Origin of the sequence: Shinella lacus, from assembly GCF_010994755.1 — a bacterium.
GTDB lineage: Bacteria > Pseudomonadota > Alphaproteobacteria > Rhizobiales > Rhizobiaceae > Shinella > Shinella lacus.
In genome coordinates, this window is sequence record NZ_WHSB02000007.1 from 1 (window position 1) to 56,100 (window position 56,100).

52 protein-coding genes and 1 tRNA gene (1 of these 53 only partly in view) are annotated in these 56,100 nt (G+C 64.2%); 34 read left to right on the top strand and 19 right to left on the bottom strand.

The genetic code is table 11. The features are described 5' to 3' along the window. Window positions 1–131 precede the first annotated feature (131 nt). The 3 genes from iolD to GB927_RS18860 form a co-directional block, all read right to left on the bottom strand. The gene (iolD, locus tag GB927_RS18850) at window positions 132–1,982 is read right to left on the bottom strand and encodes a 3D-(3,5/4)-trihydroxycyclohexane-1,2-dione acylhydrolase (decyclizing) (RefSeq protein ID WP_256118753.1); all 1,851 of its coding nucleotides are present in this window, start codon (window positions 1,980–1,982) and stop codon (window positions 132–134) included. A gap of 23 nt (window positions 1,983–2,005) precedes the next feature. Next, window positions 2,006–3,928 carry a bifunctional 5-dehydro-2-deoxygluconokinase/5-dehydro-2-deoxyphosphogluconate aldolase gene (locus GB927_RS18855; RefSeq protein WP_256118754.1) on the bottom strand — a complete coding sequence of 641 codons (1,923 nt, stop codon included), beginning with the start codon at window positions 3,926–3,928 and terminating at the stop codon, window positions 2,006–2,008. Window positions 3,929–4,033: 105 nt separating this feature from the next. Continuing rightward, complete coding sequence (locus GB927_RS18860; RefSeq protein WP_256118755.1) at window positions 4,034–4,906, bottom strand: MurR/RpiR family transcriptional regulator; 873 nt, start codon at window positions 4,904–4,906, stop codon at window positions 4,034–4,036. Window positions 4,907–5,038: 132 nt separating this feature from the next. Here GB927_RS18860 and GB927_RS18865 point away from each other — a divergent pair, with 132 nt between their 5' ends. The 3 genes from GB927_RS18865 to GB927_RS18875 all read left to right on the top strand — a co-directional run bounded on the left by GB927_RS18865 (window position 5,039) and on the right by GB927_RS18875 (window position 10,667). Continuing rightward, window positions 5,039–6,160, top strand: a complete 1,122-nt coding sequence (locus GB927_RS18865) for a Gfo/Idh/MocA family protein (protein ID WP_256118756.1) — start codon at window positions 5,039–5,041, stop codon at window positions 6,158–6,160. Between the two features lie 97 nt (window positions 6,161–6,257). After that, window positions 6,258–9,608, top strand: a complete 3,351-nt coding sequence (locus GB927_RS18870; RefSeq protein WP_256118757.1) for a caspase family protein — start codon at window positions 6,258–6,260, stop codon at window positions 9,606–9,608. A gap of 126 nt (window positions 9,609–9,734) precedes the next feature. Next, on the top strand, window positions 9,735–10,667 hold the full coding sequence (locus tag GB927_RS18875; protein WP_256118758.1) for a MerR family transcriptional regulator: 933 nt from the start codon (window positions 9,735–9,737) through the stop codon (window positions 10,665–10,667). Between the two features lie 85 nt (window positions 10,668–10,752). Here GB927_RS18875 and GB927_RS18880 read toward each other — a convergent pair whose 3' ends face one another. Beyond that, window positions 10,753–11,865: a calcium-binding protein gene (locus GB927_RS18880; protein ID WP_256118759.1), complete on the bottom strand. Its 1,113-nt coding sequence runs from the start codon at window positions 11,863–11,865 to the stop codon at window positions 10,753–10,755. Between the two features lie 258 nt (window positions 11,866–12,123). Here GB927_RS18880 and GB927_RS18885 point away from each other — a divergent pair. The 4 genes from GB927_RS18885 (at window position 12,124) to GB927_RS18900 (ending at window position 15,363) form a co-directional block, all read left to right on the top strand. Continuing rightward, window positions 12,124–12,213, top strand: a tRNA-Ser gene (locus GB927_RS18885). Window positions 12,214–12,489: 276 nt separating this feature from the next. Further along, window positions 12,490–12,813, top strand: coding sequence for a hypothetical protein (locus tag GB927_RS18890; RefSeq protein WP_256118760.1), 324 nt, complete (start codon window positions 12,490–12,492; stop codon window positions 12,811–12,813). 265 nt (window positions 12,814–13,078) lie between these two features. Next, the gene (locus tag GB927_RS18895) at window positions 13,079–13,585 is read left to right on the top strand and encodes a hypothetical protein (RefSeq protein ID WP_256118761.1); all 507 of its coding nucleotides are present in this window, start codon (window positions 13,079–13,081) and stop codon (window positions 13,583–13,585) included. Between the two features lie 722 nt (window positions 13,586–14,307). Next, window positions 14,308–15,363, top strand: coding sequence for a porin (locus tag GB927_RS18900; RefSeq protein ID WP_256118762.1), 1,056 nt, complete (start codon window positions 14,308–14,310; stop codon window positions 15,361–15,363). Window positions 15,364–15,513: 150 nt separating this feature from the next. Here the strand turns inward: GB927_RS18900 and GB927_RS18905 are convergent, their stop codons facing one another. Next, a complete protein-coding gene (locus GB927_RS18905; RefSeq protein ID WP_256118763.1) occupies window positions 15,514–16,386 on the bottom strand; it encodes an alpha/beta fold hydrolase in 873 nt (290 codons plus the stop codon). Window positions 16,387–16,491: 105 nt separating this feature from the next. After that, window positions 16,492–18,561, bottom strand: coding sequence for a lytic transglycosylase domain-containing protein (locus tag GB927_RS18910; protein ID WP_256118764.1), 2,070 nt, complete (start codon window positions 18,559–18,561; stop codon window positions 16,492–16,494). A 133-nt stretch (window positions 18,562–18,694) separates the two neighbouring features. On the opposite strand from GB927_RS18910, the gene GB927_RS18915 reads away from it, so the two are divergent. Genes GB927_RS18915 through smpB form a run of 3 tightly spaced genes read left to right on the top strand, consistent with a single transcriptional unit; the run spans window position 18,695 to window position 20,279 of the window. After that, on the top strand, window positions 18,695–18,850 hold the full coding sequence (locus GB927_RS18915; protein ID WP_256118765.1) for a hypothetical protein: 156 nt from the start codon (window positions 18,695–18,697) through the stop codon (window positions 18,848–18,850). 33 nt (window positions 18,851–18,883) lie between these two features. Then, a complete protein-coding gene (dapA, locus tag GB927_RS18920) occupies window positions 18,884–19,768 on the top strand; it encodes a 4-hydroxy-tetrahydrodipicolinate synthase (RefSeq protein WP_256118766.1) in 885 nt (294 codons plus the stop codon). A 1-nt stretch (window position 19,769) separates the two neighbouring features. Further along, window positions 19,770–20,279 carry an SsrA-binding protein SmpB gene (gene smpB, locus GB927_RS18925; protein WP_256118767.1) on the top strand — a complete coding sequence of 170 codons (510 nt, stop codon included), beginning with the start codon at window positions 19,770–19,772 and terminating at the stop codon, window positions 20,277–20,279. 42 nt (window positions 20,280–20,321) lie between these two features. Here the strand turns inward: smpB and GB927_RS18930 are convergent, their stop codons facing one another. Both GB927_RS18930 and GB927_RS18935 read right to left on the bottom strand, forming a co-directional pair. Next, the gene (locus tag GB927_RS18930) at window positions 20,322–20,771 is read right to left on the bottom strand and encodes a hypothetical protein (RefSeq protein WP_256118768.1); all 450 of its coding nucleotides are present in this window, start codon (window positions 20,769–20,771) and stop codon (window positions 20,322–20,324) included. A gap of 204 nt (window positions 20,772–20,975) precedes the next feature. Next, window positions 20,976–21,551 (bottom strand): LabA-like NYN domain-containing protein, encoded by a 576-nt coding sequence (locus GB927_RS18935; protein WP_256118769.1) that lies wholly within the window; start codon window positions 21,549–21,551, stop codon window positions 20,976–20,978. Window positions 21,552–21,960: 409 nt separating this feature from the next. On the opposite strand from GB927_RS18935, the gene rpoZ reads away from it, so the two are divergent. The 8 genes from rpoZ (at window position 21,961) to era (ending at window position 28,815) form a co-directional block, all read left to right on the top strand. Further along, window positions 21,961–22,365, top strand: coding sequence for a DNA-directed RNA polymerase subunit omega (gene rpoZ, locus GB927_RS18940; protein WP_256118770.1), 405 nt, complete (start codon window positions 21,961–21,963; stop codon window positions 22,363–22,365). Window positions 22,366–22,476: 111 nt separating this feature from the next. Then, on the top strand, window positions 22,477–24,708 hold the full coding sequence (locus tag GB927_RS18945; RefSeq protein ID WP_256118771.1) for a RelA/SpoT family protein: 2,232 nt from the start codon (window positions 22,477–22,479) through the stop codon (window positions 24,706–24,708). 169 nt (window positions 24,709–24,877) lie between these two features. Beyond that, entirely contained in the window at window positions 24,878–25,030 is a 153-nt protein-coding gene (locus tag GB927_RS18950; protein WP_256118772.1) for a DUF3563 family protein, read from the top strand. 120 nt (window positions 25,031–25,150) lie between these two features. Beyond that, on the top strand, window positions 25,151–25,744 hold the full coding sequence (locus GB927_RS18955; protein WP_256118773.1) for a DUF2062 domain-containing protein: 594 nt from the start codon (window positions 25,151–25,153) through the stop codon (window positions 25,742–25,744). After that, window positions 25,741–26,151 carry a holo-ACP synthase gene (gene acpS, locus GB927_RS18960; RefSeq protein ID WP_256118774.1) on the top strand — a complete coding sequence of 137 codons (411 nt, stop codon included), beginning with the start codon at window positions 25,741–25,743 and terminating at the stop codon, window positions 26,149–26,151. Before GB927_RS18955 ends, acpS begins: the two co-directional genes overlap by 4 nt. Window positions 26,152–26,402: 251 nt before the next feature. Continuing rightward, a complete protein-coding gene (gene lepB / locus GB927_RS18965) occupies window positions 26,403–27,146 on the top strand; it encodes a signal peptidase I (RefSeq protein ID WP_256118775.1) in 744 nt (247 codons plus the stop codon). Then, window positions 27,143–27,862: a ribonuclease III gene (gene rnc, locus GB927_RS18970; protein ID WP_256118776.1), complete on the top strand. Its 720-nt coding sequence runs from the start codon at window positions 27,143–27,145 to the stop codon at window positions 27,860–27,862. Before lepB ends, rnc begins: the two co-directional genes overlap by 4 nt. 8 nt (window positions 27,863–27,870) lie before the next feature. Continuing rightward, window positions 27,871–28,815 carry a GTPase Era gene (gene era, locus GB927_RS18975; protein WP_256118777.1) on the top strand — a complete coding sequence of 315 codons (945 nt, stop codon included), beginning with the start codon at window positions 27,871–27,873 and terminating at the stop codon, window positions 28,813–28,815. A 3-nt stretch (window positions 28,816–28,818) separates the two neighbouring features. Here the strand turns inward: era and GB927_RS18980 are convergent, their stop codons facing one another. From GB927_RS18980 to GB927_RS18990, 3 genes are all read right to left on the bottom strand, one after another. Next, the gene (locus tag GB927_RS18980; RefSeq protein ID WP_256118778.1) at window positions 28,819–29,787 is read right to left on the bottom strand and encodes a glycerophosphodiester phosphodiesterase family protein; all 969 of its coding nucleotides are present in this window, start codon (window positions 29,785–29,787) and stop codon (window positions 28,819–28,821) included. Between the two features lie 69 nt (window positions 29,788–29,856). Further along, the gene (locus tag GB927_RS18985) at window positions 29,857–32,220 is read right to left on the bottom strand and encodes a putative bifunctional diguanylate cyclase/phosphodiesterase (protein WP_256118779.1); all 2,364 of its coding nucleotides are present in this window, start codon (window positions 32,218–32,220) and stop codon (window positions 29,857–29,859) included. Beyond that, window positions 32,217–33,257: a polyamine ABC transporter substrate-binding protein gene (locus GB927_RS18990; protein ID WP_256118780.1), complete on the bottom strand. Its 1,041-nt coding sequence runs from the start codon at window positions 33,255–33,257 to the stop codon at window positions 32,217–32,219. Before GB927_RS18990 ends, GB927_RS18985 begins: the two co-directional genes overlap by 4 nt. A 229-nt stretch (window positions 33,258–33,486) precedes the next feature. On the opposite strand from GB927_RS18990, the gene GB927_RS18995 reads away from it, so the two are divergent. Together GB927_RS18995 and bla are read left to right on the top strand one after the other, a co-directional pair. After that, window positions 33,487–35,796, top strand: a complete 2,310-nt coding sequence (locus GB927_RS18995; RefSeq protein WP_256118781.1) for a Tex family protein — start codon at window positions 33,487–33,489, stop codon at window positions 35,794–35,796. A 141-nt stretch (window positions 35,797–35,937) separates the two neighbouring features. Next, window positions 35,938–36,828, top strand: a complete 891-nt coding sequence (gene bla / locus GB927_RS19000; RefSeq protein ID WP_256118782.1) for a BKC/GPC family carbapenem-hydrolyzing class A beta-lactamase — start codon at window positions 35,938–35,940, stop codon at window positions 36,826–36,828. 29 nt (window positions 36,829–36,857) lie between these two features. Here the strand turns inward: bla and GB927_RS19005 are convergent, their stop codons facing one another. Continuing rightward, window positions 36,858–37,181 carry an ArsR/SmtB family transcription factor gene (locus GB927_RS19005; protein ID WP_256118783.1) on the bottom strand — a complete coding sequence of 108 codons (324 nt, stop codon included), beginning with the start codon at window positions 37,179–37,181 and terminating at the stop codon, window positions 36,858–36,860. 71 nt (window positions 37,182–37,252) lie between these two features. On the opposite strand from GB927_RS19005, the gene GB927_RS19010 reads away from it, so the two are divergent. Together GB927_RS19010 and GB927_RS19015 are read left to right on the top strand one after the other, a co-directional pair. Then, window positions 37,253–37,741, top strand: coding sequence for an SRPBCC domain-containing protein (locus GB927_RS19010; protein ID WP_256118784.1), 489 nt, complete (start codon window positions 37,253–37,255; stop codon window positions 37,739–37,741). A gap of 10 nt (window positions 37,742–37,751) precedes the next feature. Next, entirely contained in the window at window positions 37,752–38,114 is a 363-nt protein-coding gene (locus tag GB927_RS19015) for a hypothetical protein (protein ID WP_256118785.1), read from the top strand. Between the two features lie 3 nt (window positions 38,115–38,117). Here the strand turns inward: GB927_RS19015 and GB927_RS19020 are convergent, their stop codons facing one another. Beyond that, window positions 38,118–38,831: a L,D-transpeptidase gene (locus GB927_RS19020; RefSeq protein WP_256118786.1), complete on the bottom strand. Its 714-nt coding sequence runs from the start codon at window positions 38,829–38,831 to the stop codon at window positions 38,118–38,120. A gap of 235 nt (window positions 38,832–39,066) precedes the next feature. On the opposite strand from GB927_RS19020, the gene recO reads away from it, so the two are divergent. The 5 genes from recO to GB927_RS19045 all read left to right on the top strand — a co-directional run bounded on the left by recO (window position 39,067) and on the right by GB927_RS19045 (window position 44,887). Beyond that, window positions 39,067–39,828 (top strand): DNA repair protein RecO, encoded by a 762-nt coding sequence (gene recO / locus GB927_RS19025; RefSeq protein WP_256118787.1) that lies wholly within the window; start codon window positions 39,067–39,069, stop codon window positions 39,826–39,828. Beyond that, the gene (locus GB927_RS19030; protein WP_256118788.1) at window positions 39,825–40,334 is read left to right on the top strand and encodes a PaaI family thioesterase; all 510 of its coding nucleotides are present in this window, start codon (window positions 39,825–39,827) and stop codon (window positions 40,332–40,334) included. Before recO ends, GB927_RS19030 begins: the two co-directional genes overlap by 4 nt. 97 nt (window positions 40,335–40,431) lie before the next feature. Next, a complete protein-coding gene (locus GB927_RS19035; protein WP_256118789.1) occupies window positions 40,432–43,272 on the top strand; it encodes a DUF2339 domain-containing protein in 2,841 nt (946 codons plus the stop codon). Between the two features lie 36 nt (window positions 43,273–43,308). Further along, the gene (locus GB927_RS19040) at window positions 43,309–43,962 is read left to right on the top strand and encodes an HD domain-containing protein (RefSeq protein WP_256118790.1); all 654 of its coding nucleotides are present in this window, start codon (window positions 43,309–43,311) and stop codon (window positions 43,960–43,962) included. Between the two features lie 79 nt (window positions 43,963–44,041). After that, the gene (locus GB927_RS19045; RefSeq protein WP_256118791.1) at window positions 44,042–44,887 is read left to right on the top strand and encodes an MOSC domain-containing protein; all 846 of its coding nucleotides are present in this window, start codon (window positions 44,042–44,044) and stop codon (window positions 44,885–44,887) included. A 2-nt stretch (window positions 44,888–44,889) separates the two neighbouring features. Here GB927_RS19045 and GB927_RS19050 read toward each other — a convergent pair whose 3' ends face one another. Next, window positions 44,890–45,651 (bottom strand): Stf0 family sulfotransferase, encoded by a 762-nt coding sequence (locus tag GB927_RS19050; protein ID WP_256118792.1) that lies wholly within the window; start codon window positions 45,649–45,651, stop codon window positions 44,890–44,892. A gap of 62 nt (window positions 45,652–45,713) precedes the next feature. Then, window positions 45,714–46,706: a magnesium transporter CorA family protein gene (locus GB927_RS19055; protein WP_256118793.1), complete on the bottom strand. Its 993-nt coding sequence runs from the start codon at window positions 46,704–46,706 to the stop codon at window positions 45,714–45,716. Window positions 46,707–47,005: 299 nt separating this feature from the next. Between GB927_RS19055 and GB927_RS19060 the strand changes: the two genes are divergently transcribed. From GB927_RS19060 to GB927_RS19090, 7 genes are all read left to right on the top strand, one after another. Next, on the top strand, window positions 47,006–48,241 hold the full coding sequence (locus GB927_RS19060) for an MFS transporter (RefSeq protein WP_256118794.1): 1,236 nt from the start codon (window positions 47,006–47,008) through the stop codon (window positions 48,239–48,241). Between the two features lie 171 nt (window positions 48,242–48,412). After that, window positions 48,413–49,492 (top strand): quinolinate synthase NadA, encoded by a 1,080-nt coding sequence (gene nadA, locus GB927_RS19065; protein ID WP_256118795.1) that lies wholly within the window; start codon window positions 48,413–48,415, stop codon window positions 49,490–49,492. 66 nt (window positions 49,493–49,558) lie between these two features. Then, window positions 49,559–51,157, top strand: coding sequence for an L-aspartate oxidase (locus tag GB927_RS19070; RefSeq protein WP_256118796.1), 1,599 nt, complete (start codon window positions 49,559–49,561; stop codon window positions 51,155–51,157). 60 nt (window positions 51,158–51,217) lie between these two features. Then, a complete protein-coding gene (locus GB927_RS19075; protein ID WP_256118797.1) occupies window positions 51,218–51,475 on the top strand; it encodes a type II toxin-antitoxin system ParD family antitoxin in 258 nt (85 codons plus the stop codon). Then, window positions 51,472–51,846, top strand: coding sequence for a type II toxin-antitoxin system RelE/ParE family toxin (locus tag GB927_RS19080; protein ID WP_256118798.1), 375 nt, complete (start codon window positions 51,472–51,474; stop codon window positions 51,844–51,846). Before GB927_RS19075 ends, GB927_RS19080 begins: the two co-directional genes overlap by 4 nt. Then, window positions 51,843–52,751 carry a carboxylating nicotinate-nucleotide diphosphorylase gene (gene nadC, locus GB927_RS19085; protein WP_256118799.1) on the top strand — a complete coding sequence of 303 codons (909 nt, stop codon included), beginning with the start codon at window positions 51,843–51,845 and terminating at the stop codon, window positions 52,749–52,751. The genes GB927_RS19080 and nadC overlap by 4 nt, the downstream gene beginning before the upstream one ends. 68 nt (window positions 52,752–52,819) lie before the next feature. Further along, a complete protein-coding gene (locus GB927_RS19090) occupies window positions 52,820–53,338 on the top strand; it encodes a superoxide dismutase family protein (RefSeq protein ID WP_256119077.1) in 519 nt (172 codons plus the stop codon). A gap of 4 nt (window positions 53,339–53,342) precedes the next feature. On the opposite strand, the gene GB927_RS19095 is transcribed toward GB927_RS19090, so the two are convergent. From GB927_RS19095 to GB927_RS19110, 4 genes are all read right to left on the bottom strand, one after another. Beyond that, window positions 53,343–54,173, bottom strand: coding sequence for a mechanosensitive ion channel family protein (locus tag GB927_RS19095; protein WP_256118800.1), 831 nt, complete (start codon window positions 54,171–54,173; stop codon window positions 53,343–53,345). Between the two features lie 62 nt (window positions 54,174–54,235). After that, window positions 54,236–55,201 carry an NUDIX hydrolase gene (locus tag GB927_RS19100; RefSeq protein ID WP_256118801.1) on the bottom strand — a complete coding sequence of 322 codons (966 nt, stop codon included), beginning with the start codon at window positions 55,199–55,201 and terminating at the stop codon, window positions 54,236–54,238. Continuing rightward, window positions 55,198–55,731, bottom strand: a complete 534-nt coding sequence (locus GB927_RS19105) for a tyrosine phosphatase family protein (RefSeq protein ID WP_256118802.1) — start codon at window positions 55,729–55,731, stop codon at window positions 55,198–55,200. Before GB927_RS19105 ends, GB927_RS19100 begins: the two co-directional genes overlap by 4 nt. Window positions 55,732–55,733: 2 nt before the next feature. Next, a protein-coding gene (locus GB927_RS19110; protein ID WP_256118803.1) for a YfbR-like 5'-deoxynucleotidase crosses the window boundary here: on the bottom strand, window positions 55,734–56,100 show its 3' portion. The gene runs 263 nt beyond the window's last position; 367 of the gene's 630 nt are visible here — the last part of the coding sequence; the start codon falls outside the window, past its right edge; it ends in the stop codon at window positions 55,734–55,736.

The window sequence follows — 56,100 nt, forward strand, 5'->3', positions numbered from 1 at the left end:
CCCACACTGTAGAGCGTCATGGCATTGGCATAGGCCGCATTGCGAACGCTCGAGCGGAAATCGCCTGTACCGGCAAAGACCGTGCAGTGGGGTCAAGCCCGAGGATGACGGGGAGGGGTGGTCTGTGTGTGCTAACCGACGGTCTGCGCCGCGCGCGCTTTCTCATAGGCGGACCGCGCCTTGTTGACCTCCGGGCGCGGGCTCACTTCAGGCACCGCGACATCCCACCAGTGGCCACCTTCCTGCGTGGTCACCAGCGGGTCCGTGTCGATGACGATCACCGAGGTGCGGTCGTTGCCCTTGATCTGCTGAATGGCCGTTTCGAGGTCGGCGATGGACGACACCTTCACCGCGACCGCACCCATGCTTTCGGCATGCGCACGGAAATCGATGTCGGGCATCATCTCGATCATCGAGTCCTTCAGGAGGTTGTTGAAGTTTGCGCCGCCGGTTGCCATCTGCAGCCGGTTGATGCAGCCATAGCCGCGGTTGTCGAGCACGACGATCGTCAGCTTCTGGCCGAGCATGATCGAGGTCGAAAGCTCGGAATTCATCATCATATAGGAGCCGTCGCCGACCATGACGACGACATCCGCCTCCGGCCGCGCCAGCTTGACGCCGAGGCCGCCGGCAATCTCGTAACCCATGCAGGAAAAGCCGTATTCCATGTGGTAGCCGCCCGGCCTGTGCGCCTGCCACAGCTTGTGCAACTCGCCCGGCAGGCCGCCCGCGGCGCAGACGAGAACCGAATTGTCACCGCCGATCGAGCGCTGCACCGCGCCGATGACCTGCGCATCGGAGGGCAGGTCCGCATTGGTGGCGGCGGTGGCCTTCTTCACGGCCGCCATCCATTCCTGCTTGCGGCTCTTGGCGGCCGCCTCCACCGAGGCGGAGGCCTTCCAGCCACCGAGGGCTTCCGAGAGCAGCGTCAGGCCCTCACGCGCATCGGCGACGAGCGGCTGGCTGTCATGCTTGGCGGCATCGAAGGCGACGGTGTTGAGGCCGATCATCTTGACGCCTTCACCCTTGAACAGCGCCCAGGAGCCGGTGGTGAAATCCTGCATGCGCGTGCCGACGGCGAGGATGACGTCCGCCTCCTCGGCAAAGGCATTGGCGGCCGAGGTGCCGGTGACGCCGATGGAGCCCATGCAGAGCGGATGGTCGTCCGGCAGCGCCGACTTGCCGGCCTGGGTGACGGCGACCGGAATGCCATGCATGCCGGCAAAGGCCTTGAGCTCGGCCGTCGCCTGCGAATAGAGCACGCCGCCGCCGGCGATGATCAGCGGCCGTTCCGCCTTGCGCAGCGTGGCGATCGCCGAGGCGAGTTCATCCGTGTCGGGGCGAGGGCGACGGTGCGTCCAGACCTTTTCGTCGAACAGGCTTGCGGGATAGTCATAGGCTTCCGCCTGCACGTCCTGGCAGAGCGACAGCGTCACCGGGCCGCAATCGACCGGGTCCGTCAGCACCTGCATAGTGCGCTTCAGCGCTGGGATGATCTGTTCGGGCCGCGTGATGCGGTCGAAATAGCGCGAGACGCAGCGGAAGGCGTCGTTCACCGAGACGGTGCCGTCGCCGAAATTCTCGATCTGCTGGAGAACCGGGTCGGGAATGCGGTTGGCGAAGACGTCGCCGGGCAGGAACAGCACGGGCAGGCGGTTGACATGCGCCACACCTGCGGCGGTGATCATGTTCAGCGCGCCGGGGCCGATCGAGGTCGTGCAGGCCATGAAACGCTGGCGGAAGCTCGCCTTTGCGAAGGCGACGGCGGCATGCGCCATGCCCTGTTCGTTATGGGCGCGCAGCGTCGGCAGGTCATTGCGCACCTGGTAGAGCGCTTCCCCCATGCCCGCGACGTTGCCGTGGCCGAAAATGCCCCAGACGCCCGCGAAGATCGGCTGTTTCTTGCCGTCGACGACCGTCATCTGTGCCTTCAGGAAATGCGCGACGGCTTGCGCCATCGTCAACCGGATCGTCTTTGACATGGTATTCCTCCCGTATTCTTTATTCACAGACCGCGCGTGCGAAGCCAGGCGTCAGTCAGCTCGCGGAAGCGGCCGGCCATCTGGGCGATCGCTGCCTCGTCATCCATCTTGCCGCTCATCCAGGCGCGGGCGGCATCGACGAAGATCGTGCGGCCGACGGCAAAGCCCTTCACGGACGGCGCCACCTTCGTCGCCTCGAAGGCCTTGACCAGGTCCTCGGTCGGCGCCTCCAGGCCGAGCAGCACGATACCGCGGCAATAAGCATCATTTTTGGCGATCACCGCCTCGATATTCCGCCATGCGCCGGCCAATGCCTGCGGCTCCAGCTTCCACCAGTCCGGCTTGATGCCGAGATCGTAGAGTTCCTGAAGCGCCGTCGACACGGTGTCATCCTTGAGCGGCCCGTTCTTGCCGGCGATGATCTCGATCAACAATTCGCGCCCGACGCGGCGTGCGGCTTCGAAAAGCGTGCGCAGCTTCTCCTGCTGCTCCTTCTTGAGGGCCGCCGGATCGTCCGGATGGTAGAAACACAGGCACTTGATGCAATGGTCGAGCGGCCATTCGACGAGCTGCGAGCCGATATCCTGGCTGAATTCGAAGCGCAGCGGCTTGGAGCCCGGTAGCTCGACCGGGCGGCCGAGCCAAGAGAAATTCTGCGTCGCGGCATCGAAGAAGGCATCGCGACCGAAGCGTTCGTCGATCAGCATGCCGTAACCCGGCCGGCCATCGGCGACGCGCGCGGCGGCCTTGACGGTCAGCCGCTTGAACTCGGAAATTTTTTCGTGCGGCACCTTCAGTTCATCGGCGACGTCGACGAGCTGCATGCGATGGTCGCAGGCAAGCGCCATGAGGAGGGGAATGTCACCCTGCTTGCGGTTGGTCGCCCAATGAATGTGGTTGATCGCCTCGTCCTTGCGCAGCGCCCGGTGCTTGCTGCCATTCTTCAGGAAGAAGGTGAGTTCTTCCCAGCTCGGATATTCCGGCGAGCAGAGCAGGCGGGAGACGGCGAAGGCGCCGCAGGCATTGGCCCAGGTGGCCGACGTCTTGTGGTCCTCGCCCTTCAGCCAGCCGCGCAGGAAGCCGGACATGAAGGCATCGCCCGCGCCCAGCACATTATAGACCTCGATCGCGAAGCCATCACCGACCACGCCGTCTTCCAGGTCGTCCGAAATCGGCCCGTCATAGACGATGCAGCCCATGGCGCCGCGCTTCAACACGATGGTGGCCGGCGAAACGGCGCGGATGGCCTTGAGGGAGGAGAGCACGTCATCGGCGCCCGATGCGATCATGATCTCCTCTTCGGTGCCGACGATCAGGTCGCAATCCGGCAGCACGGATTTCATTATGGCGGAGACGCGGTCCGATTTCACATAGCGCTCGAAACCCTCCGCATGGCCGGCAAGGCCCCAGAGGTTCGGGCGGTAGTCGATGTCGAAGATGACCTTGCCGCCCGATTCCTTGGCGATGCGGATCGCCTTGCGCTGCGCGGCCTCGGTGTTTGGCCGGGAAAAATGCGTGCCGGAGACCAGCACGGCGTGCGAAGAGCGCACGAAGGCCTCGTCCACGTCGCCCTCGTCGAGCGCCATGTCGGCACAGTCGGTGCGCACGAAGATCATCGGCGAGACGCCCTCGGATTCGATGGCGAGCAGGACGAGCGCCGTGAGGCGGTCCTTGTCGGTCCGGATGCCTTCGACATTCACCCCTTCACGGGCGGATTGTTCGCGGATGAAGCGGCCCATCTGCTCGTCGCCGACACGGGTGATGAGCGCGGATTTGAGCCCGAGGCGCGCGGTGCCGATCGCGATATTGGCTGGGCAGCCGCCGACGGACTTGGCGAAGGAGGCGGTGTCTTCCAGCCGCGTGCCGAGCTGCTGGCCGTACAAGTCGACGGACGAGCGGCCGATCGTGATGACGTCGAGCGTCCTGTCCTGGTCAAGGTGCGGCATGTCTTCCTCCCGGTCTCGCGGCGCCGCCATCTCAGCGCGGCGGTACGTTGGGAAAATGAAACATGAATTCCATTATTCTGTCAATTCGGAATATTCATTCCGTTTCTATTCCGCACCATTTCGTTTGGGGGAGCGCCGCATGCTGCGGCGTTTTTCGGCAATCGCGACCGGCAGCGCCATCGCGAGCGCCATGGAGGCGGAAAGCGAGCGGAAACCGGCATAATCGGCCTCGGACACCTCGAACCAGTGGGTGGCGGAGGTGGCGAGCGGCGAGAAGACCGAATCCGTGATGGCGACGATCGGCACGCCGCGGCTCGCCAGTTCCTGCGCCTGCGCAAGGCTGTCGGCGGCATAGGGCGCAAAACTTGCGGCGATTACCGCATCCTTGCGCGTCGCGAACTGGGCGATTTCCGGATCGATGCCGTTGGGCGAGGCGAGGATCTGGTGGCGGATGCCGAGCTTGCCGAAGGCATAGGCGATGTGCGCCGTCAGCGGATAGGAGCGGCGCTTGGCGACGAGGTAGATGGTCTCTGCCTGCGCCAGCAGTTCGACGGATTTGGAGAAGATATCGCCGTCGATGGTGCTCGCCAGCCGCGCGACGGACTGGCTTGCCGCCGTCAGGAAGCCGGAGAGCAGCTCCGTGTCGCTGTTGGCCGCGGGAGCCGCTTCCAGCGACAGCAGCCGCTCCTCATAGGACAGTGTGCGGTCGCGCAACCGGGCGCGAAAAACGTTCTGGAGGTCGGAAAAGCCCTCATAGCCGAGATGATGGGCAAGGCGCACCAGCGTGGAGGGCTGCACGTCGGCCGCCGTCGCAATGCTCGCAGCCGTGCCGAAAGCCATGTCGTCCGGGTTGGAGAGCGCATAGGCCGCCACTTGCGCCAGCCGCTTCGGCATGGTCGCCTTGCGCTCGATGATGACGCTGCGCAGGCTGTCGAAATCGCGGGGCACGCGCGTCAGGGCCGCTTCGCTGTTGCTCATGGATGTCTCTCCTCACGCGGCCATTCTGCTACAAATGAAATAAATATTCCATATTATCGGAAAAGATAGTTTTCGTTCCAAATCTTTCCGGTTACACATGGTCTAAACGATATAGCGGATGGAGGAGACGTCATGAAGGCCCTCGGCATAGGACTGATCGGTACGGGTTACATGGGCAAGTGCCATGCGCTCGCCTGGAACAATGTCAGCACGGTGTTCGGCGATGTCGACCGCCCGCGCCTCGTGCATCTGGCCGAGGCCAATGCGGAGCTTGCGGCAAGCCGCGCCCGCGAATTCGGCTTTGCGAAATCGACCGCCAACTGGCGCGACCTGCTGGCCGATCCGGAGGTCGACGTGATCTCCGTCACCACGCCGAACCAGTTCCACGCCGATATGGCGATCGCGGCGCTGGAAGCGGGCAAGCATGTCTGGTGCGAAAAGCCGATGGCGCCGGCCTTTGCCGATGCCGAGCGCATGCTCGCCGCCCAGCGCTCCTCCGGCAAGGTCGCCGTGATGGGCTACAATTACATCCAGAACCCGGTGATGCGGCACATCCGCTCCCTGCTGGACGAAGGCGTCATCGGCACGGTGAACCATGCGCGCGTCGAGATGGACGAGGACTTCATGGCCGATCCGAAAGCCGCCTTCTACTGGAAGAGCGAGGCCTCGTCCGGCTATGGCGCGCTCGACGATTTCGCCGTGCATCCGCTCTCGCTTTTGTGGAGCCTGTTCGGCCATGTCGAGGCGGTGATCGCGTCGCTGGCAAAGCCCTATGCCGACCGCCCGCTGAAGGATGGCGGCCGCCGCGCGGTCGAAAACCACGATATCGCCAGCGTCCTGATGCGCCTTCCCGGCGGCATTTCCGGCGTGCTGATGGCCAACCGCTCCGCCTGGGGCCGCAAGGGCCGCATCGCGCTGCAGGTCTATGGCTCGAAGGGCACGATCCTCTTCGACCAGGAGCGCATGAACGAGTTCCAGCTCTACACGACCGAGGGCAGGGCGAGCGAACAGGGCTTTTCCACAGTCCTGACGGCACCGCACCACAAGCCCTATGACCGGTTCATTCCGGCCCCAGGCCACGGCCTCGGCTTCAACGATCTGAAAGTCATCGAATGCCGCGAGCTGATCGCCGCAATCGCGGGCATGGCGTCGCATTCCATCGATTTCAACCATGGCCTGCGCATCGAGAAAACTGTGCACGCCATGGCACAATCTTTCCGCGAGGCCCGCTGGGTGGAAATTGCCACAGAATGAATTTCTGGCGACCGGGCCAAAAAAATCCGGTCGCCTCCTCATTGAAACGGCGGGGGCCATACGTAATACTCTCGGCAATAATGCCGGAGGGATGGGCATGTTAAAGCAAATGCAGAGACGCTGGGCGCCGGTCCTCTTCGTCTCGATTGCTGTCATCGTGTTCAATGTGAGCGCCGCAGAGGCGAAACGCGTTGCACTGCTGATAGGCAATCAGAAATACGAAGAGACGGCCCAGCTCAACAACCCCGCGAACGATGTGGAGCTTATGCGCGCCTCGTTCGAGGCAGCGGGTTTCGATTCCGTCAAGACTGTGCTCGATCTCGACCGCGGCGCCATGGTGAAGGCGCTGCGCGAGTTTGAGGATGAGTCTGCCGATGCCGATATGGCGGTGGTCTATTATTCCGGCCACGCCATGGAGATGAACGGGGTCAACTACCTCATCCCCGTCGATGCGGCGCTGAAGAGCGACCGTGACGTCGAGGACGAGAGCGTGGCGATCGATCGCGTGCAGCGCTCGCTCGAAGGCGCCAAGAAGCTGAAGCTCTTCATCCTCGATGCCTGCCGCAACAATCCGTTCTCGCAGTCGATGACGCGTTCGATCGGCACTCGTGCCGTGACCCGCGGCCTCGCCCGCGTCGAACCCGAATCGGCCGATACGCTGATCGCCTTCGCCTCGAAGGCGGGCACGGTCGCGCTCGATGGCGAGGGCAAGAATAGCCCATTTGCCACGGCACTTTCGAAATACCTGACGGAGCCCGGCCTCGACGTGCGCATCGCGCTCGGCAAGGTGCGCGACGAGGTGGTGGAAGCCACCAACCGCGAGCAGGAGCCCTTCGTCTACGGTTCGCTCGGCGGCGCGCAGATCTTCCTGAACATCAAGGAAGTCAACATCAACGTCACCAACAGCGGCAACACGCAGGAGGTCTCGCCGAACGGCCAGTCCGAAGCGGCAGCCGACTGGCAGAACATCCGCGACCTCGCCGACGAGGACCTGATCGCCGCCTTCATCGCGAAGCACGGCAAGGATCCCGTCTACAAGATGCTGGCGGAAAAGAAGCTCGCCAGCCTCCAAGAGGCGACGCAGAACGACGGCCAGGATGCCGCGAGCATAGCCTGGGACGCTCTGAAGGAATCGACCGATGCGGCCGCGCTCCAGCGCTTCATCGAGCGTTATCCCGACAGCACGCATCGCGCGAGCGCCGAACAGCTGATTGCCGCCCTTGAGCCGAAGAAGGGCCTCAGCGTCGAGCTCTCCACCTCCAAGGAGACGCCGGCCTCGCGGGATTGCTTCCTGCTCGCCGGCGAACCGCAGTCGCTTCCGGGCTTCATGGGAGTCAACTTCCTGAAGATCGACGCCAAACGGGCGCTTTCAGCCTGCGCGCAGGCCGTCAACGAGAACCCGTCCGACGGCATGCTGGTCAACCTGCTCGGCCGCGCGCACGATTCCGACCGCAACTATGTCGAAGCCCGTCGCAACTACGAAAAGGCGATCGAGCTCGGCAACATGTATGCGCTCACCAACCTTGCCTGGTTCTCGGTCTATGGCACGGATGGCCCGATCGACGTGCCGAAGGGCCTGTCGATGTTCGAGAAGGCCTCGATCGCCGGCAACTCCTATGCCCAGGCATCGCTCGGCTGGCTCTACCGCGAAGGCTATGGCGGCACGCGCCAGGACTATAACGAAGCGGTGAAGTGGTATCAGCAGTCGGCCAACCAGGGTTATGCCAATGCCATGGCGACCATGGGCTGGTTCTACCGCGAAGGCCTCGGCGTTTCGCAGGATTATGTCCAGTCGCTGACCTGGTATCGCAAGGCAGCAGATGCCGGCGACGCAAACGCCATGTCCTCGCTCGGCTGGGCCTACCAGAACGGCCTCGGCACGGCGCAGGACTATGCGGAAGCCAAGGTCTGGTACGAGAAGGCCGCCAATATCGGCGATTCCTACTCGATGGCCTCGCTCGCCTGGCTCTATGACGTCGGCAACGGCGTGAAGCAGGACTATGTCGAAGCCCGCTACTGGTATGAGAAGGCTGCCAACGCCGGCAGCGCTTACGCCATGGGCAACCTGTCGCGCCTCTATGACCAGGGCCTCGGCACGCCGGCAGACGCCAAGGAAGCTGTCCGTTGGGCAGCCGGCAGCGTCGAAAGCGGCGACCAGGCCAAGCTGAAGGAGCTGAAGGAAACCCCCGGCAACTTCACGGTCGCCTTCCGCAAGGAAATGCAGAACCTTCTGAGGGAACGCGGTTATTACAGCGGTTCTTCCGATGGCGAATTCGGCGCGGCAACGCTCGCCGCGATCGACAAGCTGGCCGCCGGCCGCAACGACAGCGCGTCGCTGTCGACGACGACGACCACCACCACCGACAACAGCCAGTCGACGGTCACGCTCTCCGGTTCGGATGCCGACCAGTGCTACGAACTTGCCGGCGAACCGAACCTGCGCCCGGGCTTCCTCGGAAAGCTCTTCGCGCAGATCGACTATGGCCGCGCGATCCCGGTCTGCGAAGCGGCGCTCAACGCCAACCCGTCGGACAACTCGATCCGCAACATGCTGGGCCGTGCCCACGACGCCGCGAAGAACTTCTCCAAGGCGCGTGAGCACTACCAGAAGGCAGCCGACGAGGGGAACCTCTACGCCCTGACCAACCTTGCCTGGTATTCGATCTACGGCACGGATGGCCCGGTCGACATGGCCAAGGGCACCCGCATGTTCGAGCAGGCCTCGAACGCCGGCAACCCCTATGCCCAGGCCTCCCTCGGCTGGCTCTACCGCGAAGGCTATAACGGCACGCGCAAGGACTATGACGAGGCCATCAAGTGGTATCGCAAGGGCGCCGAACAGGGTTATGCCAATGCGCAGGCCACGATGGGCTGGTTCTACCGTGAAGGCCTTGGCACGACGCGCGACTACACCGTCTCGCTCGACTGGTACATGAAGGGCGCGGAAGGCGGCGACGTCAATGCGATGTCCTCCGTCGGCTACGCCTACCAGTCCGGCCTCGGCGTCTCGGTCGATTATGTCGAAGCCCGCAAGTGGTACGAGAAGGCAGCCGCCTTCAACGACTACTATTCGATGGCCTCGATCGGCTGGCTCTACGACGTCGGCAACGGCGTGACGCAGGACTATGCCCAGGCCCGCGACTGGTACGAGAAGGCGGCAAACGGTGGCAACACCTATGCCATGGGCAACCTGTCCCGCCTCTTCGACCACGGCCTCGGCACGCGCGCCAACGCCAAGGAAGCCGCCCGCTGGGCCGCTGCCAGCGTCGAAGGCGGCGACCAGGGCAAGCTCCAGGAACTCAAGGGGTCTCCGGCAAACTTCACGCCGCAGTTCCGCAAGGAGTTCCAGTCGATCCTCAAGCAGCGCGGCTATTACAACGGCCCGATCGACGGCGATTTCGGCGCATCGACGCAGAACGCCATCGACCGTCTCGCCGCCCGCACCTGATACCGGATCACCATCCACAACAAACCGCCAGCGACCACCGTCGCTGGCGGTTTTCGTTTGGCCGGCGAAAATCCGGGCGAATCGGTCCTTGACCCTCCACCGGGTGGAGGCCGTAGTGGGGATGCCATGGGAGCGAAGTTCTACACGATCGGCGAATTGGCGCGGCTTTCGGGGCAATCCGTCCGCCGCATCCGCTATTATTCCGACAAGGGCCTGCTGCCGAGCGACCGCTCGGCGGGGAACTACCGCATCTACAGCGAGACGGATGCGGCGAGACTGGACCTCATCCGCGCGCTGCGCGAGGCGGGCGTCGGCCTTGCCGCCATCGGCAAGCTGATCGGCCGCCGGCTGAGCCTTGCCGAGGTATTGCAGGCCCGGCTTGCCATTCTCGAAACGGAAATAGCGGCAAGGCGCCGGATGGCCGCCGTGCTGCGTGCAACGCTTCGCCTCCCGAACCCTGCCGATGCTGACCTGAGGAGGTTCTGGACAATGGCAAACCGAAGCAACAAAGACATGCACGCCCTCGTCGAACGTTTTGTCGAGCGGATCGCCGAAGGGGCCGCGATGGACGAGGAGTGGCGCCGCCGGATGATCGAGACGAGCGTTCCCGACCTGCCGGACGACCCGACGCCGGACCAGATCGCCGCCTGGACGGAACTTGCCGACATGCTGGAGGACGAGGATTTCGCCCGCGACCTCAAGACGGAGATGGCGGCCTTCTGGACCGGCGCCTTCGACCCGGCCGCCTACCGCGACGCCGCGCTGCGGACCTACGAGGCCGCCCAGGCGGCCATCGCGAACGGGATACCGCCGCAAGCGGCGGAAGCACAGGCGATCGCCGCTGCCTGGCTCGATGATTCGGCGCGTGCGATGGGTCGCGAGCCGGATCGCGCCTTTCTCGACTGGCAGTTCGCCCAATACGAAAAACAATCCGGCCGCATGGGCCGCTACCGCCAGCTGCTGGCGATTCTGCGTGGGGAAAATGATTCGGCCGAACCGGACAGGGTCTGGGCCTGGCTGAACGACGCACTGCGCGCCTTGCCGGTGCCGCTAAAGTAAGGCCCTGAAATGAGAAATGCCGCACGCGTTGCTGGCGCGTGCGGCATGACAAGCTCGGGAGCGCCCCCTGTGCCGGGGGCGGAGCTTAGAGCAGGAAGTCGTTCGAATAGTAGCGCGTCAGGCCGGCGTCAATCTCGAAATCCGCCCGGCCGTCGCCATTGACGTCGCCGGAGATGATCGTGCCGGAATAGCGCAATTCGCCCGACGTGCCGGAAAACGCGTCCTTGCCGATGAAGGTGAAGGAGTTGTTGCCGCTTCTGTCGGTCCTGGCGTCGATGTCACGCAGGTCGATCACGTCGTCCTGGCTGTCCGGCTTGAAGTCGTCGATGACGTCGCGCTGCGAACCGACCTTGCTGTCGGAGGTGCGCAGGAAGCGGAACGTATCGGCGCCGGAGCCGCCAACGAGGAAGTCGTTGCCGCTGTCACCGACCAGCAGGTCGTTGCCGGAACCGCCGACCAGGTCGTCATTGCCCGAACCGCCATAGAGCCGATCGTTGCCGCTGTCGCCATAGAGGTCGTCATTGCCGCTGTCGCCATAGATGACGTCCTTGCCGGCGCCGCCATAGAGCCGGTCATTGCCGCCGAGGCCTTCAAGCTGGTCATTGCCGTTGCCGCCGCGCAGGATGTTGTTGCCGCCAGTGCCGATCAGCGTGTCGTTAGAGTTGGTGCCCGTCGCATTCTCGATGCTCCGAAGCTCCTCGTTGCGGCCGCTGACGGCGCGGGCGAAACCCCGGTCGAGGTCGACATAGATGCCGCGGCCTTCTTCGCTGCTCGAATCCTGCAGCGAATAGTTGACCGTGTCGGTGCCGGAGCCACCGTTGAACGAATTGCGGTATCCGACGGAATAGAAGGTGTCGTTGCCGGCGTCGCCCTTGTAGTCGCTGGCGAGCGTCTTCACTTCGAACCGGTCATTGCCGTCGCCGCCGCTGACGACGTCATATTCACCGCTCGCCTTGGCCGCACCGCTGTGTTTGTAGATGTCGTCGCCGGAGCCGAGGAAGATATCGTTGCCGCCTTCGAAGCTGTTGCGCACGAGGTCGTCGCCGCTGCCGGCTTCCACATAGTTGAGGCCGCCACGGCTATCGGTCCGATTCAGAACAATCTCGTCATCGCCGCCATAGGTGTAGATTTCAACCTCGGTGCGCGAGTTCTGGACGACGTAATCATCGCCGTTCGTGCCCTTATATACAAACGCCATGTCCTCGTTCCTTTCTCATTCATCTGCTGTTGTCCGACTTTTAGCGCCGGCAAGCTGAACCGCTCTTGAACAAAGTGGGGAGACAGAAGGCATTTTCGAGGCCGCCGGGCGAAAATTTGTGAGGGTGAGGGCCGGTCATGCCGATTCCAAGCCGTTCCGGCCCGCGGGAAGCCGCCATATGTATAAAGCGCCCGATTGCGGGAAAAATCGAAAAAGCGCTTGATCAATGAGGGCGTTGGCCCTATCAGGACCGCGAGCGGAGAGGTGGCCGAGTGGTCGAAGGCGCTCCCCTGCTAAGGGAGTATACCGGAAACGGTATCGAGGGTTCGAATCCCTTCTTCTCCGCCAGTCATTCCCCCTAGCGTGTGGATTTTGCTATCTGATTACGGATGGCTAAAGCACCTCCCGACTTTACGTCCCTGTTGTTCGCGTCTGCATGGCTAGCGACGCCGCGCAGGCCTGTTTTTCATCGCTCTGGTCGAATTACCGCCGCACGGTGCCCGATTCGCTTCGAGCTATGTCCCGCCGCCTTTAGCCCCGTCCCAAATTGTCCATTCGCAACAGAATAGATTGGTTGGCCGGAACGTGCCGTCTGTAGTGCTGCTCACCTATATGGAGACAGGCATGCGGGAAATTGTCGTCCGAGCCTACAAAGCCAGTGGCGGCGGCCACGAGTTGCTGGCCGTCATACCCCTGAGCGGCGCGAACCTTCCTGGACAGGACGGCCGGCACGCGACGGATAACGAACTGATCGCCATCACGATGGTGGAGCTTCGCAATCAAGGACGCTTTTCGGACGCCGAAATCGAAGCGTTCCAATATAGAGTGGATCGTCCGCGATATCCTGCCGCGCCAGAGGTCATTCCTGAGCTTCCTCAGGAAACGACGATGTCTCCGGAACCGTCTCAAGCCATTGCCCGCCCGAGCATAACCGGCTCCAGCACTTAAGGGCGAACGCTGCCATTTCCATCGTCCTATTCCTTCGGTGGTTGGACCACGGCAACGTGGATGGGGGATTTGACATGACCATCATCGTTGTGGATCGCAGCACCAGCAACGACGCGATCGAAAACTAAATTGAAGCGCAACCGGTGAGCCTGTTCAGCTCCAAGCGCATGCCTACACCCAGGGAAGCGATATCTTCATCGCGCCTGGGCTAGAGCGACGCAGGCCTCATGAGGCGTGGCGCGTGGTCCAGCAGCCCTAGGATGGAGTGCAGCCGGCAACGCGGTTCAAATCGGGGCGCGCCTTCCATGTTGAACCGGCAATGCTTGGGATCGCCGCCACACCGCAAAAGACCGCATTAAAAAGTCCGGCACCATTCGAATACACCGGTGAGATCGGCCGTGTCCCTACAACGATGATAAACCGGGGGGCGATCGAGCACATGAACGACTGGACTTTGTTCTTCATCGGGCTTGCCATACTGCTTGCGTTCTCCTTCACACTCAACACGTTCTTCCTGGGGTCGTTCATTTCGGGCATGAAGCGCTATCTGCTGGGGCGCATCATCGGCGGAACGATAAAGGACACGAGGATCGACCACGAGGTCACCCACCGCACGCTGGGCCTGTTCGGGCTTCAGACGCGTAACGGCGGGCCAGGAGACGAGGACATCCATCGTCTGACCCCCAAGCGCTGGCAGGAGGTGCTGACATGGATTTGCTACGTCGGCATGGGTATCGGCTTCGCCATCATGATTTACGCCAAAGCCCGGTAGCAAAACGGCAGGCGCCACGGCTGGCGATTTCCTACCTGGCGGCAATCATGGTCTTTCGCGACGACGTCGCCGGCCAAAACCAAGAATAGAGAATCCCTCATTCCATGAGATGACGATCACCTGCTCGCCGACAGATGGCGCTGCGGACGGTGGGCGTTGCGAGCCTTATATATAAGGAAGAGCAGGAGGCTGCCTGCTGCTGAGGTCGTCGGCTTCTTTCATGTGCGATGAAGCGCCCTTGATCGCCGACTCAAAACTCCGCTGCGTGAATCACCCGAATCGACATCGAAAAACACCGCTCGCGATTCCCGCTTTCGGTCATGCCGGTCTGACTGTGATAGACAAGCGGATGCGGGAAAATGCGTCTCCGCCACGTCAAAGTGCGGCCTTTGCCCTTATTTCGCCCGGTCTAAGGCAGGGTTATACAGCCGGCGAGCTAGGCTAAGTGCCCGCTTCATAAGGATTTTTGTTAAGGATCCATAAACTTTTAGCGATCCGGTCCGCCATTTTGTGTCCTTTGCGCAACAGCGCTTGGCGAAGGCTGACACAAACCCCGCCTCCTTTCAGTTTGGAGATTGCTTACGGAAGCGCGTCTTGTATTTTCAGGTTCGGAAGCAGGGGCGGTTGATCGTCCGCTTCCTGAACTTGGGGATGGGGCAGGGAACGCTGTCCTTCAGCAAAAAACCCAGACCCGTTTGAAACTTTTTGACTGGAGGTCAGAAATGAACATCAAGAGCCTTCTTATCGGCTCCGCTGCTGCACTCGCAGCAGTATCCGGCGCCCAGGCTGCCGACGCTATCGTTGCTGCCGAGCCGGAGCCGATGGAATACGTTCGCGTTTGCGACGCATTCGGCACGGGTTACTTCTACATCCCGGGTACCGAAACCTGCCTGCAGATCAGCGGCTACGTCCGTTTCCAGGTAGACTTTGCTGAAGATTCGGCTGGCCCGAACGGCGATGACTGGGGCTACCGCGCTCGTACCCGTGGTTACCTCTCGCTTGACGCCAAGAGCGACACCGAGCTCGGCACGCTGACCGGTCACATCGACCTTCAGGCTGACTCCCACCAGGACGTCTTCCTTGACGGTGCATGGATCCAGCTCGGCGGCTTCAAGGCTGGTTACTTCTACACGGAATGGGATAAGGGCATCAACGGCGAGACCGACGTTCTCGACGGCACGATCTTCAACATCATCGGCGGCGACACGCTGCTGAATGCTGTATCCTACAAGTACGAAGGCGGCGCTTTCGCTGCTACCGTTGCTCTCGAATCCTTCAGCAACGCCAAGAACGGCTTTGTTGAATTCGAAGACGGCCTCGGCATCTCGGGTGTTGTCACCGGTTCGTTCGGCGCCGTAAGCGCTGACTTGCTCGGTTCGTACGACTTCGACGCTGAAAACGGCGCCATCCGCGGCCTCGTTTCGGCTGACGTCGGTCCGGGCACCCTGCAGGCTGCTGCTGTCTGGTCTTCGGGCGCAAGCCGTTACTGGGACGCTTCCGAGTGGTCGGTTGCTGCATCGTACAAGGCTAACCTCTCTGAAAAGCTGGCAATCACCCCCGGCTTCCAGTACTGGGGCACGCTTGATTACGACGCCTCCGGCGACTACCGCGGTAGCCGCGACGCTTGGCGCGCTGGCCTGACGCTCGACTACACGATCGTCACGGACCTGACCACCAAGATCAGCCTTCAGTACACGGATGTTGACAACGGCGTTGGCAACAAGGGCGCCGGTGGCGACCAGTGGTCGGGCTTCGTCCGTCTGCAGCGTTCGTTCTAATCTGATCTGACTTTTGTCAGTGATGGGAGACCCGGCTTTCGAGCCGGGTCTTTTTCGTTTTCGGCATGGTATCGGCTGGACGCGCACGACCTTTTCCAGCGTGAGCTGGCGGTGCACGATGAGACTTGGAATTACAGTCTTGTTGACCCGTCAGAATCCGGCGAGGAACGCGTGGACCGATGGGAAGACGGAGGCGTGGTGCAGGAGAGGGGCGTGGCCCTGGCCCGGTGCGACCACGGTTTTGACCGTTGCGGCCTGCGCGGCCATTCGGGCGAGCGTCTTCTCGGTGAAAAGACGGGAATGTTCGCCGCGCACGACCAGCAACGGCTTTTTCGCCAGGAGCTCGAATTGCGGCCAGAGTGTCGGCAGGGGTTTTGAGAAGTCGATGGCCTGCAGCTGGTCCGCCAGCTTCGGATCATAGTCGGGAACGAGCTGGCCTTCCTTTTCCGCGTAAATCGCCTCTGCCATGTCGCGCCAGTCGGCGGGGGAAAGGGCGGGGAAGGACGCGCTGTGGATATCGCGAAGCAGGTGGGCGGCCGCATCACGATTCTCCGGAACGGAGCGCCCGGAGAGATAGTCGCGAATTTCCCTGAGACCATCCACTTCGATTTCCGGGCCGATGTCGTTGAGAATAGCAACGGCGATGAGGTCCGGCTTCACTGCGGCCATGACATGCAGGATCAGCCCGCCGCGTGACGTGCCTGCGAAAAGGCAGTGCTCCAGGCCGAGCGCTGTGCAGACGGTGATGACATCCCGGCATTCGATGGCGACATTGTAGTTCGCCGCAGTCTCGTCGTAGCCGGAAAGGCCGCGGCCGCGATAGTCGAACGCGATGACCCGGCGGGGTGCGACGGGATCCTGCGCGACGAGCAGAGCAAGCTGGTGAAAATCCCGCACGTTGCGGCTGAGGCCGGGTAGGCAGACGAGCGGCAGCCGCCCGGTGTCCGATTTTGCCGCATAATCGCGCGCATGAAGCATCAATCCGTCTTCGGCTGGGAAGAAACGGCTTTCGAATTCATTCATGTGTCTGCATCCGCCTGACCGAGGGGGAAAGTGTCCTGCCGGACATCCGAGAAGGCCAGCCTAGAGGGGCCGCTTGCCGAGGGCAAGACACGGCCAGCCGCTCGCCTACCGGCCGACGCTCAGGTCGTGTACGATATCGGCCTTCTGGCCGAGGCGGGTCTTGTAGACCTGATAATTCTCCATGACCCGCTGCACATAGCCGCGTGTCTCGGAGAAGGGGATGCGCTCGATCCAGTCGACGACCTCGTCGATCGGCTTTCCGCGTGGGTCGCCATAACGTGCGATCCACTGCGGCACGCGGCGCGGGCCGGCATTGTAGGCGATGAAGGTGAGCACGTAGGAGCCGCCGAAATCGCTGATCTGCTCGCCGAGATAGTGGGCGCCGAGCGTCGCGTTATAGGCGGCGTCCGTCGTCAGCCGCTCCTTGGAATAGGCGAGCCCGTAGCGTTTCGCCACACCCTGCGCGGTGCCCGGCATCAGTTGCAGCAGGCCCTGCGCATTGGCGGGCGACACAGCGGCCGGGTTGAAGGCACTTTCCTGGCGCGCGATTGCATAGGCAAGCGCCTTGCCGGAGCCCGAAATATTGGCGCCGTCCGGAATGACGCCGATCGGGAAGGCCAAAGCCGCGACATCGATGCCGCGCCCGAAGGCGATCTTGCCGATCTGCAGGGAAAGCTGGTGATTGCTGCCCTTTTCCGCCTGTGCAGCGAGAAGTGCGAGTTCGCCCGGGCTCATCAATTCACCGGCTAGCGCTCGATAAAGGCTTTCGCCGCGCCAGCCATGGCCGGCCGCCTGCAAGCGGGCGATCGCCTGCACGGCTTCGCGTTGCTGGAAACGCGCGCGCTCTTCCGTGGTCGGCGTCGGATAGGCGACGTTCAGCGCCGTGCGGCCGAGCCTTGCGCCGGCAAGCTGGCCATAGAAGGTGCCGGGAAAATTCGCCGCCTTGGCAAAATAGTCCTTCGCCTCGGCCGGATTGCCCTTTTCCGCGGCACGCCCCAGCCAGTACCAGGCACGCGATACGGAAAGCGGGCGATCGGAGGCTTGCAGGATGCGCTGGAAATGGCTTGCGGCAGTCTTCGCATCGCCGAGATCGCGCAGCGCATACCAGCCGGCGTGGAATTCTGCCTCGACGATGTCTGTCGGATCGTCCGCGCCGTGGCGCGCGGCGACGCGGTAGGCATCCTTGTAGTCGCCGAGATCGGCAAGGCCGCGGCTGACGATACGCTGCTCGTTCCACCAGGCGCCGGGATTGATCAGGCGCGCCGGGTCCTCCGGCATGGCGGCGAAGAGTTTTGCCGCCGCGCGATATTCTTCCTGGTTGCGCAGGTGACGGATGCGCAGGAACGTATAGGCCGGGTCCTTCTGCCAGCCGGCATCGACGGCCTTGATCAGCGTGCCTGCCGTCTTGTTCTTGCGGATGACGGCGGCCCAGGCGCGATAGAGCGACTGCGCCTTGCCGAGATCGCCGAAACGCTGAGCCTGGTCGGCGCGGTCGCGATAGAGCAGCATTTCCATGCGCATCTTGTGGTCGGTGGCGGTCAGCAGTGTGCCGAATTCTTCGAGCGCCTTGCTTTCCAGCTCCTTGGAAAGCGGCTCCTTCTGCCAGAAGGAGCGCAGGATGTCCGCGGCGCGCGCCGCATCCCCCGTCGCGACGAGCGCGCGGCAGAGCACGAGGGCGCCTTCCGGCGTTTCCGGCCGCGTCGTGCCGAAGGCGGCGAGCACATCGGCGCTCGCCGGGTTTTCGCGGGCAAGCGCGCGTTCGGAATTGGCGCGCAAAGCCTTCAGCCCCGGCCAGCCTTTCAACTCGCGCTGGGCGGCGGCGATTTCCCAGGAGGGCACGCCGCGCTGGCCGGAGACGGCGATCGCCCAGGTCAGGATATGCCGGTCGAGACTGTCGGAGGCGAGGCGGTTGCGTGCGACGATGGCGGCGGCCGCATCGCGGTTGGAAAGCGCGTCGAGCCCTTCGCGCAGTTCCGCGCTCACCGCCTGCACGCTGTCGGCGCGCGGAATGGCGTTGGTGATGATGTCCTTCGACGGCATGTCGGCGGCAAAGCCGAGCGGCTTTATCGAAGAGGTCGTGGTGTTGTCCGCCTCGACGGGCGAGGGGCGCAGGGCAAGGCCTGTTACTCCGGCAAGAAGCAAGGCACAAAGGGCAAAACTGTTTCTCGAGATCATGTCACATCCCGGATGCCTGACAGGCGGCACATCAGAAGCGTCTCTTCCCGCCTGATCTTTGACAATCATTAACCCTTTATTGCCTTAACGAAGCCTTACCGGCCGCGCTCACTAAGCCGTGAAGGCGGCTGACATGCAGGCGACGGATCACGCGGCACGAATATTCTTCGTTGCGCATCCTTTCGCCTTGATCATGCATGAAAAACGCCCCTCGCGCCGCTTGCCGCATGACTGTCACATGATTATTGTGCGGCAGTTTTTAACCACGGAATACGGCCAAAGCATGTAAGCCTCCGGGCGGCTCTGGTCTCAGGAGTTCTCGATGTTCAAGGGATCCATTCCCGCTCTCGTCACCCCGTTCACCGATGCCGGCGCCGTCGACGAAGACGCCTTTGCCGCGCATGTCGAATGGCAGATCAGCGAAGGCAGCCACGGCCTCGTGCCGGTCGGCACCACCGGCGAATCGCCGACGCTGTCGCATGACGAGCACAAACGGGTGGTGGAACTCTGCATCAAGGTGGCTGCCGGCCGCGTGCCGGTCATCGCCGGTGCCGGCTCGAACAACACCAAGGAAGCGATCGACCTTGCCCAGCACGCCGAAAAGGCGGGCGCGGATGCCGTCCTCGTTGTCACGCCCTACTACAACAAGCCGACGCAGAAGGGCCTTTTCGCCCATTATGCGGCCATTGCCCAAAGCGTGAAGCTGCCGATCGTCATCTACAACATTCCCGGCCGCTCGGTGGTCGACATGTCGCCGGAGACGATGGGTGCACTGCATAAGGCGCATCCGTCGATCGTCGGCGTCAAGGATGCGACGGGCAAGATCGAGCGCGTTTCCGAACAGCGCATCACCTGCGGCAAGGGTTTCGTCCAGCTTTCCGGCGAAGACGCCACCGCGCTCGGCTTCAACGCCCATGGCGGCGTCGGCTGTATCTCGGTAACGGCCAATGTTGCGCCGCGGCTCTGTGCCGAATTCCAGGAGGCGACGCTCGCCGGCGATTATGCCGCGGCGCTCGAATACCAGGACAAGCTGATGCCGCTGCACAAGGCGATCTTCATCGAGCCGGGTCTTTGCGGCGCGAAATATGCGCTGAACCGCACCCGCGGCCTGAGTCGCCTCGTGCGCTCGCCGCTCATCCCGACCCTGGAGCCGGCGACGGAGGCCGCGATCGACGCAGCGCTTCGCCATGCCGGCCTTTTGAATTGATATGATAACAAAACCCCGTCCAGTAACGCCCAAAACGACACCCAGGAAGCCATCGACGATCAAGAAGATCGTGGCGGAGAACCGCAAGGCCCGCTTCAACTACGAGATCATCGATACCTACGAGGCCGGCATCGTGCTGACCGGCACGGAGGTCAAATCGCTGCGCGAAGGCAAGGCGAACATCGCGGAATCCTACGCGTCGGACGAGGGCGGCGAGATCTGGCTGATCAATTCCTACCTGCCGGAATATCTCCAGGCGAACCGCTTCAACCACGAGACGCGCCGGCGCCGTAAGCTCCTGCTTTCGAAGCGCGAGATCAATCGCCTGCGCATCGCGATCAACCGGGAAGGCATGACGCTTGTGCCGCTGAAGGTCTACTTCAACGATGTCGGCCGGGCGAAACTCGAACTCGCGCTCGCCAAGGGCAAGAAGCTGCACGACAAGCGCGAGACGGAGAAGGAACGCGACTGGAATCGCCAGAAGGGCCGCCTGCTCCGCGATCGCGGCTGAAGCGCCCTTCGTTTTCCCTTAAATACACTTTGCCGGAATTGCTTAGAACTGGCTGTAGAGCTGCGCGATGACGGACTGGCGCGCCGTGCGGGCGAGCTGTTCGTTGTTGACCTCCGGCGGCACGTCCGGGGAGGCGGCGGGGTTGGCGCTTGGCGCGCGCGGCGTCAGGAACGATGACATCAGGCTGTTGAGGTCGGTGCTTTCGATCGCGAGGCGCGCGGTCGGGTTGCGGCCGTTGCTGACGCGCTCGTCGGTCGTCGCCTGGGCGGGCGGCACGGCATAGGCGGGCAGGGTGGAAATGCCCGGCAGGCCGCTCGGCGCATAGAGGAAGCTGAGATCGCCGATGTCTTCGGCCGTCTCCGAGGGCGTCGAAACCTGGGTGACCGGCTGCGGCGCGGCGAGCGCGGCAAGGGCTGTGACGGCCGGACGGGTCTCGAGCGCGCTCGAGACTGCCCGATAGCTGTTTGCCGAAAGCGATACTGCGTCCACCATTGCCCCGATGTTCCAATGCGAAATGACTGTCCGGTATTGGGAATATCAGGGGAGTCTTGAGGAAGCTTAATGGCCGGTGGGCCTATTTGATTCAATGTTTAACGAAGCCTTGAAACGCCTGGTTTTCAGAGGTTCCCACGGTTCCAAAAAGAAAACCCTGGTCGCGTGCGGCCGGGGTTTTCTGTTCCGTTCCTGAGCGTCAGCCTATTCGACGACGTTTTCGGCGGGCTCCACGTTGCGCTGCGGGCGCTCGGAGGGGTCGCGGCCGATCTCGGCTCTCAGCGATCCGAGGTCGATGAAATAGTCGGCCTGGCGGCGCAGGTCGTCGGCAATCATCGGCGGCTGGGTCTGCATGGTGGAGACGACGGAGACCTTGCGGCCCCGGCGCTGCAACGCCTCGACGAGCGTGGTGAAATCGCCGTCGCCGGAGAAGATGACGAGGTGGTCCACCGTCTCGGACTGCTCCATCGCATCGATGGCGAGCTCGATGTCCATATTGCCCTTGATCTTGCGGCGGCCGAGCGAGTCGGTGAATTCCTTGGCGGGCTTGGTGACGACCTTGTAGCCGTTATAGTCGAGCCAGTCGATCAGCGGGCGGATGGAGGAGTATTCCTGGTCTTCGATCAGCGCCGTGTAGTAATAGGCGCGCAGCAGGTAGCCGCGTTTCTGGAAGGCCTTCAGAAGTTTTCTGTAATCGATGTCGAAGCCGAGAGTTCTGGATGCCGCATAGAGATTTGCACCGTCGATGAAGAGGGCGATTTTCTCGCGGGGGTCGAACATATCTGGCAATCCTTTAAGTAGATGTTGAGGTAAACGGTTGAGCTCTGGCCGAGTATCGCCTTGCCGGGATGCACTACCCGGTTGAATTAACTCTTTTTCATATAATCTTCATTTAGGGCAGTGCGGCGTGCTTTCCAAGCAAATCTAGGTTGCGGCTGTCATTTTTCCGTCCGGTATCGTTTCAGTAAAATCGAGACTTGGCGAATTGGAAAATAGTTCCCGCGCCTTACCCTATTTGTCGGATATTTGGGCTTTTCACCTACCGTTAGGGGAGGCATCAATCACAAGTTACATGGGATGCCTTACGACACGCCAAAACGGGGCGGGATAAGGAAAAACTTGAATTTTCCGTCCATTGGCTGTATCGGGCATGCAAACCCCTGAAATTCTCGATCACAAAGGACAGGCAATGGCCCGTGTCACCGTTGAAGATTGCATTGACAAGGTAGACAACCGCTTCGAGCTGGTTCTCCTTGCAAGCCATCGCGCCCGCCTCATTTCGCAGGGCGCCGCCATCACCATCGACCGCGATAACGACAAGAACCCCGTCGTGGCGCTGCGCGAAATCGCCGACGAGCGCCTTTCGCCGGACGACCTCAAGGAAGACCTGATCCACTCGCTGCAGAAGCATGTCGAAGTGGACGAGCCCGAGCCCGATCCGGCAAGCCTTGCCGCCGACACCGAAACCACGACGGCCAGCGCCGACGAGGACGAGGACCAGCCGGAAACCATCGCCTTCGACCGCATGTCGGAAGAAGAGCTGCTGGCCGGCATCGAAGGCCTCGTGCCGCCGGAAAAGAGCGACGACTACTGATTTCGGTCACTTTACCGAAGCCGTTGATATTGCGAATGTCGGTGCGCCCCTCTTAAGGTCGGGGCGCACTTTTTTTTGCCCGGCGCTGGACCGGGAAGGAGCCGACCGAGAATGATGCGTCAATATGAACTCGTCGAACGGGTTCAGAAGTACAAGCCGGAAGCCAACGAGGCGCTGCTGAACAAGGCCTATGTTTATGCGATGCAGAAACATGGCCAGCAGAAGCGCGCGAGCGGCGATCCCTACATTTCGCATCCCCTCGAAGTCGCCGCCATCCTGACCGACATGCGCCTCGACGAATCGACGATCGCGGTCGCGCTGCTGCACGACACGATCGAGGATACGAGCGCGACCCGCGCGGAAATCGACGAACTGTTCGGCGAGGATATCGGCGCGCTGGTCGAAGGCCTCACCAAGATCAAGAAGCTCGACCTCGTCTCCAAGAAGGCCAAGCAGGCGGAAAACCTGCGCAAGCTGCTGCTGGCGATTTCCGACGATGTGCGCGTGCTCTTGGTGAAACTCGCGGACCGGCTGCACAACATGCGCACGCTGGACCACATGACGCCGGAAAAGCGCGCCCGCATTTCCGAAGAGACGATGGACATCTATGCGCCGCTCGCAGGCCGCATGGGCATGCAGGACATGCGCGAGGAGCTAGAAAACCTCTCCTTCCGCCACATCAACCCGGAAGCCTTCGAGACCGTCACGCGCAAGCTGGAGGAGCTTTCCCAGCGCAACGAGGGCCTGATCCGCAAGATCGAGGACGAACTGCGCGAGCTGCTCGTCACCAACGGCCTTTCGGATGCGCTGGTCAAGGGCCGGCAGAAGACGCCCTATTCGGTGTTCCGCAAGATGCAGTCGAAGTCGCTGTCCTTCGAGCAGCTTTCCGACGTCTACGCCTTCCGCATCCTCGTCGACGACATTCCCGGCTGTTACGCCGCCCTCGGCATCGTGCACACGCGCTGGCGGGTCGTGCCGGGCCGGTTCAAGGACTATATCTCGACGCCCAAGCAGAACGACTACCAGTCGATCCACACGACCATCGTCGGCCCGTCGCGCCAGCGCATCGAGCTGCAGATCCGCACCAAGCGCATGCACGAGATCGCCGAATACGGCATCGCTGCCCATTCGCTCTACAAGGACAAGGACAGCACGAACGGCGAGGAGCGCACGCGCTCGCCGCGCTCAAACGCCTACGCCATGCTGCGCCGGACGATCGAATCGCTGGCCGAAGGCGACAATCCGGAAGAATTCCTCGAACATACCAAGCTCGAACTCTTCCAGGACCAGGTCTTCACCTTCACCCCGAAGGGCCAGCTCATCACGCTGCCGCGTGGCGCCACACCCATCGACTTCGCCTACGCGGTGCACACCAATATTGGCGACACCTGCGTCGGCGCCAAGATCAACGGCCGCATCATGCCGCTCGTCACCCGCCTCAACAACGGTGACGAGGTGGAAATCATCCGCTCCGGCATCCAGGTGCCGCCGCCGGCCTGGGAAGAGATCGTCGTCACCGGCAAGGCGCGCGCCGCCATCCGTCGCGCCACCCGCGCCGCCGTGCGCAAGCAATATTCCGGCCTCGGCTACCGTATTCTGGAGCGCACCTTCGACCGCGCCGGCAAATCCTTCTCGCGAGACGGGCTGAAGCCGGTGCTGCACCGGCTCGGCCACAAGGACGTCGAGGACGCCATTGCCGCCGTCGGGCGCGGCGAACTGTCATCGCTCGACGTGCTGCGCGCGGTCTTCCCGGATTACCAGGACGAGCGCGTGACGGTGAAGCCGAGCTCCGGCGACGGCTGGTTCAACATGCGCAGCGCTGCCGGCATGGTCTTCAAGCTGCCCGGCAAGACCAAGGCGGCGCTGGCGGAGGCCGCGACCGAGACCGGCCCAGAAGCGCTGCCGATCCGCGGCCTTTCCGGCAATGCCGAGGTGCATTTCTCCGCCGGCGGCGCCGTGCCGGGCGATCGCATCGTCGGCATCATGGAGAAGGACAAGGGAATCACCATCTACCCGATCCAGTCGCCGGCGCTGCAGAAGTTCGACGACGAGCCGGAGCGCTGGATCGACGTGCGCTGGGACCTCGACGAGGCCAACAACACCCGCTTCATGGCGCGCATCATGATCAACGCGCTGAACGAGCCGGGCACGCTCGCCGAAGTCACCCAGACGATCGCCACCAGCGACGTCAACATCCGCTCCATGTCGATGACGCGGGTGGCGGCCGACTTCACCGAGGTCCATATCGACCTGGAGGTCTGGGATCTCCGCCAGCTCAACCAGCTGATGGGCCAGCTCAAGGAACTTCAGTGCGTATCGACGATCAGCCGGGTCTTCACATGACGGTTTCTATGCAAATTTGTGGCAACCTGCCTCGATTGAGGCAGGTTTGCCCAAGTTTTGACCAGCCGTTATGCGCCGTTCGCATGGCTGCAATGGAATAGTGTCGCTGGTAACTTTGGCGCGATAAACTATCTTCTGTGTCGGGAGGTCAACCGATACGAGGTTTACCATGCTGAAGCAGTTCAAGAACTTTACCCGCGCCCTGCGCATCCCTTCGAGCGAAGAGCGCGAAACCGCCTATCTCAACGGCGCAATCGACCGGATCGACCTGGAATACCGCCAGCGTCAGATCGACCGCGGCCTCTTCCGCAAAAACTACTAATATCTGACCGGATCATGTGGCGCAGCCTGCTTGCGCCACCGTGACCCCGCGCCTCGGCATCATGAGGGTGTCATCCAGGCGCCATTGAAATGCCACTAACGGATCGGCTATGTCTGGACAATGTTGTTCAGACGCCGAAAGAAGGCCACCTGGCCCGACCGATTGCGCGAATTCTTCTGGCCGCGCAAGGGCTTGACGCGTCCCGCGCGCTATCTCGCCAAGCGAATCCTGCGTCTGTCCGCGTCGCCGCACGCGGTTGCAGCGGGGGTTGCGGCCGGTACTTTCTCCGCGTTCACGCCGCTTCTCGGCTTTCACGTCTTTCTGGCGCTGGCGCTGGCCTATCTTTTTGCCGGCAACCTGCTGGCGGCGGCCCTCGCCACGACCATCGCCAACCCGCTCACCATTCCCCTGATCGCGCTTGCGACCTTTCGGCTCGGCGAGGTGCTGCTCGGCATCCAGTCCGCCGAAGCGGTCACGGCAGCCGAGCTTTTCCATCGGCTGGAGCATCTCCATCTTTCCGAGCTGTGGCAGCCGGTATTGAAGCCGATGCTGGCCGGTGCGGGCATTCTCGGCATCACGGCGGCAGTGCTTGCCTATGGCGCGACGCGTTTTGCCGTGCGCTCCTTCAAGGCGCGGCGCCACGCGCGGCTCCTGGAGCGGGCCGGCCTGGTATCCGCCCATCCCGTCCTTTCCCGCGGAGAAAAATCCCTATGATCATCGGCATCGGCAGCGACCTCATCGACATCCGCCGGGTGGAGAAGTCGCTGGAGCGGTTCGGCGAGCGCTTCACCCAGCGCTGCTTCACCGAGATCGAGCGGACGAAATCCGACCGCCGCAAGAACCGCGCGGCCTCCTATGCCAAGCGTTTCGCGGCCAAGGAGGCCTGTTCGAAGGCGCTTGGCACCGGCCTTGCGCAGGGCGTGTTCTGGAAGGACATGGGCGTGGTCAACCTGCCGGGCGGCAAGCCGACGATGAAGCTCACCGGCGGCGCGCTCGAACGGCTGAATGCGATGATGCCCGAGGGCCACGAGCCGCGCATCCATATCACCATCACCGACGACTTTCCGCTGGCACAAGCTTTCGTGATCATCGAGGCGCTGCCGGCCGGAACGCCCGGATAGGGTGTGGTTTGTTGACGAACCTTGCCCACCCACTGACGTCATCCTCGGGCTTGACCCGAGGATCCACGCGGCGCCCGCGGCAGTGGATGGTCGGGTCAAGCCCGACCATGACGGAGGAGGGGTTGGCGGGCTTTGCCAGCAGTTCGCGCCCGGATAACCGGCGCCCCGCGTCTTTTTGACCGACACGATTTCCAACACGCAACCTTTCCTCTATAGAGGGCCCCATGTTTGCAGATAAGGACAGATCCGGCGTGGCAGAGAAGACTGAGAAGGCCCAGAGCGGCCTGTGGGAAAACGTCAAGGTCATCATTCAGGCGCTGCTGCTTGCCGTGGTGATCCGCACGGTGCTTTTCCAGCCCTTCACCATCCCGTCGGGCTCGATGATGCCGACGCTGCTCGTCGGCGACTATCTCTTCGTCAACAAGTTCTCCTACGGCTATTCGAAATATTCGCTGCCGTTCTCGCCGAACCTGTTCTCCGGCCGCATCTTCGCGAGTGAGCCGGCGCGCGGCGACATCGTCGTCTTCCGCTTCCCGCCGAACCCGGACATCGACTATATCAAGCGCCTCGTCGGCCTGCCGGGCGACCGCGTCCAGGTGCGCGACAGCGAGCTCTACATCAACGGCGTGGCGGTGAAGCGCGAGCAGGACGGCTTCTTCCGCGCCGACGACCAGTACGATACCGGCGAGGACGTGCCGGTGTTCCGCGAGACGCTCGATACCGGCACGACCTACGACACGCTGGATACGCGTCCCGGCACCGTCGGCGACAACACGCGCGAGTTCATCGTGCCGGAAGGCCATTATTTCATGATGGGCGACAACCGCGACAACTCGGCCGACAGCCGCTTTGACGTCGGCTTCGTTCCGGCGGAAAACCTGATCGGCCGCGCAAGCCTGATCTTCTTCTCGCTCGGCAACGATACGTCCTTCAGCGAAATCTGGAAGTGGCCGACGAACCTGCGCTGGGACCGCCTCTTCAAGGTTGTTGAATGAAGGGCGCCATCCCGCTGAACGACGCGAACCGCAAGGTTCTCGAAGACCTGATCGGCTACGCTTTCACCGACAAGGACCGCCTCGACCGCGCGATCACCCATGCCAGCGCCCAGTCGGGCAAGGGCAGCAATTACGAGCGGCTGGAGTTCCTGGGCGACCGCGTGCTCGGGCTGTGCATTGCCGAAATGCTGTTTCGCACCTTTCGCGACGCGAAGGAGGGTGAGCTTTCCGTGCGCCTGAACCAGTTGGTCAGCGCCGAAAGCTGTGCCGCGGTCTCCGACGATCTCGAACTGCATCGCTTCATCCGCACCGGGGCGGATGTGAAAAAACTCACCGGAAAAGCCATGCTGAATGTGCGCGCCGATGTGGTAGAGTCGCTGATCGCCGCGATCTATCTCGATGGCGGGCTGGAAGCGGCGCGAGGGTTCATCCTGCGCAACTGGCAGGGCAGGGCGGAACGCGCCGAAGGCGCGCGGCGCGACGCCAAGACCGAATTGCAGGAATGGGCGCATGCCAGGTTCGGCGTGACGCCGCACTACCGGGTGGACGAGCGCTCCGGCCCGGATCATGATCCCCGCTTCACCGTGACGGTGGAGGTCAAGGGCGTGAAGCCGGAAACCGGCATCGACCGCTCGAAACGGGCCGCCGAACAGGCGGCCGCGACAAAGATTTTGGAACGCGAAGGCGTCTGGCCGAAGAGCCAAACCGCGGATTGACGGAAAATATGACCGAAGAACAAACAAACCCCGCCGAAGACAGCACGAACGGCGTGGGTCCGACCCATTCGGGCTTCGTCGCGCTGATCGGCGCCACGAACGCCGGCAAGTCGACGCTGGTCAACCGCCTCGTCGGCGCCAAGGTGTCGATCGTCAGCCACAAGGTGCAGACGACGCGCGCCATCGTGCGCGGCATCGCCATCCACAACAATGCGCAGATCGTCTTCATGGACACGCCCGGCATCTTCAAGCCGCGCCGCCGGCTCGACCGCGCCATGGTGACGACCGCCTGGGGCGGCGCCAAGGATGCCGATTTCATCATGTTCCTGATCGACAGCGAACGGGGCCTGAAGGGCGATGCGGAGAAGATCCTGGAGGGCCTGAAAGAGGTTCACCAGCCGAAGATCCTCGTGCTGAACAAGGTTGACCGGGTGAACCCGGAGGACCTCCTGAAGCTCACCGCCGCGGTGAACGAGGTCGTGTCCTTCGAGCGCACCTTCATGGTCTCGGCGCTGACCGGCTCGGGCTGCGACGACGTCATGGACTACCTGGCCGCCGCCCTGCCGGAAGGCCCGTGGTACTATCCGGAAGACCAGATCTCCGACCTGCCGATGCGCCAGCTCGCAGCCGAGATCACCCGCGAAAAACTCTTCCTGCGCCTGCACCAGGAGCTTCCCTATTCCTCGCATGTCGAGACGGAGAACTGGGAAGAGCGCAAGGACGGCTCGGTGCGCATCGAGCAGGTGATCTATGTCGAGCGCGACAGCCAGAAGAAGATCGCGCTCGGCAAGAACGGCGACGCGATCAAGGCGATCTCGATGGCATCCCGCAAGGAACTGTCGGAGATCCTCGAACAGCCCGTGCACCTCTTCCTCTTCGTGAAGGTGCGTGAGAACTGGGGCGACGACCCAGCCCGCTTCCGCGAGATGGGCCTCGATTTCCCGACGTCGTGACGGTTACGGCCGCGCCTTGATGGCGGGGCCGATCTCCAGAATGCGGTTCGTCCAGATATAGCCGGGGAAGTGTTCGGGCAGGTCTTCCACCTGCTCGGCCGTGTCGATGCCGGCCGAGCCGCCGCCGCCGGAATAGGGGCCGACAAGGATGACGTCGCTGCCGGCATCCCGCATGCGGGTCATGAAGCGGTTCGGCCAGCCCCAGAGCAGCCAGGCATAGTTGCTCGGCACCGGCACCAGCGTGTTGCGGCAGGCCTCCGGCACATAGCCGATCCAGCCGGTGGCGAGGTAGTGCAGCAGGCAATCCTTGGCCGACGTGCGGGTGTAACCCTTGAGGCCGGGCAGGGCGGCAAGGGCCGCATCCGTCGGCTCGCCCCCGCCATAGACGCCGAAGACTTTTCCGCGCCAGGCCGGGTTGGCGTTCAGCAATGCCGCCAGCGCCTCGCCTTCCTCCGCCCGCCGGCTCTTGAAATTGATCAGCAGCGGGCCTGCCGGATTGGCGGCAAAGATATCCTCCAGCATCGGCATCTGACCGACGCCCTTGCCGCGGAACGGATAGGTCTTGCCGCCATCCGCAGTATAGCCGTAGCCGATGTCGAGTTTCTTCAGCACCGCGCTGTCGGTCTCCTCGGTCACGCCCTGGCCGTTCGTGCGGCAATCGAGCGTCCAGTCGTGGAAGACCGCGAACTTCTTGTCGGGCGTCAGGTGCACGTCGATCTCGACGACCGCGGCACCCGCCGCAAAGGCGGCCTGCATGCCGGCAACCGTATTTTCCAGATAATCGTGTGTCGGCGGGTCGATCAGCGCCGCCGTGCAGGTGTCGTTGTCGAGCTCTTCACGGCCAAAGGTCTGGTGGACGCCGCGATGGGCCAGAAGATTCGCCTCGCCGTCCGGCGCGCTGGCGATCAGCGAACTGTTGAAGGACCAGACGAGAAGCGCGAGGCCCAGCAGAAAGATCGGCGTGTTTTTCATGAAGTTCCTCCGGCGGCCCCGTCACAGGGATAGGGGCTCGCTGGAGGCACTGCAAGTCGCGGAAAATGGTCAGGCGCTGGCGCGCCGCTCCGGGGTCTGTGCGGCCTCGCGGGCCTTTTCGACGAGCCGCTGCATCGCCCAGATGCCGATCTCTTCCAGCGTGAGGGGACGGCTGATGAGATAGCCCTGGTAGAGGTCGCAGCCGGCGGCGGCGAGCAGCGCCATCTTCTCGGTCGTGTCGACGCCTTCTGCGATCACCGACATGTCCTGCGCGTGGCAGAGGGCGACGAGGGCGCGCAGCGTGGGCAGTGCGGCGGAACGCGTCAGGCTTTCGACCAGTTCGCGGTCGAGCTTGATGGTCTCGGCCGGGTATTCGATGATCTGCTGCACCGAGGTATAGCCGGCACCGAAATCATCGATCGAAATGCGGAAGCCGCGGGCGCGGAGAATCTCGATGTTGCGGCGGGACTGATCACCCAGCTTCACCGCGAAGGTTTCGGTGAGCTCGATCTCGATCATGCGCGCATCGACGCCGTGGCGGTCGGCGCATTCGCAGAAATGGTCGCTGATCGACTTGGTATAGAGTTCGGCCGACGAGATGTTGATGCAGAGGATCGTCTCGGGGCCGAAAAGCTTGCGGATATGGCTGTGCTCCGACATCGCCCGGTCGATGACCCACCAGTCGATCTTGCTGAACAGGCCGGTCGTCTCGGCGATGGGGATGAATTCGTCCGGTGTGACGCGGCCGAGCACCGGCGAGGTCCAGCGCAGGAGCGCCTCGCAGCCCGTCACCTTGCCGTGGCCGTCGACGATCGGCATGTAGACGAGGTGGAATTCCCGGTCCGGTTCGAGGACGCGCAGTTCCTCCTCGATACGGCGCTGGCGGTTGCGTTTTTCGTGCAGGGAGCGGGAATAGCGGGCCGAGCCGTTCTTGCCCTGGGATTTCGCCTGGTACATCGCCGCGTCGGCATGCGCCACCAGTTCCGGCAGCGTGCGGGCATCTTCCGGATAGACCGCGATGCCGATGCTGGCGGTGACCGGATAGGCCTTGTCCAGCACTTCGAAACCTTCGCCGAACAGCGCCAGGATGGCGTTGGAGATTTCCGTGATCGTGCCGCTGCCCGGCTGGCAGCGCAGCATGATGGCGAATTCATCGCCGGAAAGCCGGGCGAACAGGCCGTTCGGCAGGCCGCGTTCGCCAACGACGCGCTCCACGATATCGGAGATGCGGTCGGCCAGCGTCTTCAGAAGCTCATCGCCGATCTTGTGGCCGTGTTTGTCGTTGACGAACTTGAAATTGTCCACGTCGATGAAGAGCAGGGTGCAGCCGATATCCTCGGCCTCCGCCTCTTCGAGGATCTGCGTCGAGCGGATGTTGAAATATTCGCGGTTGGAAATGCCGGTCAGCGTGTCGGTCCAGGAGGCGTTGCGCACGAGATCGAAGGACTTCATCGAATGGTCGTGCAGCCGCTTGACGTTTGCCGAGAGGCGTCCGATCTCGCCGGGTTCGTTCATCTCGGGCAGCGCGCTGCGGTTGCCGGTCATCACGTCGGTGAGCTGGCGGTCGAGGCTGGCGATCGGATTGGTGATGTAGCGGCGCACCAGGCCGAGCACGAGGATGATCGTGCAGAGGCTGAGTGCGATGGCGCCGAGCGCCAGAAGCGATTTCAGCGTCCAGAGCCGGTTTTCAAGATAGGATGGGTCCGGCGTCAGGCGCGCGAAGAGCGAGGGGCTGAGCGTTGCGGTCGCCGAAAGCGAGCCCTGCGCCAGAAGCTGGTGCTGCCCGATGTCGATCGTTGCGCCATATTCCTTTTCCAGCGCCCGCTTCATGTCGAGGAAGAGCTTCGGCCGGACCGCTGTCTGCACCAGGATCGCGCTGCTTTTGGCGCTGGCGACCGGGCGGTTGAAGGTCAGCGGGTCGATGAATTCCGAATGCACGATCAGCGGTTCCAGGCCGGCCGTGTTGAGATAGGACCAGGAGGAGAGCCGCGGGCTGTCGATGACCTGCTGCGCATGCGCGATCTGCTGCGGCGTGATCTCGGCGAACGGGTCGTCGCTATCCTCGAAATAATAATCCACCGTCAGCGGCGGACGTATGATCGCGACCGAGATGAAGCGTTTGCGGTCGTCGGTGAGCGAGGTGATGCTCTGCTGCAGCCGCACGCCGAGCGCGGTGTTGCGATAGGCAGCATCCGGCTCGTTGACGAAGAGGCGTACGGCGCCGCCTTCGACCAGCGAATAGATGAAGCTTCGGTTCTGCGTCACCTCGTTCTGGAAGACGGCGGTGAGCAGGCCCATCTGCTGCCACAGGCGCGCGCGCTCGAGCGCGAGGATCGACGAACCCTGCACGTAATAGATCAGTGCGCCGGCGAGCACGTAACCTGCCAGCACGACCGGGAAGATGAGGGAGAGGGCGCGTTTTCCGAGCGTCACTGATTCTGGGCCAGACTGCTGATGATGCGGCGGCGGGCCTGGACCGATTGAACGGTCAGTTCCTCCTGAAGCTGGCTCTTCGCCAGGATTTCCGGTGCCGCATAGATTTCGGGATTGGATCGCATGTCTTCCGGCAGCAGGGCGAGTGCGGCCGTGCTTGCGGTCGGCATGTTAAGCTTGACGGCGTTGCGCGCGCCGTTCTTGGCGTTGCTGATATAATCGACCAGCTTCAGCGCGAGGTCCTTGTTGTTCGAGCGGGCGCTGACGGAGATGCAGTCGAGCCAGGAGAGCGTGCCTTCCTTCGGCACGACGTAGCGCCAGAGGCCGGGCGAGGAGACCTTGTCGTTCAGCGTGTACTGGTCGCCGCTATAGCCGAGCGCCATGTGGATGTTCGGACCCTTGTCCGCGCTCTGGATCGAGGTGATGACATAGTCGTAGGTCAGCACGAAGGGGGCCTGTGCCTTCATCAGCTCGTAGGCTGCCTTCAGCGTCTCGTTGTCGTTGGCGTTCACCGATTTGCCGAGCAGCACCAGCGGGCCGACGAAGGCCTCGTTGTGGTCGTCATACATGGCGATATGGCCGCGCAGGCTTTCGGCCGGCCGCATGATGTCCGCCCAGGAGGTCGGCGGCGTGGTGATCTTGTCGGAGCGGTAGAGAATGCCCATCGTGCCCCAGAGATAGGGCACGCCGTAGCCGCCGCAGCGCTTCGACCAGTCTTGTGCGTAATCCTTCAGCGCCGGCACGTTTTCCGCGTCGAGCGCCATGATGACGCCGCGGTTTCCATAAAGCTTGGCACCGTTCTCGTTGGTCACGACCACATCGACATTGCTGTTGGGGTCGGCGAGGATTTCGTCGCGCGCGTCGCCGCTATCGTAGAAGGTCTGGCGCACCTCGATGCCCGTCTCGGCGGCCCAGTCGGCGAGGATCTGCTCGTCGATATAGGATTCCCAGATGAGCAGGTTGAGTGACGCCGCATGCGCGGGCCCTGCCGCGGCCAGGGCCGCCAGTGAAACTGCTGCAAGAACTGTTGCGCGCATGCCGATGGCCCCGTTGCAGTTGCGTGCGGGCAGGATAGTCGGCAAGACTTTATGAAGGGTTACAACCAGTAAGCCTATGTTGGCGGCCGTTCAACCCTGGCACAGTTCTGCCACGCGCGGCCTTCCGTGATATATATTGTGGACGTGGCCGCCGGTCCGGGGCCTTTCGGTGGCCTGCCGGGGGCCGGCGCACTATGGTCGCCGCCCGCGCCACCCAGAGGAGTTCCCCATGGCCCCGACACCGCTCAAGATCGCGAACCTGATCGCCGCCGAGATCAAGGCGACCTCCGCGCAGGTTTCCGCCGCCGTGGGACTGCTCGACGAGGGTGCCACCGTGCCCTTCATCGCGCGCTACCGCAAGGAAGTGACCGGCGGCCTCGACGACACGCAGCTGCGCACGCTCGCCGAGCGGCTGACCTATCTGCGCGAACTGGAAGCCCGCCGCGCCTCCATCCTCGAATCCATCTCGGGGCAGGGCAAGCTGACGGACGAGCTGACCGCCAAGATCGCCGCCGTCACCACCAAGGCCGAACTCGAAGACATCTACCTGCCCTACAAGCCGAAGCGCCGCACCAAGGCGGAAATCGCCCGCGAACGCGGCCTCGGCCCGCTCGCCGAACAGATTCTCGCCGACCGCGCGCTGGTGCCGGCGGAACTGGCGGCAAAATTCCTCTCCGCCGAGGTGCCGGACGTCAAAACGGCGCTGGAAGGCGCGCGTGACATCGTCGCCGAGCAACTGACCGAAAATGCCGACCTGCTGAAGCGCCTGCGCGAATATATGAAGAGCAACGCCTTCCTGCGTGCCCGCGTCGTCGAGGGCAAGCAGGAGGCCGGCGCAAAATTCTCCGACTATTTCGACCATACCGAGCGCTGGGCGACGGTGCCGGGCCATCGCGCGCTCGCCATGCTGCGCGGCTGGAACGAGGAATTCCTGTCGGTCGACATCGTGGTCGACCAGGACAACACCGAGCCGGTCAAACCCGTCGAGCGCATCATCGCCTCCTTCTATGCCATCGGCACGAAGCCCGGCGACAAGTGGCTCGCCGAAGTCATCGGCTGGACCTGGCGGGTGAAGCTCTCCATGTCGCTGTCGCTCGACCTGATGCGCGAGATGCGCGAGCGCTCGGAAGAAGAGGCGATCCGGGTTTTTGCCCGCAATCTCAAGGACCTGCTGCTTGCCGCCCCCGCCGGCACCCGCGCCACGATGGGCCTCGACCCGGGCATCCGCACCGGCGTCAAGGTCGCGGTGGTGGACAACACCGGCAAGGTGGTTGAGACGACGACCGTCTATCCGTTCCCGCCGAAGAACGACGTGCGCGGCACGCAGGCCGAAATCGCCTCGCTCATCCGCAAGCACAAGGTCGAGCTGATCTCGATCGGCAACGGCACCGGCAGCCGCGAGACCGAAAAACTCGTCGCCGACCTCCTGGCGCAACTGCCCGCGCCCAAACCCACCAAAGTCATCGTTTCAGAAGCCGGCGCCTCGGTCTATTCCGCCTCGGAAACGGCGGCCGCCGAGTTCCCCAATCTCGACGTCTCGCTGCGCGGTGCCGTCTCCATCGCGCGGCGTTTGCAGGACCCGCTCGCCGAACTCGTGAAGATCGAGCCCAAGTCGATCGGCGTCGGCCAGTACCAGCACGATGTCGACCAGGGCAAGCTGTCGCGCTCGCTGGATGCGGTGGTGGAAGACGCAGTGAATGCCGTCGGCGTCGATCTCAACACGGCGTCGGCCCCGCTGCTCGCCCGCGTTTCCGGCCTCGGTAAATCGTCGGCGGAGGCGATCGTCGCGCATCGTGACGCCAACGGCCCGTTCGGAAGCCGCAAGGAACTGATGAAGGTCCCCCGCCTCGGCGCCCGCACGTTCGAGCAGGCTGCCGGGTTCCTCCGCATCCCGAACGGCAAGGAGCCGCTCGACGCCTCGTCCGTGCACCCGGAAGCCTACGGCGTCGCGAAAAAGATCGTCGCGGCCTGTGGCCGCGACGTGCGCACGCTGATGGGCGACAGCGCCGCCCTCAAGCAGCTCGACCCGAAACTCTTCGTCGACGAGCGCTTCGGCCTGCCGACCGTGAAGGACATTCTGGCCGAACTGGAAAAGCCCGGCCGCGACCCGCGCCCGGAATTCAAGACCGCAACCTTTGCCGATGGCATCGACGACATCAAGGACCTGAAGCCCGGCATGCTGCTCGAAGGCACGGTGACCAATGTCGCCGCCTTCGGCGCCTTCGTTGATATCGGCGTGCATCAGGACGGCCTCGTGCACGTCTCGCAACTGGCGGATCGTTTCGTCAAGGATCCGCACGAGGTGGTGAAGGCGGGCGACGTGGTGAAGGTGCGCGTCACCGAGGTGGATGTGCCGCGCAAGCGCATCGGCCTGACCATGCGCAAGGAGAGCGGCGAGCCGGCACCGCGCGACAACGCGTCCCGCAACGATAAAAATGCGCAGATGAAGCCGAAATTCGCGCAGGCAGCGCCGAAGCAGCAGGCGCCGTCGCAGGGGGCCTTCGGCGCAGCGCTCGCCGAGGCGATGAAGCGGAAATAAGCCCAAATTTTCCTAATGGCTGCCGGCAGAAATCGTCGTTTGTTTTGACCTGCCCGCTTTCGCATAGTCGCGGCATGGGCGGGCTCAAACGGGCCGGGCGGGCATAGCCACGCTCCCGGCGCCGACAGACAGGACAGAAACATGACGATCACCCTTTCACGCCGGCAGGCGATTGCCGGCGCTCTCTTTGCCGTTCCCGCGGTGTCCCTGCTGGCGGGTGCCGCTGGTGCGGCGACGGGCGACAGCCTGGAAAAGCGGCTTGCCGCACTGGAGGCACGCCATGGCGGCCGCATCGGCGTTGCCATACTTAATCTCGCGACGGGCGCGCGGCTCGGCCATCGCACGGACGAGCGTTTCCTGATGTGCAGCACCTTCAAGGCGCTGCTGGCGGGACATATCCTCGCCCGCGTCGACCGGGAGGAGGAGACGCTCGACCGGCGCATCACCGTCAAGAAGGCGGACCTTGTCGACTATGCGCCGGTGGTGGAAAAGCGCGTCGGCGGCAGCATTTCCGTTGCGGAGCTTTGCGAGGCGACCATCACGCTCAGCGACAATGCGGCTGCAAACATCTTGCTGGCCGGTTCCGGCGGGCCGAAGGCGGTGACGCAGTTCCTGCGCGGGTTCGGCGACGACATCACCCGCCTCGACCGCACGGAGCCGACGCTGAACTATCGCGAAAGGCCGGACGACGAGCGCGACACGACGACCCCGGTCGCCATGGTCGAGACGCTGCGCAAGCTGATCTTCGGCGACGTCCTCTCGCCGCGCTCGAAGGCGCAGCTCGCCGCTTGGCTCGTCATGAACAAGACGGGCGACACGCGGTTGCGCGCGGGCTTCCCGGCCGACTGGACGACGGGCGACAAGACCGGCACGAACGGCGACAAGGCCGGCAATGCCAACGACGTGGCCGTCGCCTGGTCGCCGGACCGCGGCGCCATCATCGTCACCGCCTTCTGCGAAATCCCCGGCATTTCCGGCGACGAACGCAACGCCCTCATCGCCGAGATCGGCCGCATCGCCGTCGACGTCTGACCGCAGGGCGCCGTCCATGCGGCGGCGCCTCAGCCCTCCAGTTCGCCCTTCAAGGCCGACAGCACGTTCATCGCGTGGCCGGCATATTGGCTGATCCAGCGGTCGTGGATCGCCTGGATCGGCAGGGCATTGAGGTGGTTCCAGCGCTCGCGGCCCTCGCGGCGCGGCAGCACGAGATCCGCCTCTTCCAGCACCTTCAGGTGCTGCATCACCGTGCAGCGGTCCATCTCCGGAAACTTTTCGCACAGCGCGCCCGTCGTCAGCGGCGCGTGTTTGATCGCATCCAGCATCTGCCGGCGTTTGCCGTTGGCGAGCGCCTTGAAAACGGCATCCTCTTTCGATTCGCTTGACATGTTATGTTTTTATAACATATTTTGGCGAAGGACAAGCAGAGGAGGGCGCTTTCGCCCCGAAGGAGGACGGCATGACGCTGGAATTTCGCGTGAACGGGCGGATCGGAAAGCCGGTCGCCGACGTCTTCGACGCCGTGGTCAATCCGCAAAAGCTGAGCGGCTATTTCACCACCATCGGCGGCGCGAGCGCGCCGCTCGTCGAAGGCACGACGGTCACCTGGTGGGGCATGGCCCCGGTCATCGTCGACAAGGTCGAGGAGAACGCACTCATCGTGTTTCGCTGGGATGCGATGGTCGAGGAGGGGGAGGACCCCTACAAGACGCGCGTCGAGATGCGCTTCAAGGCGCTGGACGACGGCGGCACCATGGTGACCATCGCCGAGACGGGTTGGCGCGAGAACGAGCGCGGCCAGAAATCATCCTACATGAATTGCGAGGGCTGGTCGCAGATGCTCGCCTGCATGAAGGCCTATGTCGAATACGGTATCAACTTGCGCGAGGGCTATTACCCGAGCGAGCTCAAGGGCGTCGTCGCTTCCGAGCAGCAGGATTACACCTGAGGAGAAGACCATGACTGCGAACATCAAGGGCGGCATCAACATCGCCATGAAGGTGCCGTCGCACCAGTACGAGGCGACGATCGCCTTCTACCGCGACGTCGTCGGCCTCGAACCGTTCGACGAAAAGGCGCCCGCTACGGGCTTCCATCTCGGCCCGAACCGGCTGTGGATCGACGAAGCGCCGACCTTCAGCCAGGCGGAAGTCTGGCTCGAACTCTTCACCCCGGACCACAAGGTGGCGCTCGGCCATCTGGAGAAGAACGGCGCCGTGCGCTGCGACGCCATCGAGAATCTGGGCGACGGCTTTCGCGGCGGCTGGGTCATGAACCCGGCCAATGTCGTGCACATGGTGCGCGAGCCGGACGCCTGGTAATCCTTATATCGCGGCCGGCGGCGTCAAACCGTCGGCGGCCGCCATCGGCATGGGCTCGTCCACCGGCGCGTGATGCTGGAGCACCACGACGCGGCTTCCGGTCGGCACGCGGCCATAGAGGTCGATGATATCCTGGTTGAACAGCCGGATGCAGCCGCTCGACACCGCCTTGCCGATCGACCACGGCTCGGACGTGCCGTGGATGCGGAAGAGCGTGTCTTTACCGTCCTTGTGCAGGTAGAGCGCGCGCGGACCGAGCGGATTGGTCAGCCCCGGCTCCATGCCGCCCGCCCATTTCAGGTTCCGCTCCGGCTCGCGCGCGATCATGTTCTGCGTCGGCGTCCAGCGCGGCCATTCCGCCTTGCGGCCGATGCGCGCGCCGCCCTCGAATTCCAGGCCCGCCTTGCCGACGCCGATGCCATAGCGCAGCGCCATGCCGCCATCCTGCACGAGGTAAAGGAAGCGATCCTGCGTATCGATGACGATCGTGCCGGCCGGCTCCGCCGTCTGGTAGGCGACGAGCTGGCGGAAATATTTCGGGTTCACCCGGCTGATATCCATGCCCGGCAGCGGGAAACGTTCCTCCGGCTGCGGCCCGTACATCGCCACATGCAGCGGGTCCGGCCCCTTTTTCACCGGCTTGGCGGTGGTGGCGCAGCCGGCGAGCGCGGCGGCAACGGCCAGGAGGGCGAGGGCGCGGAGGGGGGACACACACATGAGTTGGGCACCTGTCTTTTTGATTCCGAAGCTGGCCTGTCGGCCTTGCCGCGGTTCTTTGAAGCCAAAGCCGGCATCGGCAGGGCAAGAAGAAAGCGAAACTGTGGCAAGGGCTTAGGTGTGGCGCCGAGGCCACGCGTCGTTCCGCCGCAGCAGGTTTCGTGCCGTCGCGAGGGCGTGCCGGGGCATGCGCGCCCGCTTGCCCCCAACCGGCCGAGGGCGTAAGGCTTGGCGCATGCAATGGAGTGATGAGGCCATCGTTCTGGGCGTTCGGCGCCATGGCGAGACGTCGGTGATCGTCGAGGTGATGACGCGCGAGCGCGGGCGCCATCTCGGCATGGTGCGCGGCGGGCGGTCGCGGACCATGCAGCCCGTGCTCCAGCCGGGCAATTCCGTCGAGGTGACATGGCGGGCGCGGCTCGACGAACATCTCGGCGAGTTCCGCATCGAGCCGCTGGAACTGCGCGCCGGGCGGCTGATGGAGACGGCGACCGCCGTCTATGGCGTGCAGGCCATGGCGGCGCTGCTGCGCTTCCTGCCGGAGCGCGATCCGCATCCCCACCTCTACGAAGCGCTCTCCGTCATTCTCGATCACCTGCACGAACCGGCGGATGCCGGCGAGCTTTTCGTGCGCTTCGAACTGGCCGTGTTGAACGACCTCGGCTTCGGCCTCGACCTGCTGGAATGCGCCGCGACCGGCACGCGCGACGACCTCTGCTACGTCTCGCCGAAATCCGGCCGCGCCGTCTCGCGCAATGCCGGTGCGCCCTGGGCGGCCAAGATGCTGGCGCTGCCCGCCTTTCTCGGCGACGAGAGCCGGCATGCGGCGGATGTGACGGCGCTTGCCGACGGCTTCCGCCTGACGGCCTACTTCCTCAACCGGCATGTCTGCGAACCGCGCGGGCTGGAGCTTGCCGATGCCCGCGAGGGCTTCGTGCAGGCGGCGCTGAAGGCGCTGACGCCGAAACACGAGCAACCGAAAGAGGCCAGTGCATGACGGTCGAAATCTATCCGGGGCTGACGGTCGGCAGCGTCGGCACGCTGCCCTTCGACGTGGTGAAGCGCGACGGCGGCCTGAAGGTGTTGCGGGCCATGCTCGCCGGCGACCTGCCGGCGCCGCCCATGGCGAAGACGCTTGCCTTCAGCATGACCGAAGTGGAGGAGGGCCGCGTCGTCTTTTCCGGCATGCCGTCGGCCGATCACCTCAACCCGCTCGGCACCGTGCATGGCGGCTGGACGGCGACGGTGATGGATTCCGCACTCGGCTGCGCCGTCTTTTCGGTCATCAAGCCGGGCGAGGCCTATACGACGATCGAGTTCAAGTTGAACCTCGTGCGCCCGGTGCTGCCCGGCATGGGCGAAGTGTTCTGCGAGGGAAAAATCATCCACCGCGGCCGCACCATCGCCACCTCCGAAGCGTGGCTGCGCGACGGCAAGGGCAAGCTGCTCGCCCATGGCACGGAAACCTGCGCCATCTTCCCGATCGAGAATTTGACGCGCTGACGGCGAAGAGATCAACGCGCTGAAACGTAACCCCGTTTGGCGTTTGGAAAAAACCGGGTAGTGTCGCCACCCTGAAGTGTGCCGTGCTGGAGTTGCAATGCTGGAAATCCTATCTCTGGTCGCCATCGGCCTGGCGCTCTATACCCTCAACGCCTCCCGCAACTCCGCCCGGAAGATCGGCGACGAGGTGATGCGGCTGAAGCGCGAGGTCGAGGCGCTGAAGGCCGGCGGGGTGGTGTTGCCGGCAGCGGAAGGGACGGGCGAGGCGGCCTCCGTGGATGTGGCGGAGGCCGCGCGCGAGGCGGCGGCGGATGAGCCGGCCGAAACCCCGTTTGCAGGCCCTTGGGCCGGACCCAAGCCGGTTACGACGGACGACGTCGAAAAGGGCCGTGCGATCTTCGGCGGCGTGCCCGCCGAGGCGGCGGCTGCCAGCGACACGGCGGAGGAAGCCGTTGCCGCGCAGTCCGTCGCCGCCCCGGTCAAGCCGAAGGAGAGCTTCGAAAGCCGCATTGGTGCGCGCTGGGCCGTCTGGGTGGGCGGCATCGCGCTGGCGCTTGGCGGCATCTTCATGGTCAAATATTCGATCGAGGCGGGGCTGCTTAGCCCGGCGGTGCGCCTGTCGCTTGCCGCGGTCTTCGGCCTCGTGCTGGTGGCAATCGGCGAGTTCGTGCGCCGCCGCACCCAGCCGCTCATCGCCAATGCCTTCCAGAACGCCATGATCCCCGGCGTGCTGACGGCCGCCGGCGCCATCACGCTCTTCGCCGTCACCTATGTCTCCTACGAATTCTACGGCTATGTCGGCCCGGTCGCGGCCTTCGTGCTGCTCGCTGCCGTCTCTTTCGCGACGATCGGCCTGTCGCTGCTGCACGGCCAGGCGCTGGCCGGCCTCGGCCTGCTCGCCTCCATGCTGACGCCCGCACTGGTCTCGACCGACGAGCCGAGTGCCTGGAGCCTCTTCGGCTTCCTCTCCGTCGCCTGGCTCGCCACCTTCGCCGCCTCGCGTATTCGCAGCTGGCAGGTCGTGCCGGCGCTCGCCAACGGCGGCATGGCGCTCTGGGCCTTGCTCTACCTGGCCGGGGCCGAAACTGTCGATGTGGTGCCGGTGCTCGCAGCCCTGCTGGTGCTCGTTCTCGGCCATGGCCTGATCTGGCCGGGCGCTATCGCGTTCGACGACACGTCGGCGCCAGCCGGTGCCACGCCCGCCGATCCGTTCGACAAGCTGCTCGCCCCGCCCGCCGTCGCGGTGTCGCTGACCGGTGCGCTCGCCGTGGTGTTCCCGGCGCTGGTGCTCGCAAGCCGGGTGCCGACGATCACCCATGCGGATTACGGCTTCGTCATCCTGGTGATGGCGCTTGCGGTGCTCGGTGCCCTGCGCGGCTGGGCGATCTATCCCGCCATCTTTTCCGCAATCGGCGCCGTCGTCGGCGTCACGACGATGGTGGCGCTGCCGGGCGGCGCGCTGATCGATACGTTCGGCGGGTTGGCGCCCCCGACGCTGGAAGGCACCACGCCTATCCCGGTCCTTGGCACAGCGCCCGTCAACCTGCTGCTGGTTCTCGCCGTGGCCTATGCCGCCGTCGGCCTTGCGGCGGTGCGCCTGCGCATCGCGGGCTCGCTCCACTTCGCAGCGCTCTGGAGCCTGCTGGCGCCCGCAGTGCCCTTTGCCATCCTGGCCGTCAGCTTCCTCCATTTCGGCAATCTCTCGTTCGATGCGAAACACGGCCTTCTCGCCGTGCTGCTCGGCCTCGTCTTCTTCGCCGCGGCGGAAACCTTCTCCCGCAAGCGGACGGAGGAGGGCGGTCTGTTCATTCCGCAATGGACGCTTGCCAGCGGCGGCTTCGCCTTCCTCGTGCTGGCGCTGCACGCCCTGACGGACGGCCTCGTCACGACACTCGGCGTGGCGGCTCTCGGCACCGCGGCCGTCTTCGCGACCCGCGTTCGCGCCTGGCCGGTGCTGCCCTGGCTGATGGCGGGTGCCGCTGCGGTCGTCGTCGGCCGCATCGCCTGGGAACCGACCATCGTCGGCGCTGCAAACCTGTCGAAGACGCCGGTCTTCAACCAGCTTCTCGCCGGCTATGGTATTCCGGCAGCACTTCTCGCACTCTCCGCCTTCGAACTGCGCCGCTGGCCGGGCGAGCGTATTCGCAACCTGCTCCAGGCACTGGCCAGTCTCTTCCTGCTGTTGACCGCCGCGATCCTCGTGCGCCACGCTATGAATGGCGGCGTGCTCGACAGTTCCGTGCCGACGCTCGGCGAGCAGGCGACCTACACGCTCTTGGTCATCGGCGCCTCGGCGATCATGATGTCGCTCGATCTCAAGTCACCGAGCCCCGTCTTCCGCTATGGTTCCATGGCAGTCGGCGTGCTCTCGGTGCTCTCCATCGCCAGCGCCCATTTCATCGGCCTCAACCCCTATTTCACCGGCGAACTGCTCGGCAAATGGCCGTTCGTCGACCTGCTGTTCGTGGGCTACCTGCTGCCCGGCATCGCCTATGGCGGCCTGGCCTGGTATGCGCGCGGCCGGCGGCCGATGCCCTATGTCATCATGCTGGCGCTGGCCGGCGTGGCGCTCGCCTTCGCCTGGGTCACGCTCTCGGTGCGCCGCTACTGGCATGGCGAGGGCATCGCGGACTGGAAGGGGTTCCTCCAGCCGGAGACCTACACCTATTCCGTCGTCTGGCTGCTGCTCGGCGTGGCGCTCCTCGTCGTCGGCTCGAAATTCGATTCGAAGAGCATTCGCCTGGCCTCGGCCGGCCTCGTGCTGATCGCCGTGGTCAAGGTGTTCCTGATCGACATGGCGAACCTCGAAGGCATCCTGCGCGCGCTCTCCTTCATAGGGCTCGGCGCGGTGCTGATCGGCATCGGGCTGTTCTACCAGAAAATCCTCTCCGGAAAGTCCGGGACCAGCGAAAAGGCGGAATTGAACGTCGAGGCGTGACAGGCTAGGTCTCGGGCAATCGAAACCGGATCGCCCATGTCCTTCACCTGCCTCGCCGCCGCCTTTTCACCCCTCGGGGACCTCGCCGAGCGCCTGCTGCCGCAGGCCTTCGCCGCCGATGACGGCTCGCACGATGCCGCGCACCTGATCCGCGTGTGGAAGAACGCGCGGCGCATCCAGGCGGAGGAGGGCGGCGACCGGCGGGTTCTGGCGGCCGCCGTGCTGCTGCATGATTGCGTGGCCGTGGAGAAGAATTCGCCGCTGCGCATGCAGGCCTCCCGCTTAGCGGCCGAAAAAGCTTCAGCCCTGCTTGCCGCCGAGGGCTGGGATGCCGCGGACGTGGCGGCGGTCGCCCACGCCATCCTCACGCACAGCTTTTCCGCCAATATCGCGCCGGAAACGCTGGAGGCGAAGATAGTGCAGGATGCCGACCGGCTCGATGCGATCGGCATGGTGGGCGCGGCGCGCTGCTTCTACATTGCCGGGCGCATGGGCAGCGGCCTCTACGATCCCCTTGACCCGCTTGCCGAAAACCGCCCGCTGGACGACAAGGCCTTCGCCATCGATCATTTCGAGGTCAAGCTCTTCAAGCTGGCGGATGGCTTCCAGACAGCGGCAGGCGCGCGGATGGCGGGCGAGCGCACGGCGCGCCTGCGCACGATCCGCGACATGCTTCTGGATGAAATCTGAAGAAAAACATGCTTTTGTGACACCGGATTGAATCGGTTCGCCAAAGCGTTGACTCAAAACCTCAGGAAACGACGCCGCCATGAAGATTGAAGGTCTGAACATTCACCCGCTGAAGAGCGGCCGGGCCATCCCCGTCGAAAGTGCGACCGTGCGCCTCGATGGGCTTGCGGGCGACCGCCGCTTCATGATCGTCGAGCCGGACGGCCGCTTCATCACCCAGCGCGAGTTGCAGGCGCTCGCCCGCGTCGAGGCGACGGCGGTCGGCGAAAGCCTGCACCTCGAAATGGAAGGCCGCCAGCTCTTCGCGAGCTTCGAGCCGGAAGACCGCATTGACGTGACCATCTGGGACAGCCCGGTCAACGCCGCCGTCGCCGACGAGGCCGTCAACGAGACGCTTTCCGACTGGTTCGCGCGTCCCGTCAAGCTCGTGCACATGGATGTGCTGGCCGTGCGTGCCGAGGGCGAGGACTGGGCCGGCAGCCCGGCGCCCGTCGGTTTTGCCGATGGTTTCCCCGTCCTCGTCACCACGACCGGCTCGCTTGCCGACCTCAACCGGACGCTCGCCGCCAAGGGCCAGGAGCCCGTCGGCATGGACCGCTTCCGCACCAACATCCTCGTCACCTGCGACGACCCCTGGGCCGAGGATTTCTGGGAGGCGATCGAGATCAACGGCATCGTCTTCGATTTCGTCAAACCCTGCGCCCGCTGCATCATGACCACCCAGGATCAGATGACCGGCGAACGCATTGGCGGCAACCCCATCCAGGGCCTCGCCGAAAAACGCATGTCCGCCGACCGCCGCGTGCCCGGCGTGCTCTTCGGCTGGAATGCGGTGCCGCGCAGCGAAGGCGAAATCCGCCTCGGTGATGAGGTGCGCGTGACGAAGACGCGCGCTGAGCGCTGGCCGATGAAGGTTCGGGCCTGAATTCAGGCCACCGAATTTTCCGCGCGAAACCGCGCCACCCATTCCTGGCTGGTGTGGTCGGCCAACTTCCTGACACCGGGCGTAATCTCGTCGGCCGCCGCCGGATCCAGCCCGAGGCGGATGAGGACGGTGCGCAAGGTGCCCTGCGGATCGTTGGATAGATCATCATAGGAAAGGCTAAGCGGAGCGATCGCTTCGCGCTCGAACCACGCCTCCCATGCACGATCATAGTCGGTCATCGTCTCAACGCAGGCTCGAATGGCGTCACCGTCGTAGACGGGTGCACGATGCGGCGCGGTCCGCTCCAGTTCTGTGCCATCCGGGGCGAGGTGCCACAAACCGGTCTGCTCCGCCTTCAGATACGAGACCGCCTGCGCAAGCTTGTCGGCGCGTGTCAGGTGAATGAAGAGCGTGGTGCCGAAGACCCGTTGGAAACGCTCGGAATCGCTGAGGTCGCCGGGATGGAGGATCGCCAGCTTCTCGCACAGGAACTCGAAGCCGTGCCTCTGCTGGCGAAGCCCGAAGATCGCCGTATCGCCGCGTCCCTTGTGGATCCCAGATTCAAAGATCGTTTCCAGCATCTCGCGTTCCGTCGCCGATTCCGGCGGCGTCAGGCCGAGCCGCGCCAGCCAGTCGGAGAGGGTTGGACGGTAGAAGAGCGAGGCCGGGTTTCCGGCAATGCCGGTGGCGGCCAGCAGTTTGCACAACAGGGTGCTGCCGCTGCGCGGAGAGGTGCAGATGACGTAAGAGCTGTATCGTGCCATGCCGGCCCGACTATCGATGGCATGTGACAGCCTGATGTCGAGCCGGTTTGCTCATAGTGCTCTCAAACCCACCCGCGCCGCTTGAAATACAAAAACGGCATCAGCGCCGAAAAGATCATCAGGCCGATCGCGAAGGGGTAGCCGAGGGTCCATTGCAGCTCCGGCATCAGCTCGAAGTTCATGCCATAGGCCGAGGCGACCAGTGTCGGCGGCAGGAAGACGACCGAGGCGACGGTGAAGATCTTGATGATCTGGTTCTGCTCGAGATTGATCAGGCCGAGCGTCGCGTCGAGCAGGAAGTTGATCTTGCCCGACAGGAAGGCGGCGTGGTCGCCGAGCGAGGCGGCGTCGCGCTGCACGAGCTTGACGAGCTGGCGGATTTCCTTCGACGGCCGGCGTGAGGGGCTTTCCAGCGCCGCATGATAGGCGACGAGGCGCGAGATGCTGACGAGACTTTCGCGCACCCCACTCAGGAAATCGCCCTTGCGGCCGAGCTGCTCGATCAGCGCTTCGAGGTCGCGCGTCTTCTTGCGGGAAGGACCTTTCTTGCTGCGGAACACCTCGCGCGAAATGCCGTCGATCTCGTTGCCGAGCCGCTCCAGCACATCCGCCATGCGGTCGATCACCGCTTCGATGACGCCGAGCATGACGTCCTCGCCGGTCTCGTAGCTATGGCCGTTGCCGCGAAGCGCCCGGTTGCAGAAGGTGACGAAGGGTTTTGCCTCGGCATGGCGCACCGTCACCAGCGTCGGCCCGCGCAGGATGAAGGTCACCGGCATCTTGGCCGGCTCGTCGCCGTCGAGATTGGTGAGCGCCGTCATGGTCATGAAGGCGGCCCCGTCCTCCTGGTAGAGGCGGGCGGACAGCTCGATGTCCTCCATCTCCTCGCGCGTCGGCATGGTGATGTGCAAGGCCGCCTCGACGTCCGTCACTTCCTCGGCCGTCGGGTTCAGAAGGTCATACCAGAGGGCAGGGGCGATCGCCTGCTCGATGGCGGGGTTGGAAATTTCGCGCAGGCAAAAGCGGTCAGCCTTGCGGGCATAGATCTGCAGCATGTTTCGCTCCTTGGAGGGCATTCTCGCCATCCGGAGCGAAGCCGAAGCCTCTTACCGGAATGGTCGCGCGATCGCTCTCGATAGTCGACTGTCGGGGTCCATTGATCTTATCCGGGTTTGGTTGGCGTCCTGTGACGCCTGCGTGGCACATGCGCCTAAAATGCAGCGGCGTCAAGCACATCCGGCCGCCGGCGGGACCGGTTTGTTTCATCAATCCGGCTGATCGCTCGGTCAATTAAATTCGCTTTTGTTAATGCATGCCCGGCGATAGGTTTCCCTCTCAGATTTCGGAGATGCCCATGTCCGCCCCATCCATCGTTGCCGCCCGCGCCGCGAGCCGGCCCATGCCCTGGCTCATCATCATCGCCGGCTCGCTGATCGCCGTGCTCACCTTCGGCCCGCGCTCGGCGATGGGCTTTTTCCAGCTTCCCATGTTGCAGGATACCGGCTGGGACCGCACGACCTTCGGGCTTGCCATGGCGTTCCAGAACCTCGCCTGGGGCGTCAGCCAGCCGTTCTTCGGCGCCATCGCCGACAAATTCGGCACCTGGCGCGTTCTGCTGATGTCGGGCCTTCTTTATGCGCTCGGCCTGTTCCTCATGTCGCTCGGCACCTCGCCGCTCTGGTTGCATATCGGCGGCGGCGTGCTGGTGGGGCTCGGCGTCGGGTCCGGCTCCTTCGGCATCCTGCTTTCGGCCTTCGCGCGCAATGTCACGCCGGAGCAGCGCTCCATGGCCTTCGGCATCTGCACGGCGGCGGGTTCCGCCGGCATGTTCCTGTTCGCGCCGCTGTCGCAGGGGCTGATCAGCGCCTATGGCTGGTCGGACAGCCTCGTCTATCTCGGTATATTGATGCTTCTAGTGCCGCTGATCGCCATTCCGCTGCGCGGCAATTCCTCCTCCGGCATCACCGCCGCCAGCGATTACAAGCAGACGATCGGCGAGGCGCTCAAGGAAGCGCTCGGGCACCGCAGCTACCTGCTGCTGGTCGCAGGCTTCTTCGTCTGCGGCTACCAGGTGGCGTTCATCACCGCGCATTTCCCGGCCTATCTCGGCGACCTCGGCATCGACGCGCGCTATGCGGTGATCGCGCTGGCGCTGATCGGCTTCTTCAACATCATCGGCTCGCTCGCCGCCGGCGTCATCGGCCAGCGCTACTCGAAACCGTATTTCCTCGCCTATATCTACATCGCCCGCTCGGTGGCGGTGTCGGCCTTCATCCTGCTGCCGAAATCGCCCACCTCGGTCATCATCTTCGCCATCGTGATGGGCCTGCTGTGGCTCTCCACCGTGCCGCCGACCAATGCGCTCGTCGCCATCATGTTCGGCACGAAGCATCTCGGCCTGCTGGGCGGCATCGTCTTCCTGTCGCATCAGGTCGGTTCGTTCCTCGGCGTGTGGATGGGCGGCTATCTCTACGACCAGTTCGGCACCTATGATCCGGTGTGGTGGCTCGGCGTGGCGCTCGGCATCTTCGCGGCGATCGTGCACTGGCCGATCCAGGAAAAGGCCGTCCTGCGCCCGGCGATCGCCTGATGCCAAATGCTTGCGCCGCCCGAAATGATTTCAGGCGGCGCTCCTTGCAAACCGTCACAAAAGTTTCTAAATCTGAATCACCGGCCCATGCCGGTTTTGTTTTGAAGCTATTATGCTCAAAGTGAGCAAAATAGAATTCCGCCGAAAGGGGCGGAGGAAAAGGAGGGTTCCATGACCGTTCTGGCCCAGCATGCGGCAGCCGCCGGCGCAACGCGTCCGCTCACCGCCGCGGAGCGCTTCGGCGTGCTCGAAAAGCCCGACCTTTCCTTCACGCCCGAGATCGCGCGCGAGACCGAGCACCTCTACGAGAAGGTGAAGCAGTTCATCCCCGCCTTCGAATGGCCGGTCTATGCGCCCTATGTCGCCGCGATCAACCGGCTGAAGAAGGAGCGCGGCGCCGTCATCCTCGCGCACAATTACCAGACGCCGGAAATCTTCCACTGCGTCGCCGATATCGTGGGCGATTCGTTGCAGCTCGCCCGCGACGCCACCAAGGTGGATGCCGAGATCATCATCCAGTGCGGCGTGCACTTCATGGCCGAAACGTCAAAACTGCTGAACCCGGAAAAGACCGTGCTCATCCCGGATTCGCGCGCCGGCTGCTCGCTGTCGGAATCGATCACCGGCGAGGACGTGCGCCTCTTGAAGCAGCGTTATCCGGGCGTGCCGGTCGTCACCTACGTCAACACGTCGGCCGACGTGAAGGCGGAGACGGACATCTGCTGCACCTCGTCGAACGTGCTCGCCGTCGTGGAGAGCCTGGAGAGCGACACCGTGCTCTGCATTCCCGACGAGTATCTCGCGATGAACGTCGCCAAGCAGACGAACAAGAAGATTTTGACATGGAAGGGCCATTGCGAGGTGCACGAGCGCTTCACGGCGGCAGAATTGCTCTCCTACAAGGAATCCCATCCCGGCATCGAGATCATCGGCCACCCGGAATGCCACCCGGATGTCATCGCCGTCTGCGATTTCGCCGGCTCCACCTCGGGCATGATCAACTACGTCAAGGACAACCGTCCCTCGCGCGTGCTGCTCGTCACCGAATGCTCTATGGCCTCCAACATCCAGGCGGAGCTGCCGGGCGTCGATTTCGTCAAGCCGTGCAATCTCTGTCCGCACATGAAGCGCATCACGCTGCCGAAGATCCTCGACAGCCTGGTGACCATGACGGACGAGGTGCTGGTCGATCCGGCGATTGCCGATCGCGCCCGCCTCGCCGTCGAGCGGATGGTGAACCTGAAGCAGTAGGCCGCCCTCCAGCCTGGAGGGAAGGGGCAATGCCCCTCGGCTAGCGGCGCGTCGGAGGAGTGAGACATGCCCATTGATAGTTTTCGCCCGCAATCCTGGAACGGTATCGACGATATCGTCATCGTCGGCGGCGGCCTTGCCGGCCTCTTCTGCGCGCTGAAACTCGCGCCGCGGCCCGTCACGATCCTCGCTGCCGCCCCTATCGGCCAGGGCGCGTCCTCGGCCTGGGCGCAGGGTGGCATCGCGGCGGCCATGAGCCCCGGCGACACCTTCGACAAACACGTCGCCGACACGCTGGAGGCCGGCGCCGGCATCGTCGACGAGAAGATGGCGCGCTTCATGGTCTCCGAAGGCCCGGCGCGCATCCACGACCTGCTCGAATACGGCGTGCCCTTCGACCGTGACCTCGAAGGCAAGCTGCTGCTGTCGCGGGAGGCCGCCCATTCGGAACGCCGCATCGTGCGCGTCAAGGGCGACATGGCCGGCAAGGCCATCATGGAAGCGCTCATCGCCGCCGTGCGCAAGACGCCGTCGATCCGCGTGCTGGAAGGTTATGTCGTCGAGGAGCTGGTGCGCGAAGGCCGCTTCATCTCCGGCGTCGTCGCGCGGCCGGATGCCGGCCAGGCGAAGAACCGCGTGCATTTCCCGGCCCGCGCCGTGGTGCTGTGCTCGGGCGGCGTCGGCCATCTTTTTGCCGTCACCACCAATCCGTGGCAGGCCTGCGGCCAGGGCGTCGGCATGGCCGCGCGCGCCGGCGCCATCATCGCCGATCCGGAATTCGTGCAGTTCCACCCGACCGCCATCAATATCGGTCGCGATCCCGCACCGCTTGCCACCGAAGCCCTTCGCGGCGACGGCGCGCATCTCATCAATTCCACCGGCCACCGCTTCATGCTGGATATCCACGAGGACGCGGAACTGGCACCCCGCGACATCGTCTCGCGCGGCGTCTTCGCCGAAGTGCAGGCCGGCCGCGGCGCCTTCCTCGATTGCACCAAGGCGGTGGGCGCCCATTTCCCCGACATGTTCCCGACCGTCTACGCCTCCTGCAAGGCAGCCGGCATCGACCCGGTGACGCAGCCGATCCCTGTCGTGCCGGCCGTGCACTACCACATGGGCGGCGTGCTTACGGATGCGGAAGGCCGCACCTCGATCGACGGCCTTTGGGCCGCCGGCGAGGTCACCTCCACCGGCGTGCACGGCGCCAACCGGCTGGCCTCGAACTCCCTGCTCGAAGCGGTGGTCTTCGCCGCACGCATCGCGGAAAACATCAAGGGCATGCTGCCGGAGCCGAAGACCAACGACTGGGGCAAGAATGCCGGCGAGAGCGACGACCTCGTGACCATCGAGGACAGCCCGGCCTTGACGCGGCTGCGCCGCATCATGAGCGACCATGTCGGCGTCATCCGCACCCGCGACGGCCTGAAGGCGGCAATCCGCGAGATCGCGGCTCTGGAACGCGAAAACAGCCGCATGCGCTTCCACAACATCGTCACCACGGCAAAGCTTATCGCCACCGGCGCGTATCTGCGCGAAGAAAGCCGCGGCGGCCACTACCGTTCGGATTTCCCCGAGCAGAAGGCCAATTGGAAACACCGCACCTTCCTCACGCTTGCGGAGGCGGAAAAGGTGGTGGCGGATGTGGTGGAGACGGCGGCGGCGTGAGGATTGGCAAAAATTGACAATTGCCTTTCCAGCGCTAGAATCGGCCGAGAGGATCGCGCCATGCCGACACTGAACGTTAGCCTGACACCGGAATTCACCGATTTCATCGAGGATGCTGTGGCAAGCGGCTCCTATGTCTCGGCAAGCGAGGTCGTGCGCGACGCGCTGCGCCTGATGCGCCAGGAGCAGGAAAGCGAAGCGGCAAAACTCGCGATGCTGCGCAAGGCGATCGATGCCGGGCTTTCGCAATCCGAGCGAGGCGAATTTGCCGAGCGTTCCGCCAGCGACATTTTTTCCGCGGCCGTCGCCGAGCGATGAGCCGCATCCGGCTGACGCGGGAGGCCGAACGGGATCTCGCCGAAATCGCCCGCTACACCGTGGCGACGTTCGGCGCCGAGCAGGCGATGCGCTACGCCGCGCTGATCGAGCACGCCCTCCGCCTCCTGGCGGAGGACCCCGGCCGGCCCGCCTCGCGCAACCGCGAGGAACTGCGCCCCGGCGTGCGCTCCCTGCATCTCTCCCGCGCCGCCGGCCGGCGTCATGCCGCCTCGCACGTTCTCTATTACCATCTTGTCGCCGGAGCGGAGGGCGCGCAGGATATCGTCATCCTCCGCGTCCTGCATGAACGCATGGAGCCGCTGATGCGGCTCGTTGACGCCAATAGCCCTGAAAAGGATCAACAGCCATGACCACCCCCTATCTCCCCGTCCTCTCGCCCCTGATGGTGGAGGAGCAGGTGCGCGCGGCCTTGTCGGAGGATCTCGGGCGGGCAGGCGACATCACCAGCCAGGCGACGATTGCGCCGGAGATGGTGGCGGAGGCGGAGCTGAATGCGCGCGAGGACGGCGTCGTCGCCGGGCTTGAGCTTGCGCGCGAGGCCTTCCGGCTGATGGACCCGGCGATCCGCTTCGAGGCCTTCGTGGAGGACGGCGACAGGCTCGTGCCCGGCACGGTGATCGCGAAGGTGTCCGGGCCGGCGCGCGCGGTGCTTTCGGCCGAGCGGGTGGCGCTCAATTTCCTTATGCATCTCTGCGGCGTCGCGACCCACACGGCGCGGTTTGCCGACGAGATCGCCCATACGGCGGCAAAGGTCTGCTGCACGCGAAAAACCATTCCGGGGCTCCGGGCGCTGGAAAAATATGCCGTGCGCATGGGCGGCGGCTCGTCGCATCGCTATGGGCTGGATGACGCTATCCTCATCAAGGACAACCATATTGCGGTGGCTGGCGGCGTGGCGGGCGCCATCCGCGCGGCGCGCGCCTTTGCCGGCCATCTGGTGAAGGTCGAGGTGGAGGTGACGACGCTGGAGGAGCTGGAGGAGGCGCTGGAGGCGCAGCCGGATGTCATCCTGCTCGACAATATGGGGCCGGAACTGCTGCGCCGCGCCGTCGAGATCAACCGCGATTGCGCCGGCCTCACGGATGCGCCCTATGCGGCCGACCCGCGCCGCGTGAAACTCGAAGCCTCCGGCAACGTCAACCTCAAGACGATCCGCGCCATCGCCGAGACCGGCGTCGACTATATTTCGACCTCCAAGATCACCATGGCCGCGCCGACGCTCGACATCGGCCTTGACGTTGTCGTGAGCGGCTAGCCGGGAACACCCCCGACGGCGATGCGTTCCGGTTTCATGAGCAATCACAATCGGAAGGACGCATCATGTTGAAGATCGTGGCACTCGCGGCGGCGGCGGGCACGCTTGCAGGGCTCGCCAGCCCCGTTTTCGCGCAACAGGCCAAGGATACGGCGCAGGCCAATTTCGTTGACCGCTCCGGCAAGGAGGCCGGGCGGGCGCAGATCACCGCCGGAAACGACGGCGTCCTCTTCGAGGTGGAAGTCTCGGGCCTGGAGCCGCGCAAATGGGTGGCGCTGCATATCCATGAAACCGGCACCTGCGACCATGCCGGCGGCCATGACTCTGCTGGCGGCCATTTCAATCCGGACGGCAAGGAACATGGTTTTGCGGCGGCCAATGGCCCGCATGCCGGCGACCTGCCGAACCAGTATGTGGCGGATGACGGCGTGCTGCGCGCGCAGGTCTATTCGGCCATGGTGCGGCTCGACGATGCCGAACGCGGCATCCGCGGCCGCGCCCTGATCGTGCATGCCGGCTCGGACGACTACCGCACCGACCCGACCGGCGGCGCGGGCGATCGTCTCGCCTGCGCCGTGATCGAATAAGAGCCTATTCGGCCGGGGCTGCGTCAGGCTCCGGCCCGGCCAGCTTCTGGCCGAAGGCGATGCGCACGCGACGGTTCATTTCGCGCGTCGTCTTGAACCATTGCGGCGTGGAGACCCAGTAGCGCAAGGTCAGGATAGCCGAACTTTCCTCCAGACTATCGACGAAGACCTGCGGTGCCGGCACGGATTCGATCGTCGAATCCTCCCTTGCGATCGTCAGCAGGCGGTCGATCTCGTCGTCGATGTCGCGGTCGTTTGCCACTTTCACCTTGAGATCATGCTTGCGCGTGCGCTCGCGGCTGAAATTGGTGACGGGCGTGTTCCACAGCGTCGAGTTCGGCGCCAGGCGATAAAGGCCGTCGCTGGTCTTGAGTTCGGTGGCGAAGAGCCCGACCTCGGTGATCGTGCCGGACACGTCCTTCGTCTCGATATATTCGCCAACCCGGAAGGGCCTGAGCACGAGCAGCATGATGCCGGCAGCGATGTTCTGCAGCGTGCCCTGGAGCGCCAAGCCGATGGCCAGGCCGGCAGCACCGAGGGCGGCGATGATCGAAGCGGTCTGCACGCCGAACTGGCCGAGCACCGTCACGAAAACCAGGATCAGCACGGCATAGCGCAGAATGTTCGCGAAGAAATGCGCCAGCGTCGCATCGATGCCGCGCACATGCGACAGCCCGGTCAGCGCCCAGCGATGCAGGATCCGCGAGAGAAACCAGCCGAGCACGAGCAGCACCAGCGCGCCCATAATTGAGAAGGAATATTGCACGGCGAGCGCGCTTGCCTGCGCCAGCGCCGCCCGCGTCGCAACGATGATGTCGGTTGCCTGTTGTTCCATGAAACCTTTCCCCGGTCGTTGATATCATTGAGGGGAATGGCACGATGGCCGATAAGTTCCGGCTAGCGCATGCCGACCTTGAGGCCGGGTGCCGGGCGCTCTTCCAGAATGCGGCGGCGGAAGCGGAAGAGGGCGGCGGGGCGCCCGCCGGTGGCGGAGGTCGAGCTTCCCGTCGGCTCGACGAGCTCGGCGCCCTCCACGAGGCGGCGGAAATTCTGCTTGTGCAAATGACGGCCGGAAATCGCCTCCACGGTCGCCTGCAATTCGGTCAGCGTGAATTCCGGCGCCATCAGCTCGAAGATTACCGGCCGGTATTTGAGCTTGCCGCGCAGCCGCGCCATGGCGGTCGCGAGGATCCGGCGATGATCGTGCCGCATGGCGACGCCGGGCGAGACCTGGCCGGGCCGGGCGCGGCCATCCGTCACCGCCTCTTCGGCGAGACCCGCCTCATAAAGTAGCTCGTAGCGCTCCAGCACGCGCTCCTCGTCCCAGGGGAAATCATCGAGGCCGAAGGCGAGGCGGATGCGGGTGCGCGGCGTGGTGCGCTCCGCCTGCACCACCTCGGCCGCCCAGGCCTTCAGCGCCGGAAGGATGAGCTGGTCGATCAGCGCCGGCCGGCCCTGCCGCCAGTCCTCCCAGGGCAGGTAGGTGTACCAGTCGCGCCAGGCGGCGCCCGCTTCCGCCAGTTGCTCGTTCGCCTCGGCATCGGTGCGGGTGAGCGCAAGATAGCCGACGGAGACCATGTGCGTGCCCGCTTCGTCCGGCAGTTTCTGGCGGCCGCGATCGCCGAACGTGTAGAGCTGCTCGATATAGCCGAGTTTCAGCGCCGTCTGCGCTTCCACGCTGGCGCGCAGGCTCGTCTCGAAGGTGCGGTGCTGCTGCGGGTCGAAGGGGCCGAATGGCAGCGCGTCGCGTGCCCGCGCACCCTCGCCGCCGATCGCCAGGATGCAGGGGTTGCGCTCGGAAATCGCGACGACCGCCGCGTTGAGGCCGATCTCGACCGGCGGGCGGGCAGGGTGCTCCGTCATGGCTGCACCGTTTCCGGCATGGCGGAAAAGACGAAGGGGCTGTCGCCGACATAGTCCGCGCCGCGGCCGATCGCCTTGACGGCGGCCACAAGCCGGCCGCCCCGCGAGAGCACATGGTCGCCGATCTCGATCAGCCGGGCATTCGGCGTGGCCTGCACGGAGGCGCGGCGCAGGCGTTGCGTCAGGTCGTGTTCGTCCTGGTCCGGCTCCACGGCCAGGGCCGCGAGGAGGGCGGCGGCGGGCGAGCGGGAGACGCCCATCATGCAATGCACCAGCAATGGCGCCTGCCGGTCCCAGCCACGGGCAAAACCGATGATGGCGGCGACATGGTCCTCGCCGGGTGCGACGAGCTTTCCGGTGCCGGCAAAGGTGATGTCATTGACGCCGATGATCATGTGGCGCGCGGCGGCGATGACCGCGGGCCGGCGGAAACCTTGTTTCGGCGCAACGAGGCTCAGCATCTCGCGACAGCGGTGGCGCACGGCGAGTTCCGCGATCTTTCCAAGCGGGGCGACGACGATCGTGCCCATGCTCACACCGCCGCGGCGGCCGCGCCGCGCTCCCTTTCGAGGGCCGTGAACCGGTCGGCAAAACGCTGCTGCGCGTCGATGGCGGGAAGCGGCGCGATCTCGATCATGTCCAGCGTGATGCCGCGCGGTGCGCCGAAGAACTTGATCGCCTCGGCATGCGAGAAGCCGGCAAGCTCCGTCGCCTCGAAGAAGGCGGCGACCTGGTCGGCCTTCTTGATCTTGGCTTTCAGGCTGGCGGGTGTTGCGGGCGGCAGGCCGAAGCGCAGGTGCACGGCCGCCTCCAGCCGCTTCTCCACCGTCTTGTAGCCGCCGCCGACCACCGCCTTGAAGGGCGAGATCATGTCGCCGATCACATATTCCGGCGCGTCG

Coding starts and splice junctions, on each gene's coding strand:
- nadC (WP_256118799.1), top strand. CDS start 51,843: ATGACCACCCCCTATCTCCCCGTCCTCTCGCCCCTGATGGTGGAGGAG.
- acpS (WP_256118774.1), top strand. CDS start 25,741: ATGATCATCGGCATCGGCAGCGACCTCATCGACATCCGCCGGGTGGAG.
- bla (WP_256118782.1), top strand. CDS start 35,938: ATGACGATCACCCTTTCACGCCGGCAGGCGATTGCCGGCGCTCTCTTT.
- GB927_RS19075 (WP_256118797.1), top strand. CDS start 51,218: ATGCCGACACTGAACGTTAGCCTGACACCGGAATTCACCGATTTCATC.
- smpB (WP_256118767.1), top strand. CDS start 19,770: ATGATAACAAAACCCCGTCCAGTAACGCCCAAAACGACACCCAGGAAG.
- GB927_RS19005 (WP_256118783.1), bottom strand. CDS start 37,181: ATGTCAAGCGAATCGAAAGAGGATGCCGTTTTCAAGGCGCTCGCCAAC.
- rnc (WP_256118776.1), top strand. CDS start 27,143: ATGAAGGGCGCCATCCCGCTGAACGACGCGAACCGCAAGGTTCTCGAA.
- GB927_RS18880 (WP_256118759.1), bottom strand. CDS start 11,865: ATGGCGTTTGTATATAAGGGCACGAACGGCGATGATTACGTCGTCCAG.
- GB927_RS19020 (WP_256118786.1), bottom strand. CDS start 38,831: ATGTGTGTGTCCCCCCTCCGCGCCCTCGCCCTCCTGGCCGTTGCCGCC.
- nadA (WP_256118795.1), top strand. CDS start 48,413: ATGACCGTTCTGGCCCAGCATGCGGCAGCCGCCGGCGCAACGCGTCCG.
- dapA (WP_256118766.1), top strand. CDS start 18,884: ATGTTCAAGGGATCCATTCCCGCTCTCGTCACCCCGTTCACCGATGCC.
- recO (WP_256118787.1), top strand. CDS start 39,067: ATGCAATGGAGTGATGAGGCCATCGTTCTGGGCGTTCGGCGCCATGGC.
- GB927_RS19105 (WP_256118802.1), bottom strand. CDS start 55,731: ATGGGCACGATCGTCGTCGCCCCGCTTGGAAAGATCGCGGAACTCGCC.
- GB927_RS18955 (WP_256118773.1), top strand. CDS start 25,151: ATGTTGTTCAGACGCCGAAAGAAGGCCACCTGGCCCGACCGATTGCGC.
- GB927_RS19045 (WP_256118791.1), top strand. CDS start 44,042: ATGAAGATTGAAGGTCTGAACATTCACCCGCTGAAGAGCGGCCGGGCC.
- GB927_RS18910 (WP_256118764.1), bottom strand. CDS start 18,561: ATGATCTCGAGAAACAGTTTTGCCCTTTGTGCCTTGCTTCTTGCCGGA.
- GB927_RS19015 (WP_256118785.1), top strand. CDS start 37,752: ATGACTGCGAACATCAAGGGCGGCATCAACATCGCCATGAAGGTGCCG.
- GB927_RS18860 (WP_256118755.1), bottom strand. CDS start 4,906: ATGAGCAACAGCGAAGCGGCCCTGACGCGCGTGCCCCGCGATTTCGAC.
- rpoZ (WP_256118770.1), top strand. CDS start 21,961: ATGGCCCGTGTCACCGTTGAAGATTGCATTGACAAGGTAGACAACCGC.
- GB927_RS18890 (WP_256118760.1), top strand. CDS start 12,490: ATGCGGGAAATTGTCGTCCGAGCCTACAAAGCCAGTGGCGGCGGCCAC.
- GB927_RS18950 (WP_256118772.1), top strand. CDS start 24,878: ATGCTGAAGCAGTTCAAGAACTTTACCCGCGCCCTGCGCATCCCTTCG.
- GB927_RS19055 (WP_256118793.1), bottom strand. CDS start 46,706: ATGCTGCAGATCTATGCCCGCAAGGCTGACCGCTTTTGCCTGCGCGAA.
- GB927_RS19095 (WP_256118800.1), bottom strand. CDS start 54,173: ATGGAACAACAGGCAACCGACATCATCGTTGCGACGCGGGCGGCGCTG.
- GB927_RS19080 (WP_256118798.1), top strand. CDS start 51,472: ATGAGCCGCATCCGGCTGACGCGGGAGGCCGAACGGGATCTCGCCGAA.
- GB927_RS18930 (WP_256118768.1), bottom strand. CDS start 20,771: ATGGTGGACGCAGTATCGCTTTCGGCAAACAGCTATCGGGCAGTCTCG.
- GB927_RS18980 (WP_256118778.1), bottom strand. CDS start 29,787: ATGAAAAACACGCCGATCTTTCTGCTGGGCCTCGCGCTTCTCGTCTGG.
- GB927_RS18855 (WP_256118754.1), bottom strand. CDS start 3,928: ATGCCGCACCTTGACCAGGACAGGACGCTCGACGTCATCACGATCGGC.
- GB927_RS19010 (WP_256118784.1), top strand. CDS start 37,253: ATGACGCTGGAATTTCGCGTGAACGGGCGGATCGGAAAGCCGGTCGCC.
- GB927_RS19060 (WP_256118794.1), top strand. CDS start 47,006: ATGTCCGCCCCATCCATCGTTGCCGCCCGCGCCGCGAGCCGGCCCATG.
- GB927_RS18870 (WP_256118757.1), top strand. CDS start 6,258: ATGTTAAAGCAAATGCAGAGACGCTGGGCGCCGGTCCTCTTCGTCTCG.
- GB927_RS19100 (WP_256118801.1), bottom strand. CDS start 55,201: ATGACGGAGCACCCTGCCCGCCCGCCGGTCGAGATCGGCCTCAACGCG.
- GB927_RS19030 (WP_256118788.1), top strand. CDS start 39,825: ATGACGGTCGAAATCTATCCGGGGCTGACGGTCGGCAGCGTCGGCACG.
- GB927_RS18990 (WP_256118780.1), bottom strand. CDS start 33,257: ATGCGCGCAACAGTTCTTGCAGCAGTTTCACTGGCGGCCCTGGCCGCG.
- GB927_RS19050 (WP_256118792.1), bottom strand. CDS start 45,651: ATGGCACGATACAGCTCTTACGTCATCTGCACCTCTCCGCGCAGCGGC.
- iolD (WP_256118753.1), bottom strand. CDS start 1,982: ATGTCAAAGACGATCCGGTTGACGATGGCGCAAGCCGTCGCGCATTTC.
- GB927_RS18915 (WP_256118765.1), top strand. CDS start 18,695: ATGCAGGCGACGGATCACGCGGCACGAATATTCTTCGTTGCGCATCCT.
- GB927_RS19070 (WP_256118796.1), top strand. CDS start 49,559: ATGCCCATTGATAGTTTTCGCCCGCAATCCTGGAACGGTATCGACGAT.
- GB927_RS18935 (WP_256118769.1), bottom strand. CDS start 21,551: ATGTTCGACCCCCGCGAGAAAATCGCCCTCTTCATCGACGGTGCAAAT.
- era (WP_256118777.1), top strand. CDS start 27,871: ATGACCGAAGAACAAACAAACCCCGCCGAAGACAGCACGAACGGCGTG.
- GB927_RS18905 (WP_256118763.1), bottom strand. CDS start 16,386: ATGAATGAATTCGAAAGCCGTTTCTTCCCAGCCGAAGACGGATTGATG.
- GB927_RS18945 (WP_256118771.1), top strand. CDS start 22,477: ATGATGCGTCAATATGAACTCGTCGAACGGGTTCAGAAGTACAAGCCG.
- GB927_RS18900 (WP_256118762.1), top strand. CDS start 14,308: ATGAACATCAAGAGCCTTCTTATCGGCTCCGCTGCTGCACTCGCAGCA.
- GB927_RS19035 (WP_256118789.1), top strand. CDS start 40,432: ATGCTGGAAATCCTATCTCTGGTCGCCATCGGCCTGGCGCTCTATACC.
- GB927_RS19040 (WP_256118790.1), top strand. CDS start 43,309: ATGTCCTTCACCTGCCTCGCCGCCGCCTTTTCACCCCTCGGGGACCTC.
- GB927_RS18865 (WP_256118756.1), top strand. CDS start 5,039: ATGAAGGCCCTCGGCATAGGACTGATCGGTACGGGTTACATGGGCAAG.
- GB927_RS18995 (WP_256118781.1), top strand. CDS start 33,487: ATGGCCCCGACACCGCTCAAGATCGCGAACCTGATCGCCGCCGAGATC.
- GB927_RS18875 (WP_256118758.1), top strand. CDS start 9,735: ATGGGAGCGAAGTTCTACACGATCGGCGAATTGGCGCGGCTTTCGGGG.